The following is a 48,392-nucleotide window of genomic DNA, read 5'->3' on the forward strand; positions in this document are numbered from 1 at the left end:
GTTATGGAATATCGCTGTCTCATGCCAAGTATCGGAACACGTAAGCTGTATTGGCTTATTAAAGGCAAATTGTTGCAGCGTGGTTTAAAGTGTGGGCGGGATCAGTTATTTAAAATATTGAAAGAAAATAATTTATTGATTCGCCCCAAGCGTCGTTATACAAAAACTACGGATAGCAAGCATTGGATGAAGAAGCATCCAAATTTATTAAAGGATTATTCAGCGGTGCAAGCCAATGAAGTCTTTGTCAGTGATATTACCTATGTTGAGAGTGCTGAAGGCGTACATTATTTATCCTTAGTGACAGATGCTTATACCCGCCAGATTAAAGGTTATAAGTTATCGAATGATATGCGTGCAGAGAATGTTGTGCAGGCACTACATATGGCGATGCAGCATGTGACAGATCGGGCAGCCAGGATGATTCACCATTCAGACAGAGGCTCTCAGTATTGCTCTGAACTATATCAATCGGTATTACGCCATTATGGGGTATGTCCTTCTATGACAGATGGAGGAGACTGTTACCAGAATGCATTAGCAGAGCGGATTAATGGAATATTAAAGCAGGAGTTTTTAACTACACGATGTCAAACCATGAAGGAGTTAGATCACTTAATTGCGGAATCTATCATGATTTATAATTGCTATAGACCACATTTAAGTTTAAATATGAACACCCCGAATCAGACGTATGAGCAAACTAAAACCGAGCTAATTGCTTAACTCGGTTTGAAGTGGAATACTGTCAATCTATTTCAGGACAAGACAAATTTCCTTTCTTTACTAAAGGGGGGAGGAGAGATTGTAAACCTCTCTAACCCGCTGCTAAAAGGAGAAGAAAAATTGCAAACCTCTCCCTAACCCTCTCCTAAAAGGAGAGGAAATATAAAAGGCATCAAATCCATTTTTTCCATCTGAAGTAAATCAATGGGCCAATAAAGAAACCAATTAAAATAACACTGACCACAATAAAACTGGTGGTACCTTTGGCAAAAGGTAATACATCCGTGTTCATGCCGTAGACACTGGCAACTAGCATTGGTGGCGCTAACATGCTTGGTAAAATCGAGAATCGACGAATGGTGTCGTTCTGTTCAGTGTTAATGAAGCCCGAAGTCGTGTCGAGTAAGAAGCGCACTTTTTGGAATAAGAAAGCATCGTGTTCGACCAGTGAGCGTACATCTTCACTGAGTTCTCGAATGTCTGCATCGTAAATATGACTGCCTAACGCACGTGGACGTGCCAAGAAGGTCAGGACACGACGTAAATCAATCAAACACAGTTGGGCTTTCCCAAGCATATCTTCTAATTGCGCCAGTCGGGTAATCATGTCATCGAGGTCTAAAATTTGCTCACGATGGCGGTTATTTAGGACTTCTGTGGAATACTTTTCTAAGTCCTTGTGGATATCTTCCAAGATATCCGCAAGCTCGTCTAACTTAGCCTCTAGCAAGCCTAGTAAGACCCAAGTCGGGTCTTTGTAGTCAATTTCGTAGTCATTGCGTCGTGCCCGTGCCCGAAAAGCACGAAAAGCCACTAATTTTTCACCTCGTAGGGTAAAAAGGTGCTCTTTATGCAGAATAAAGGCAACCGTTTGTACTGTGGCTAAAATACTAGAATTGTCTTCAGTTTCGCCATCGACCTGATAGTTTTTATTTTTAGTTAAAAAATAGGTACTAATGTGTAAAATACCGTCATCATCACGGTAGAATCGGGCCGAAGATGAAATGTCTTCCAAAGACTTTAATGTGGGTAAATTTTGTGAGTATGCGTCCAGTACCCATTGCTGTTCTTCTTGTGAAGGGGCAATTAGGTCAATCCAGACCAGATCTGGGTGCAAATCGAAACCACCATTAATGGTGGCATCTTCCAGACTACCGCGCTCTGTGGCATAAAAGGCTTCAAGCATTCGTCTTTTCTCCTCGCGCAGTATGGGTTTTTGTGGATGGGTGTATTTTAGACAAGGATCTTACTAAATACACTGCTCAGAATGCTATTTTATTTAAAAATCTCCCTGAAGTTTAATTTTATGGCATGACAGCCAGATAACATGGTGAAAAAATGATTGCGTCAATTGCTGTTTTCTGTGGCTCTGCCCCAGGAAAAGATTCTGTTTTTGCTGAAAATGCACGAAAAGTGGGGGAAACACTGGCGTTGCAGGGCAAAACCTTGATTTACGGTGGTGGACGTTCAGGCTTAATGGGTGTGGTGGCAGACGGTGCTTTGCAGGCAGGTGGTCGAGTCATTGGTGTGATTCCAGAGAGTCTGGCAGAACATGAGCTGGCGCATCCGCATTTGACCGAATTACATATTGTAGAAAACATGCATGCCCGAAAAATTAAAATGTCAGAGTTGGCAGATGCCTTTGTGGCTTTACCTGGCGGGGCAGGCACTTTGGAAGAAATTTTTGAACAATGGACTTGGGCGCAGCTAGGAATTCATTTTAAACCGTGTGCTTTTTTTAATGTCGATGGTTTTTATGATGACTTGCTGAAATTTTTACAACTGACTACAGTCAAAGGTTTTACCCAGCCACGTTTTTGTGAAGCGTTGATTGTGTCTAATTGTTTTGAACAGATTTTACAGCAGTTTGAGCAGTACCGTGTTCCTGAAATGAAATGGGAAGTACCTGAACTGGAATGGTTGCAACAAGAGTTGACCAAGTAAGCACATGTATAAAACTCATCCTCACACCATTACTGTTGCGGCGGCGATTATTTTAAATGCTGAACAGCAGTTATTGGTGGTACGTAAACGGCATACCCATTGTTTTATGCAGGTGGGTGGCAAATTAGAACCCAATGAAGCACCTGAAACGACCATGTTGCGTGAAATCGTGGAAGAAATTGGCTGTCAGGCACAAATTCAACAATTCATTGGACGTTATGAAACCGCAACAGCCAATGAACCTGACAGCCGTTTAGTCAGTTATGTGTATTGGGTGCAGATTGATCAAGCACCTCAAATTGCTGCTGAAATTGCCGAAATGAAGTGGGTTGATTTAGATGATCAAGACACTTTGCTGGCACCTCTGACCCGTGAGGTGGTGATGCCTTGGTTAAAGCAACAATTCGCACACGGCAAATGCTTGTAAGGTTGTGTCTTTTAATTGTTGAATGGCGTCACTTTGAGGGTTAAAGCACTAGGTACTTTATTCAGCACTGGCCACACATGCCGCATTGACCTTATGACAGCCAAGATTAAGCAATTGCTGTTTCAGTGCGTGAATTGAGCTGCCTGTTGTGACCACATCATCTACAATTAAAACCCGACGATAACGAATTTTAGGCACAGTCTGAATTTGAAATTGCTGATGAATGTCTTCCAGACGCTCTAAGCGGCTTAAGCCTTTTTGTGCATGCTGTTGCAAGCGAGTCACAGGTTGCCAAATGGGCACATTTAGATGTTTAGCCAAAGACTTAGCCAGCACTAAAGATTGGTTATAGCCACGTTCGGCCAAGCGTGCAGTGGAAATAGGCATAGGCACAATTGCCTGAATTTTGTCATAGCGCAATTGCTGTAATGCACCTGCTAACAGCAGTTGGTACTGTAACTGTTGTTCATATTTGAATTGTTGAATCATGCGATTGATGGGATAAAGATAATCAAATGCGACTTGAATCTGCATTTCTTGTCGTTGAACAGGCTGACTGCGCCAAGGCAGTTGTTGCCAACAGGTTTGACAGACCGCATGTTGCCATGGCGCATCTACATGACATAACTGACAGCGTTGTAGTGGCTTGAACAAGGCAAGCCCACGTTGTAATACAGTTAAATCCAGACGCATCGCATGATCCTGCATTTAAACATAGGCATAACGTGGTGCTTCAGGCAACCAGCGTTTCAATAAGGCTTCGGCATGTTCAGGATAATCTTTTAAAATTTGCTGTGCGACATGATGTGCCTGTGCCAGTAAATGATCATCCCGTTCTAATTTAGCGACTCGAAAGCCCATAGCACCTGTTTGTTTGGTGCCCAGTAACTCACCAGGGCCTCGCAGTTCTAAATCTTTTTCTGCAATGATAAAACCGTCATTGGTTTCACGCATAATCCGTAGACGTTCCTGTCCATTTTGTGAGAGTGGGTTTTTATATAGCAGCGCACAGAAACTGGCTTTGGCACCACGTCCAACCCGTCCACGTAACTGATGTAGTTGTGAAAGCCCTAAGCGCTCGGCATTTTCAATCACCATAATGGAGGCATTAGGTACATCGACCCCGACTTCAATGACAGTGGTGGCAATCAGTAACTGCAATTGGTTGTCTTTAAATTGCTGCATCACCGCCTGCTTTTCATCGGCTTTCATTTTGCCGTGTACCAGTCCAATATTCAGCTCAGTAAAGCGCTCTTTAATTTCAGCAAAAGTGGCTTCAGCCGCTTGTGCATCCAAAGTTTCAGACTGTTCTACCAAAGTACAGACCCAGTAAGCTTGTTTGCCTTCGGCACAATTGCTGGCAATGCGCTGTAGAACTTCTTCACGCCGATCTAGCGGAATAGTCACAGTTTGAATAGGTGTGCGTCCTGGCGGCAGTTCATCTATGACAGAGGTATCTAAATCACCATAGGCAGACATCGCCAATGTTCGTGGAATAGGTGTTGCAGTCATGACCAATTGATGCGGTGTGGTGTGGTTGGCGCCTTTATTGCGTAAGGCCAAACGTTGATCGACCCCAAAACGGTGTTGTTCGTCAATAATCACCAAACCCAGTTTGGCAAATTGCACATTGTCCTGAAACAGCGCATGTGTACCAACGACTAAATTGGCACTGCCATCCTGAATGGCGAGTTCAGCTGCAGCGCGTGCCTTGCCTTTTTGTTTACCTGATAGCCATGCCACAGTTAAGCCAAGCGGCTCAAACCATTTTTTAAAGTTGAGATAATGTTGTTCTGCCAAAATTTCAGTTGGTGCCATCAGTGCAACTTGCCAGCCTTCTTCTAGGGCATGGCACGCAGCAACCGCAGCGACCAAGGTTTTACCTGCACCAACATCGCCCTGTACCAAGCGCAGCATGGGTTTATTACGCTGCAGGTCTTGCATAATTTCATGTGAAACCCGTTGCTGTGCGCCTGTCATTTGAAAGGGCATGCTACTGAGTAAAGCAGGTGCCAGTTTTTGACTAGGGGAAAATGCAGGCGAGGCAATTTGCTGAATATAGGCGCGGCGGGTCAGTAAGCTGACTTGATGTGCTACCAGTTCTTCAAAAATCAGGCGTTGCTGTGCAGGATGTGAGCCTTGCGCCAATTGCAGCATATTGGCATCGGTGGGCGGATGATGAATATAGTCCAATGCCTGCTTGAGCGCATAGCCATTGGTCATTTTTTCAGGCAGCAGCTCGGGTAAATCATCACTATGCTGTGCCAAAGCTTGTTTGACGTATTCGCGTAATTTGGCCTGAGTCAGTCCATCAGTACTTGGGTAAATTGCAGTCAGTTGGGTTTTAGGCAGAGGGGTATGTTCGGTAATCAGTTGCAGTTCGGGATGGTACATTTCCAAACCACGTGCACCCACGCGTACTTCACCAAATACTCTTAAACGATTGCCATGTTTGGCACGGTCTGTAATACCTTTATAAATATGATAAAAACGCAAAGTGATTTTGCCAAATTCATCTTCTAAATTGACTGCCATCGACTTGCGTTTGCCAGGAGGGAAATCCACTCCTTTGACCACACCTTCGAGTAAATAGCTGCGCCCCACACTCAATTGGTTCATGGGGATGATCGTGCTACGATCTTCATAATCACGCGGTAGATGAAACAGTAAGTCATCTGTGGTGAAAATATTTAGTTTTTCGAGTAATGCAGCAGAGGCAGAGCCTACCCCTTGCAACTGATGGACTGCAGCCATGTCCCCTCAACTTCAAATGCTATGATTAGGTGCTGAATGCATATTCTATTTATTGGTTATGGTAAAACATCGCAGCGTGTTGCAAAACAACTATTTACGCTCGGTCATCAAATTACCACAATTAGCCGCAGTCCGAAAACAGATCCTGATATGACGCATCTTGTTCAGGAGATTCATCAGCTCGATTTATCACATATTCAACCTATTGATGCTGTTTATGTGTTACTTGCACCATCACGAAATACGGCTTTGAGTCCTGTAGCGGCGTATCAACACACTTATGTAGATTCTGTGCAGCCGATTGCAGCTGCCTTAAAAGCTCATCCTGTAAAACGAATCATTGTGGTGTCCTCTACACGAGTCTATGGCGACAATGCAGGTGAATGTATAGATGATGATACGGTGCCTAATCCGAGTGATGCACAAGGGCAGTTGTTGTTGCAGATGGAGCAATTGTGGCAACAGGCTTACCCTGAACAATGTGTGATTGTGCGCCCTTCAGGTATTTATGGTACTTCGGTTGCACGAATGCTCAAACTTGTGGAATGCACGCAAAGTTACCCCAATATACATTGGTCAAATCGGATTCATATTGATGATTTAGTACGTTTCTTGGCAGATTTACTTCACGTGAAACATCCTGCAAAATCATATATCTGCAGCAATAATCAGCCACAGCCTTTGCATGAAATCATTTTAAAACTTCAGCGTGCATGTGCTTTAGCTGAGTTGGTGCTGGAAAGTGAGCAGGAAACGGGGAAAAGGATTTTTGCTACGCGGATGGAGAAAATAGGATTTCAGTTAGAATATGTAGATTGCTTGGAGGATTATGCAAAGTTATTCGCAGAAATAGAATAATAAAAACTCCTTCTCTTGCGCCATATAGGGTGCAAGAGAAGGAACTTTAAAAACTATTTCTTTTTACGTTTCAAACGTTTCTTCGCTTGTTGTGCAGCCAGTGCATCTAAGGCTTCACGCAACTCTTCATCACTGAAGGTGGTGATGTGTTGTAACATTTGCAAAGTCACATCATCTAAAACCAAGTTGGCATATTGCGCGACATTTTTAAAGTTGTCGTCAAACACAATCGCATTGTCGCTATTGGTGCTGATATAACCCTGTTGCGTCAGCACTTTAATAAAGCTTTGGAATAAAGCTTTATCAAAGAACTCAGGTGAGTTGAATTCATATAGAACTGATAAACGCTGACCGACCAAATGGCTCAATTCTTCGACCTGACGTGCCGAAATATTGCCTGAACCACGTTGTGTGATTAAAGCCAAGGTCATGTAATAACGTTCTAAACTCTGCATTACAGGTGCAGCTAAGACCACCAACTGGTTATGATCTTCACTGTTTGGTGCAGGAGAAATTAAATTGCCTTCAGCATCTTCAGAAATCAATTTGGCCTGAATTAGAGCTTCTACATAGGCACAAATTTTTTCTTTAAGCTCTTGATCTTGCCATTTTAAGAACAATTCAGCTTTCAAGAATGGATATAAAGTACGAATGACATTGATGAGATCGCCACGACGAATCGAACCGTTGTGTTCTACCAAGGCCGCAATTAATGATGGCAAAACAAAGGCATGCAAAATGTTGTTGCGGAAGTAGGTGAGCAGTACCGCCTGATTATCTGCAATTGCAATAATATCACCCAATACGTGCTGTACGCGTTTAATCAGTTTGAGCTTTAAGCCGTAGGCAATAATTTCTTTGCCTGACAATGGAGTGACTTGGGTGCGCTCATCATAAGGCAGGGCAGTGAGCAGCTTACGGTAAGTATCTAACTGCTTCTCGCAAATTTCTTCATCTAGCGTGTGTTTTGGTGTCGCCAGTAAAATTAAAGACAGCAATGAGACAGGGTTGATTACCGCAGCACGGTTAATGTTTTCTAAAATCGCATGTGCTGATGTGTTTACCGCATCTGAAACTTGTGGCGGAATTGGATCATCATTTTTTTCAATGCTGATGTGTTCTGCATCGTGTTGTTTTAGTACGTCATCTAAAAACACAGGTTCGCCAAAATTGACATGCACCTTGCCAAAAATCCGTTCAATCTTTCGCATGGTTTTTAAAATGCCCATTAGCGATTCAGATTCTTTTGGCTTGCCTTGCATTTCGCCCACATAGGTTGAGCCTTCCATCAGGCGTTCATAACCAATATAGGTTGGTACAAAAGCAATCGGTTTAGCACGACCACGTAAGTGACTATGAATGGTCATGGCCAACATGCCTGTTTTAGGTGGCAACAAACGGCCTGTGCGTGAACGTCCACCTTCAATAAAGTATTCGAGCGGCGTATTGCGTGACAAAATACTAAACAAATATTCTTTAAAGACAGTGGTATATAAACCATTGCCACGGAAGGTACGACGAATAAAGAACGCACCGCCTCCACGAAGCAATTGCCCGACAAATGGCATATTTAGGTTGTCACCTGCCGCAATGTACGGCACCATCATGCCTCGTTTGTAAATCACATAAGACAGCAACAAGTAGTCGATATGACTACGGTGACATGGGGTATAGATAATTTCATAATCTTTGGCCAGTTCGCGCACGGTGCTGAAATTATGCACTTCTACGCCATCGTATAATTGTGTCCATAAGCGGGTCAGTGCCATATCGGCAAAACGTACTGCTGCATGCGAGTAGTCCGACACAATTTCGTTCAGATAACCAATCGCACGACGCTCAGCTTCAATCACGCTAATTTTACTGCGTAGACTTTCACGACGGATGGCATCTTGCACATCGGGAGACTTGATCAGGCTGAGCATGACATTGCGACGGTCAGACAAGTCTGGACCAAGTACGACTTCACGCTGCCCATCTAAATAATTATTTAGGGTGTTGACAATAAAGGTCGCAGGCGACAGGTTGGGATGCTCGGTTTTGGCATGTTCAATCAAAGCACGTAAAGATTGCGGCTCATGAAACTCCAAATAAGACTGACGACCATGTACCCCAATATTCATCAATTGTTTGACTGTACCTGGGGTTGCCCATGTATCGGTAAACAGCAATTTAAACCATGAATCTTCTTTGTCGGGAGAGCGTCCCCACAACACGGTTACAGGCACCAACTCAATATCAATTTCTGGGTGCTGTTCTAATTGTTCAATTAAACGCAGCAAGCGTGGTGGGAAAGCATAAGGTGGTGGATTGAGTAGGTTGTTTTCATCGTGATGCTGTAAAAACAGAATCGAGGCTTTTTCCTTATGTGAACCCATCACTAAAGGATCCAGCGCAGGGCTGAGTTTTAAACGACGTGTTTCACCATCAACGACCAAGGCATTACTGCGAGAGTGGTTCTGCAATACATAACAGGTGATGGTAGTACGTGAGGTATCTGAGTCTGCATTTGCTGCATCCTTGACAGGGACTTCACCCAGAACATGCGGTGTCACCACAAGGTCAAGCAGCTTGCCTGAAAGCTGACGATACATTTGACCAAAACCACGCTTGGACATACTCACTCCTACTTCATCACCCAAGTCCCTAGCTGGTAGGGAATTTATTTTGCGCCATTGTATCTAATAATGGCACAGCATTTTTAGATAATTTGCATGAATATTGTTAGATTTTATCGTTAAAAATCGTCTTTTTAGCAAAATAAACGTAATTCAGGGTGACACAAGGGTCAGTCTTAGATGAGTAAAATACTCAGAATTTATGGCAAAATAGCGCTAAGATTTTACGGTTCAGTTTCTGAATCGATTTCGCTGCAACATCCCGCCGCTTGGCCATAAATAAGGTTAGTCATGAACGCACTTACGCAAGAATTGGTTGAACTTCTTCGTTTAGAAAAGTTGGAAGAAAATATCTATCGAGGCATTAGCCGCAACTTGGTAGGCAAGCGCGTCTTTGGTGGGCAGGTTTTAGGACAGGCTTTGCGTGCTGCTTCTTATACTACAGATCGTCCTGCGCACTCCTTACATGCTTATTTCTTGTTTGGTGGAGATGTCAACGCACCCATTATTTATGAGGTTGACCGCTTACGAGATGGTAAAAGTTTTTCTAGCCGTCAGGTGCGTGCCATTCAGCATGGACGTACTATTTTTACGGCAATAGTGTCGTTTGCGCCATTGGAAGAAGGCTTGAACTATCAAATTTCAGAGCCGAATTATCCCGCCGCTGAACTTTTAAAAAATGAAGCTGAATTAAAACAGCATATTGTTGAATTTGTACCTGAAAACGTTCGCGCCAGTTTTATGCGTGATCGTCATGTTGAAATTCGTCCAATTAACCCGAGCAATCCTTTTTTACCCCAGCCTGAAGCGCCTGTTTATGCGCACTACATTCGCACACATGATGCGATTGCACCAGAAGTGGATGAAGTTTCTTTACATCAGGCCATTGCCGCATTTTATTCAGACTTCACTTTAATGACGACGGCACTGCGTCCACATGGTTTAAGTTATTTATCGCCAAGTTTGCAGTGTGCCAGTATTGACCATGCCATGTATTTCCATAAGCCATTCCGTGTAGATGACTGGATGTTATATGACATGGATGCGACCATTAGCAGCAGTTCGCGTGGTTTGAACTTTGGGCGCATGTGGCAAAATGGTGAATTGGTGTGTAGCACCAGCCAAGAAGGTCTGATTCGTTTACGTGAAATTGAAACTCAATAATACATTTTGAGTGAAATTTACCTTAATTGGCCGACTGTCATGCAGTCGGTTTTTTATTGCTTATATAATTGCGTTTGGGCTGTGCTCAAAAATATTTCTCGATTCAACCCACGCTGCATGGCATAGTCCACACATCACATTAAAAAATTAAACAGCGTATGAGCCTCAATACACAAATATTCATTGCCGCAATTTTGGGTGTGGTGTTTGGTTTTATACTGAATTTATTTCCTGATACCGCATTTTTTTCTGCCAGTTTGTATGGCATAGGCATTGTGAGCAGTATTTTTATCGGCTTACTGAAAATGCTGTTAATCCCGCTTATTTTTAGCTCGATTGTGGTCGGGGTATCGAATTTACAAGCCGTGGGGCAGTTAAGTCGAGTCTGGAAAATTACTTTGGCATGTTGTGTTACCACTACTACGCTGGCTTTAATTCTAGGTTTGGCCTGTGCGCATTTATTCGCTGTCGGCAAAGGTGTAGATATTGTAATGTTTCAGGATGCGATGGCGCAGCATCAAACTCCAGATACGCTTACACCTTCTTCTTTTTTTACCAACTTCATTCAAAACACCTTAATCAATCCATTTAAAGCTTTTGCTGAAGGCAATGTTTTGGCGGTGGTGATTTTTGCCTTGTTGGTGGGTGTGGCGTTGGTTAAAGGCGGTGAGCACTTTAAAACGGTACGTAAACTCAGCCAGCAATTTTTTGAAATTATGATGTTGATGATTGGCTGGGTAATGAAACTGGCACCATTTGGTATTTTTGCCTTATTGGCCAAGTTGGTTGCCACTGAAGATATTTCGGTGCTTAGCCGTTTGGCAGAGTTTGCCGCCGTTGTGACAGGTACCACCATTTTTCATGGTGCGGTGGTGTTGCCTTTGCTGTTATGGGTTTTTGGCAAGATGGATCCGATCACCTTTTTTAAAGGTACACGTGCGGCGCTGATCACTGCTTTTGCCACTAGTTCCAGTTCGGCCACCATGCCGCTGTCTATGAAATGTACACAGGAAAATTTAGGTGTACGGCCGCAAACAGCAGGCTTTGTGATTCCGCTAGGTACACAATTAAATATGGATGGAACGGCCTTGTATGAGGCAGCTGCAGCACTGTTTATTGCCAACTTAATGGGGCTGGATTTAAGTTTAGGGCAGCAACTGATTGTCTGTGCGACGGCCATGATTGCCTCACTCGGTGCGCCAGGTATTCCTAGTGCAGGAATGGTGACCATGATTATGGTATTGCAGTCGGTTGGTTTGCCCGCAGAAGCGATTGCAATTTTATTGCCCATAGATCGTTTACTAGATACCGTGCGTACCGTGGTGAATGTGCAGGGCGATATGATGATCAGTGTGGTGGTCGATCGGCATACCCGTGAAGACCCTGCATTAAATTCTTAAATACTGTGCTTTAAGCAACATTTCACTAAAGGGACATATTTTTAGTAAAAGGTTTATTCCCAGCAAGGGCTATAAACGACTTCCCAAATATGACCATCTAAGTCCTGAAAATAACCTGCATAGCCGCCGTAAAAGGTGCTCTGTGCAGGTTTTAAAATTTTTGCACCTGCATTTTGCGCTTGCTTTAATACCTGATCTACTTCAAGTGGGCTATGTACATTATGGCCTAGAGTGATTTGTGCTGTGCCTTGTTCGGCAGGGGCGAAGCCAATGTCCTGCTGTAAGCTGTGTTTAGACCATAACGCCAGTTTTAGCCCCGCTTGCAGTTCAAAAAATACCACAGCACCTTGTTCAAATTCCTGACCAATAATGCCTTCAGTGGCAAGCCCTAGACCGTCACGGTAGAACTCAAGAGCACGTTGTAAATCTTCTACCGCAAGGGTAATGACTGAAATATGTGCCCGCATGTTTGATCTGCTTATCTACTGTAATTGTTATTACTTTGACAGTAGGGTATTTCTTTATGTGTTGTAAAGTGCAACTTTGGTGGTGTAAGAAATGGCACTGACAGGCGTGAGGGAAAGCACAAATAAAAATGTCCTATTCGATATTGCACGAATAGGACTTTATTTTATAAAGCACTAGTCAGGGTTTTAATGGATTATTTGATTTCTGCATCAGATGTGGTTGGATCGTTAGCTTCTACAGCTACACACTGATCAACATCAACATCAACATCAACATCAACATCAACATCAACATCAACATCAACATCAACATCAACATCAACATCAACATCATCGCCAGTGGCTTCTGGAATGCTGTCTAAATCAAAGTGATGTGCTTGCTCTAAAGTAAAGTTTAAGCGTCCACCCATCACACTGGCCAATTCTTCTAAACCTTGTTTGTTTAGTGAAGAGAACAGTTGAATGGAGAAATCCAATTTCATTTTTTTCAGCTGTTGTTTTACTTCAAGCAATGCTTTGTTGGCAGGGCCACGGTTGAGCTTGTCTGATTTGGTGAGGAGTACATGCACGAATAATTTACGTGAATATGCCCATTCCAGCATCATGACATCAAAGTGTTGTAAAGGATGGCGAATGTCCATAAGTAACACCAAGCCTTGTAAGCTTTTGCGGTGAATCAGATAATTTTCCAATTCTTTTTGCCACACAATTTTCATGGCTTCAGGTACAGCTGCATAACCATAACCGGGCAAATCGACTAGACGTTGATCAGGGTTGCCCAAACTAAAGAAGTTGATCATTTGGGTACGACCAGGTCTTTTAGAGGCACGAGCCAATTGCTTTTGATTGGTTAAGGCATTAATTGCACTAGATTTACCTGCATTGGAACGACCTGCAAAGGCAATTTCATAGCCTGTATCTTCCACGCAGAGGTTGAGTTTAGGTGCACTCATTAAGAACTCAGCTTTCCGCAACCAGTTCAGGGCGCGAACAGAGTACTCAGTAATGGCTGGATCAACTTTTTTCTCGTAGCTGATTTTTTGCCGTGGCTGTGCCGCTGCCTTACTGTTTTTCGATTTTCCTCTGCTGTGGTGCATAACTTAACTTCAATTCATGGTCTACAAACAGGCATTATAAAGCAAGTCATACAGGCAAGCGAACTTTGCGAATTGAAAGCTCTAAAAAAGCGAGTAGGTTTGCTTAATATCAGTGATTACCTTTTAGAGGTGAATCAGCGGAATAGGGGATTGGGTGCTGAGTTGTATATTTTGAGTGGGTTGTAGTACTTCGCCTAGGCTGTATTGGTCTAGGCTTTGGTAAAACTGTTCCATTGCCCGATTCAATATGCCTTTGAGTCCACACTGTGAGCGGAGTACGCACGGTGGGGTGTTACATTCTACAATCTGGTTTTCCCCTTGTAGAACTCTGACCACATAACCTAAACGTAACGGGATTGCATCGGGATGCAGGCGAATTCCACCGCCTTTACCACGAGTGGTAATCAACCAGCCCTGCTTGCCCATAAAGTGGACAATTTTAACCAAATGGTTTTGGGAAACATGCAAATCCTGTGCAATTTCCGCAATGGTATAGGGTACATCTCGTGGTCGTGAGATATACATTAAAATACGCAGTGCATAGTCGGTGAATTTATTTAATTGCATGATCGCACAGATGTTTTTTCAAAAAAATGAAGAAATTAAGGCTAGTCTAGCATAACCAGACTAGCCTTACCTATCTGCTTTTTAATGCTTTGGATTAGTGGCGCACACCACCTGTACCAAATGCTTCGCTATGGATTTGCTCATCTTTAATACCACGAGCAAGCAAGGCTTTACGTTGTTCTGCCATAAATGGCATTGGGCCGCAAAGGTAGAAGTCTGCATCTGCTGGTAATAGTGCTGCATCTACTGTGCTTAAATCTAGGCGACCTGCAACATCATAATCTTGACCTAATACATCACCTTCGTTCGGGAATTCATAGGCTGTTAAGGTATGAATGCGCGGATATTTAGCAGCGATGTCTTGTAGGTGCTGTTTCATTGCATGGACTTGTTTGCTGCGGCATGCATGAATAAAGCTTACAGGTTGCGGTACATCCAAAGTCACCAATTGGTTCAGCATGGCAATCATTGGCGTTAGGCCTACACCACCACTAATAAAGACATTACGTTTGTTGCTGTCAATTAAGTAGAAGTTACCTGTTGGTGCAGACACTTCAACTTCAGCGCCTTCTGGTAAGCCATGAAGTGTGTTCGATACCCAACCTGCTACTTGATCTGCGCCATTGCCTGGTTCACGTTTGACTGAAATACGTAAATAGTCAGCTTGTGGGCTAGTTGAAAGCGTATATTGACGTGGCTGTTTCAAGCCAAGTTCTTCTACAAACACACGTACCGAAATATATTGACCTGCTTCGTAATTTGGTAAATCGCCACCATCTACTGGCTCGAAGTAAATAGAGGTGATTTCGTCACTTTCTACCACTTTCTTGGCAATTTTAAAGTTGCGCCAGCCTAACCAGCTACCTTTAGTTTGTTGATGCTGTTCGTAGATTGCACGTTCCGCATTAATAAATACCTCAGCCAATTGACCGTAGGCTGCTGCCCAAGCATCAATCAGTGGATCTTCCATCGAAATATTCAACACTTCACTAATAGAATGCAGCAGGTTTTCGCCCACAATATTATAGTCAGGTGCTTGAATGTTTAAGCTCACGTGTTTGTGGGCAATCAGCTCAATGACAGGAGCAAGTACAGATGGATCTTCAATATTTTCAGCATAAGCCAATACAGCACCTGCAAGCGCTTGAGCCTGCGCACCACTACGTTGGTGACCCATGTTAAAGGTTTCTTTTAGATCAGGATTATTCCCCAACATGCGATTATAGAAATAACCTGTGAGTGCGACACCATTTTCACGCAGTACAGGAACAGTTGCTTTTACAAGGTCAATTTGCTGTGGAGTCATGTTCGATCTCTCATGGCTGTTATTTATAAGATGTATTTAAAATATATTTTATAAATAAGGATTGCAACCAATTTTTGGAAAAACCTTAAAAAAATTATGTATTATAAAAATATCCCATAATTTTTAAAGTTTTTATGGAGTTTGTAGATGTGACAGCGAGAGGTTTTTAAGTGTTCATTCAGGTTTTGGGTGGTGCATCCATGAATGAAATTTATACAAACCTCATCGTTTATAACATGCTATTTCTTACCAAATAATGACCCTAACAAACCTCGTACAATTTTCTGCCCAGTAGAACCGCCTAAGCTACGTGCTGCACTTTTGGCAAAGGTTCCCACAATATCCTGAGTCAGTTTTTCACGCTGTTTGGCAGCGCGTTCTGCTTCTTTTTGCTGTTCACGGGCCAAGCGTTCCTGTTCACGTGCCTGCTGTTTTGCCAAGGCTTCTGTTTCTTTGGCTTCTTGTTTGGCACGTGCCTCGGCTTCTTTTGCTTCAATTTTGGCTTGCTCTTCCGCTGCAGCTTGTTGCTGTCGTTGTTCAACTTTTTGTTGCAACATCTCGTAGGCACTTTCACGGTCGAGCTGCTTTTCATACACGCCTGCAATCACGCTTTGATTGATGCAGGCTGTACGTTCTTCAGTGCTAATTGGGCTAAAAGCAGAGTAAGGCGGCATAATCCAAGCACGCTCTACGACTTGCGGTGTGCCTTGTTCATCCAAGCAGCTAATCAGGGCTTCGCCAACCGCCAGTTCGGTAATGGCTTGTTCAACTTTAAATTCAGGGTTGGCACGGAAAGTATCTGCAGCGGTTTTCACTGCTTTTTGATCTTTAGGTGTGAAAGCACGTAAAGCATGTTGTACACGGTTACCCAACTGCCCCAACACGCTTTCAGGGAGGTCTAGCGGGTTCTGGGTCACAAAATAAATCCCGACACCTTTAGAGCGAATCAGGCGTACTACTTGCTCGATTTTTTCTTGCAGGGCTTTGCTGGCATTGTCAAATAACAAGTGTGCTTCATCAAAAAAGAACACCAGTTTTGGCTTGTCCATATCGCCCACTTCAGGCAATTGCTCAAACAGTTCTGACAACATCCACAATAAAAAAGTGGCGTAAAGTTTAGGGGTGTTCATGAGTTTGTCGGCTGCGAGCACGTTAATATTGCCACGTCCCTGACTATCGGTCTGAATAAAATCCAGAATATCTAAACTCGGTTCACCAAAAAACTGATCACCACCCTGATCTGCCAAAGCCATTAAGTTGCGCTGAATCGCGCCTAAACTGGCAGGAGAGAGGTTGCCATACTCTGCCTTAAACTCGCTGGCATGTTCGCTAACATAGGTCAGCATGGCTTTTAAATCTTTAAAATCAATCAGTAATAAGCCCTGATCATCGGCAATACGAAATACTGCAGATAAAACACCTTCTTGCGTGTCATTCAAGTTCAGCATTTGCGCCAATAATAATGGGCCAATTTCAGAAATGGTGGTGCGAATCGGGTGGCCTTGTTCGGCAAATAAGTCCCAAAACACCACAGGTGATGCCGCAAATGGAATGCTTTCAATGCCTAAGCTTTGAATACGTGCTTCAAACTTAGGACTGCTGCTACCTGCTTTGGCAAGGCTAGATACATCACCTTTAGCATCGGCCAAAAATACAGGCACGCCAATGCGGGAAAAGTTTTCTGCCAAGACTTTAAGCGTGACAGTTTTACCTGTACCTGTTGCCCCTGCAATTAAACCATGGCGGTTGGCAAATTGAGAATGTAAAACCACATCTTGTTGAACATCGGCAGTTTTTTTAGCAATGACGATGGCTGTACTCATATTTTATCCTTAATCTGTCACTATTATTAAAATTGAAAGTATTGACGTCAGACCTAATTTTTAGGGATTGGGCAAATGCTGTAAGGCTTGCTGAATATCTTGAATTAAATCTGCAGGATGCTCCAAGCCTATACAGAAGCGAACCAAAATACCTTGGCCCAAATGCGTATGCTCAAGGTGGCGCATCGGTTTTAAATCGTACAACATGACCAAGCTAAGCGGGCCACCCCAACTAAACCCTAGTTTAAATAAAGATAATCCATCACAGAATTGACGTACAGCGGCTAAATCATATTCAGGTTTAAAAATGACACTGACCAAGCCTGCGCTGTGTCCTGCACGGCAAATTTCTTTCCAGTATGTATGACCAGCAGATGTAGCATCGGCAGGGTGCAAAACCTGTGCGAACTGCGGTTGTAATTTTAACCAGTTCAGCAATTCAATACAGCTTTGTGCTTGATGTTCATAGCGTAGTTGCATAGATGCCAGACTGCGCTGAACTTGTGCAACATCATCGCCCGATACACAAATGCCTTGAATTGCATGCATACGGAATAATTGATGATGCAAATGCTGATCGCGTGTCACCACCGACCCCATTAAAATATCGCCACCACCACTTGGGTATTTGGTCAAGGCATGCACGCTGATATCGACACTTAAATGTTCATCACCAAAGTCGAAAGCATTAAATGCTAAGCCCGCACCCCAGGTATTATCTAAAGCGGTGAGGATATTCTGTGCCTTGGCTTTTTTGACTAAAGCGGTGAGGTCAGGAAACTCCAGTGTGACGGAGCCTGCTGCTTCCAGCCAAATGAGTTTGGCTTTTTCAGAGGGTTGAAAGCTTGTGGCATCAATCGGGTTATACACCTGAACTGTAATGCCGTAACGCTGCTCTAAATTACGCAAATGCTCCATGTTAGGGCCGTAAATATTGTCGGCCACCCAAACTTCATCGCCATAACTTAAAAAACAGGAATTAACTAAGTTGATTGCAGACAGGCCGCTAGGCGCCAGTAAGCAATTTTGCCCGCCTTCTATTTGTGCAATCTGATCACCAAGTGTAAAGGTGGTGGGTGTGCCATGTGTACCATAACTATAGTCATAAGCATCGGTCCAATGGCGGTTGAATAAGGCATTGGTATTTTCAAAAATAATGGTCGATGCACGAAATAGGGGAGGTTGTACACTTGAAATATATTGTGGGGCACGTCTTGGTGCATGAATTAAAGCAGTTTGAGCATTTTTTTTCACAGGTTCACTCAGGTAAATCAGTCTGTATTGGCTTTAGCTTAAGAGAAACACAGACTTTAGGCTATAAAAAAGCGGAACTGTTTAAAAATACAACATGACTGTTGAAGTTGGCGCTATTTTTGCAGAAGCTCAGGGGTAGACATGAGAAAGGATGAGTAAAATGCAAGCGCCATTAAGAGTGCATTATTTTCAGCACATTGCTGGAGAAGGGTTCGGAAGTTGCTATTCCTATTTAAAGCAGATGCAGGCACAAATCAGTGCAACAGAATTTTTTGCCTTGCCGCCTGAACAAAATATCGAAATTGAAGCCTTGCCACAGGTAGAAGATGTCGATTTGTTGATTGTGATGGGCGGCGCCATGAGTGTAAACGATGAGGCCAATTTCCCATGGTTGAAAATAGAAAAACGCTGGATTCGTCGCTATTTGTCTCTGGGTAAGCCTGCAATTGGTTTGTGTCTGGGTGGGCAATTAATTGCTAATGCACTTGGCGCAGCAGTCAGTCGTAATCCTGAACAAGAACGTGGTTGGCATGATGTGTATAAGGTCAGTGATGTACCTGCTTCCTGTTTTGAGCTGCCTGATCAAATTAAGGTGATGCAATGGCATGGCGAAACCTTTGAATTACCAAAAGGTGCTATACGCTTAGCTACCAACCCCGTTTGTACCAATCAGCTTTATCAAATAGGCAACCATGTCCTCGGTTTTCAGTTCCATCCTGAAATCACCCCACAGGTACTACAATTGTTTTTAGATAATGATGCTGAGAAAAATATCTTTGCAGGAACTTATGTACAAGCGGCTGCTGAATTGAAACGTAGTACAAGTCGTCAGTTTCAGCCGGGTAATCAATTGCTAAACCAAGCAATTGATTATTTACTCGCACAAACAAGCACTTGAAAGCAAATGGTTGTAATTGATCCATTATATAATTGGTAGAACATGAAAAATAAAGCAATAAAGGCTAAAAGGGATTTGCTTATGCATTAAACAATCGTTATAATGGGCGACCCTTTATGCAAGGGGGTTAACTGCGAAGAAAGTAGTTAACATCGTGACAGTCGTGGCATCGATCATGACCTTAGTGATAATTCACTGCCTTTGACACTTGCCTTAAATTAGTGGGGTGAGATGCGTCAAGGGTGATTCTTTATATATTTGGCTTGGAGTTAACTGGTATGTCTAACCAGAGAATTCGTATCCGTTTGAAGTCTTTTGATCACCGTCTGATTGATCAATCTGCTCAAGAAATCGTAGAAACCGCTAAGCGTACTGGCGCACAAGTGTGTGGTCCAATCCCGATGCCAACTCGCATCGAACGCTTCAACGTTTTAACATCACCACACGTAAACAAAGATGCGCGTGACCAGTACGAAATTCGTACTTATAAGCGTTTGATCGACATCGTTCAACCTACAGATAAAACTGTTGATGCGTTGATGAAATTAGATCTAGCAGCTGGTGTTGATGTTCAGATTGCATTGGGTTAAGGCTTTCGGTTAATTAACACTCTAAGTTAATTAGGCCGCTTTTTTAGAGGTTTATGCACATGGCTATTGGTTTAGTCGGTCGCAAGTGCGGTATGACCCGTATCTTTACAGATGCTGGTGTTTCTGTACCTGTTACAGTGATTGAGGTTGATCCTAACCGCATCACTCAAATCAAAACGCTTGAAACAGATGGTTATCAAGCAATTCAGGTTACTACTGGTGAACGTCGCGAATCTCGCGTAACTAACGCTCAGAAAGGTCACTTCGCTAAAGCGGGTGTTGCTGCTGGTCGTTTAGTTCAAGAATTCCGTGTTTCAGAAGCTGAGCTTGAAGGTCGTGAAGTTGGCGCTACTATCGGTGTAGATCTGTTTGCAGTGGGTCAAATTGTTGACGTTACTGGTCAGTCTAAAGGTAAGGGCTTCCAAGGTGGTGTTAAGCGTTGGAACTTCCGTACTCAAGACGCTACTCACGGTAACTCTGTTTCTCACCGTGTTCTAGGTTCTACAGGTCAAAACCAGACTCCTGGTCGCGTGTTCAAAGGCAAGAAAATGGCTGGCCATTTAGGTGCTGAACGCGTAACTACACAGGGTCTTGAAATCGTTGCTATTGACGCTGAACGTTCAGTTCTAGTTGTTAAAGGTGCGGTTCCTGGTGCTACTGGTGGCGACGTAACTGTTCGTCCTACGATCAAGGCCTGAGGGGAAATAACGTGAATTTAAAAACTGTTTCCGGCTCTGCTGTTGAGTTATCTGAAGTTGCTTTCGGACGTGACTTTAACGAAGCACTTGTACACCAAGTTGTTACAGCTTATTTAGCTGGTGGTCGTCAAGGTTCTAAAGCACAGAAATCACGTGCAGACGTTGCTGGCGGTGGTAAAAAACCATTCCGTCAAAAAGGTACTGGCCGCGCTCGTGCTGGTTCTATTCGTAGCCCAATCTGGGTTGGTGGTGGTAAAACTTTTGCTGCTCGTCCACAAGATTGGTCTCAAAAAGTTAACCGCAAAATGTACCGCGGTGCAATGCAATGTATCTTAGCTGAACTTGTTCGCCAGGATCGTCTTGTATTGGTTGAAGAGTTTGCTGTTGAAGCTCCTAAAACTAAAGAGTTGCTTGCAAAACTTAACGACTTGAATGCAACTCGCGCATTGATCGTAACTGAAGCTGTAGATGAGAATCTATATCTTGCAGCGCGTAACCTTCCACATGTAGATGTGGTTGATGCTACTGCAATCGATCCTGTTAGCTTGATCGCGTTCGACAAAGTTGTAATGTCTGTTGCTGCTGCTAAGAAAATTGAGGTAGAACTCGGATGAACAACGAACGTTTATATCAAGTCCTACAAGGACCTGTATTTTCAGAAAAAGCACAAGTTTTAGGCGAAACTGCTGGTGTTCAAGTATTTAAGGTTGCATTAAATGCAAACAAGCTTGAAATCAAAAAAGCTGTTGAGCAATTATTTGGTGTGGAAGTTGTTAAAGTTAACACGACTATCACTAAAGGTAAGACTAAGCGCTTTGGTCGTACATTAGGACGCCGTTCTGATGTTAAAAAAGCATACGTCACCCTGAAAGCTGGCCAAGATGTTGAAATGGCTGACTTGGGCGATACCGCTGAAAGCGCAGCGGAATAAGGACGAAATTTATGCCGATTCAAAAATGTAAGCCAACGTCTCCAGGACGTCGCTTTGTAGAGAAAGTCGTTCACGACCATCTTCACAAAGGTGCGCCTTATGCGCCGTTGGTAGAAGCTAAAAAACGTACTGGTGGTCGTAACAACAACGGTCACATTACTACACGTCACGTTGGTGGTGGTCATAAGCAACACTACCGTATCGTAGACTTCAAACGTAACAAAGATGGCATTCCTGCTGTAGTTGAGCGTATTGAATACGATCCAAACCGTACTGCACACATCGCATTGTTGAAGTATGCTGACGGTGAACGTCGTTATATCATTGCGCCTAAAGGTTTACGTGCTGGTGATCAAGTTCAATCTGGTAACGATGCTCCAATTCGTCCAGGTAACTGCTTACCACTTCGTAACATGCCTATCGGTGCTACTCTTCACAACATCGAACTTAAAATCGGTAAAGGCGCGCAATTAGCTCGTTCTGCTGGTACTTCAGTTCAATTGTTGGGTCGTGACGGTTCATACGCAATCGTTCGTCTACGTTCAGGCGAAATGCGTAAAGTGCACGTTGAATGCCGCGCTGTGTTAGGTGAAGTATCTAACTCAGAAAGCAACCTACGTTCACTTGGTAAAGCAGGTGCTTCGCGCTGGCGTGGTGTTCGTCCTACCGTTCGTGGTATGGCGATGAACCCGGTTGATCACCCACACGGTGGTGGTGAAGGGCGTACTAAAGGTATTCAACCTGTAAGCCCATGGGGTCAAAAAGCTAAAGGGTACAAGACACGTACCAACAAGCGTACGACTAAGATGATTATTCGCGACCGTCGCGTTAAGTAACAAGTAAAGGAATCTGACAATGCCTCGTTCTCTGAAAAAAGGCCCATTCGTCGATGCGCACTTGTTCGCTAAGGTTGAAGCGGCAATCGCGGCTAATAACCGTAAGCCGATCAAAACTTGGTCGCGTCGTTCGATGATCCTCCCGGATTTTGTTGGTTTAACAATTTCTGTTCATAATGGTCGTAACCATGTTCCAGTGATTATTTCTGAACACATGGTTGGTCATAAACTCGGTGAATTCGCGCCAACTCGTACCTATCGTGGTCACGGTGTTGACAAGAAGTCTAAACGTTAATAGGTGCTATGATGGAAGTAACTGCTAAATTACGCGGTGCCGCTATCTCGGCACAAAAAGCACGTTTGGTTGCAGATCTTATCCGCGGCAAATCTGTTGCGCATGCACTTAACATTTTAAACTTCAGCAACAAAAAAGCTGCTGTTTTAGTTAAGAAAGCATTGGAATCTGCAATTGCAAATGCTGAACACAATAACAGTTTAGATGTAGACGATTTGAAAGTATCTACGATTTACGTTGATGAAGGCATGAGCCTTAAACGTATTATGCCACGTGCTAAAGGCCGTGCAGATCGTATTACTAAGCGTACTTGTCACATCACCGTTAAGGTAGGGGTTTGATATGGGTCAGAAGGTTCATCCAATCGGTATCCGCCTAGGTGTTGTGAAACGTCATAACGCTAACTGGTATGCGAATCCGAAACAATACGCTGAATACTTGCTTAAAGACCTTCAAGTTCGTGAGTTTTTAACTAAAAAACTTAAGAACGCAATGGTAAGCAACATTCTTATCGAGCGTCCAACAGGCGCTGCTAAAGTAACAATTAGCACTGCTCGTCCTGGTATCGTAATCGGTAAAAAAGGCGAAGACATTGAGAAATTACAACGCGAATTAACATCTATTATGGGTGTTCCTGCGCAAGTAAGCATCAACGAAATTGACCGTCCAGACTTAGATGCTCGTTTAGTTGCTGAAGCAATTGCTTCTCAATTAGAAAAGCGTGTTATGTTCCGTCGTGCTATGAAGCGTGCGGTACAGAACTCTATGCGTGCTGGTGCTAAAGGTATCAAAGTTGAAGTTTCTGGTCGTTTAGGTGGTGCAGAGATTGCACGTACTGAATGGTATCGTGAAGGTCGTGTACCTTTGCATACACTTCGTGCGGACATCGACTATGCAACTATGCGTGCTGAAACAACTTACGGTACGATTGGTGTTAAAGTTTGGGTATTCCGTGGTGAAATCTTGGGTGGCATGAAACAAGTCATGAACCCAGCACCAGCTGAAGAACGTCCAGCTAAACGCGGTCGCGGTCGTGGTGAAGGTCAAGAGCGTCGTGGTCGTCGCAATGATCGTTCTGCTGAAAAGGGAGAATAATCCATGTTGCAACCTAAACGTACTAAATTCCGTAAGGTGCAAAAAGGCCGTAACACTGGTCTAGCGCACCGTGGTAGCTCAGTATCTTTCGGTACTATCGCACTTAAGTCAGTTGAACGTGGTCAAATGACTGCGCGTCAAATTGAAGCGGCGCGTCGTACAATTAGCCGTCGTATTAAGCGTGGTGGTAAGATCTTTATCCGTGTATTCCCAGACAAACCAATTACTTCTAAGCCTCTTGAAGTGCGTATGGGTAAAGGTAAAGGTTCTGTGGAATATTGGGTTTGTCAAATCAAACCAGGTAAAGTCTTGTACGAAATTGATGGTGTGGACGAAGAATTAGCACGTGAAGCGTTTACGCTTGCTGCTGCTAAACTTCCGTTTAAAACCACTATCGTGACTCGGACGGTAATGTAATGAAAACTAAAGATCTACGTGAAAAGTCGGTAGAAGAGTTGACAGCTTTGCTTGATGAGCAACAGCTTAACCAATTCCGTCTTCGTATGGCGAAAGCAACTGGTCAATTGGGTAAATCGCATGAAGTTGCGCTTACTCGTAAAACTATTGCACGCATCAAGACCCTCCTTACCGAAAAACAGGGGAACGGGCAATGAGTCAAAATACAGTCCGCACGTTAACTGGCAAAGTTGTAAGCGACAAAATGGAAAAATCTATTGTTGTCCTTATTGAACGCCAAGTTCAACACCCGTTGTATGGCAAATTGATTCGCCGTTCAACCAAATTACACGCTCATGATGAGAACAACACAGCCAAGATTGGTGATGTTGTGACTATCAAAGAAAGCCGCCCAATGTCTAAAACTAAGTCATGGACTTTAGTTGAAGTTGTTGAAGCTGCTGCTGAGTAATTAACGTTCTTGTTGCATCATCGGTCAATTTCGAGTACTCTTTGAGCCTTTCGAAATTGTGACCGGTGATGCTCGGTTTTGGAGTAGGGCAATGATTCAAACCGAAACGATGCTTGACGTAGCTGACAACAGTGGTGCTCGCCGCGTACAATGTATTAAAGTACTAGGTGGTTCACATCGTCGTTATGCTTCTGTTGGCGACATTATTAAAGTTACTGTAAAAGAAGCTATTCCACGCGCACGTGTTAAAAAAGGTGACGTGATGAATGCTGTTGTTGTACGTACAAAGTTCGGTATTCGTCGTCCAGACGGTTCTGTGATCCGTTTTGATGATAACGCTGCTGTTATTTTGAATAACAACAAAGCACCGATTGCAACTCGTATTTTCGGACCAGTGACTCGTGAACTTCGTACTGAACAGTTCATGAAAATCATTTCATTGGCTCCTGAAGTTCTATAAGAGGCAATCATGGCTAAGATTAAAAAAGGCGATCAGGTAATCGTGATCGCAGGTAAAGAAAAAGGCAAACAGGGTACTGTTTTGTCAGTTTCTAATGATCAAGTGAAGGTCGAAGGTCTTAACTTGGTTAAGAAGCACCAGAAGCCAAACCGTGCTACGGGCGCTGAAGGCGGTATCGTAACGCAGGAAGCTTCGCTTCATATCTCGAACGTGGCAATTTTTAATGCTACAACCCAAAAGGCTGACCGTGTTGGTTACCAAACGATTGATGGCGTGAAAACTCGCGTTTATAAATCAAATGGTGAATCAGTGGCGGTAGCGAAGTAATAGGTTGAAATAGGCAATGGCCAGACTTAAAACACGTTACAACGACGAACTTAAAGCTCAATTACAAGAACAATTGGGCGTTAAGAATGTGATGGAGATCCCTCGCATCACTAAAATTACCATCAACATGGGTGTTGGTGCTGCAGCTGCTGACAAGAAATTGTTAGATGGCGCTCTTTCTGATATGCAAGCTATTGCTGGTCAAAAACCAGTTTTAACATTAGCTCGTAAATCAATCGCTGGTTTTAAAATCCGTGATGGTTGGCCGATTGGTTGTAAAGTTACTTTACGCGGCGAACGTATGTACGAATTCTTAGACCGTTTGATCTCTATCGCGATCCCTCGTATCCGTGACTTCCGTGGTTTCTCTGCGAAATCATTCGATGGTCGTGGTAACTACTCTATGGGTCTCAAGGAACAAATCATGTTCCCTGAAATCGATTTTGATAAGATTGATCGGATTCGTGGTATGGACATCACCATTACTACGACTGCTCGCACCGATGACGAAGGCCGTGCGCTTATGCGTGCATTCGGCTTCCCGTTCAAATAAGAGGTCGATATGGCTAAGAAAGGTATGATTAATCGCGAATTGAAACGCGAAGCTACTGTTGCGAAATACGCTGCAAAACGTGCTGAATTAAAAGCAACGATTGCAAACGTAAATGCAAGCGACGAAGAGCGTTTCGAAGCGATGATGAAGTTACAAGCATTACCACGTAATGCGTCTCCAGTACGTCTTCGTAACCGTTGTGGTTTAACTGGTCGTCCTCATGGTTACTTCCGTAAGTTCGGTTTAAGCCGTAACAAATTACGTGACACAGTAATGCAAGGTGATGTACCGGGCGTTGTTAAGGCAAGCTGGTAAGGAGCACTATAAATGAGTATGCAAGATACCGTTGCCGACATGCTAACGCGTGTTCGTAACGCTCAAATGGCAAAGAAACAAACTGTTTCTATGCCTAATTCTAAGTTGAAGGTTGCTATTGCAAACGTACTTCAACAAGAAGGTTATATCGCAAATGTAGAAGTTGCTGACAACGAAGGCAAAGCTACTTTAACGATTACTTTAAAATATTTTGAAGGCAAACCAGTTATCGAAACTGTGAAACGCGTAAGCCGTCCAGGTCTACGTCAGTATCGCGGTAAAGATGCACTTCCAAGCGTTAAGCAAGGTTTAGGTATTGCAATCGTTTCTACAAGCAAAGGCATCATGACTGATCGCGCTGCACGTGCTGCAGGTATCGGTGGTGAAGTTATTGCTTTTGTTTCTTAATAATAGGTGATTCCTCATGTCTCGTGTGGCTAAAGCCCCAGTAACTGTACCTAACGGTGTTACAGTTACTCAGAACGGCCGGCAGGTCGAAGTGAAAGGCAGCAAAGGTACATTGTCTTTCAACCTGCATGCGCTGGTCGAGCTAAAACAGGAAGACGGTATTCTAGTTATTGCTCCTAAAGCTGAGTCGAAAGACGCTTGGATGCAAGCTGGTACCGCTCGCGCTGTGCTTAACAACCTTGTAAAAGGTGTAAGCGAAGGCTTCGAACGCAAGTTGCAATTGATTGGTGTTGGTTATAAAGCTGCGGTTAAAGGTAACGTTGTTAACCTTAACCTTGGTTTCTCACACCCAATCGACTACACACTTCCTGAAGGTGTAACTGCAGAAACTCCAACTGCAACTGAAATTATCCTTAAATCTGCTGATAAAGCAGCTTTAGGTCAAGTTGCTGCAGACATCCGTGGTTACCGTCCACCAGAGCCATATAAAGGTAAAGGTGTTCGTTATTCTGACGAAGTTGTACTTCGTAAAGAAGCTAAGAAGAAATAAGGCGCGAGGTTCTTATGAACGAAAAGAAACAATCCCGTTTGCGTCGTGCGAAAAGCACACGCTTGCACATCCGTGCATTGGGTGCGACTCGTTTGTGTGTAAACCGCACTCCGCGTCACATCTATGCTCAAGTTATTTCAGCAGATGGTGGCAAAGTTTTAGCGCAAGCTTCAACTTTAGATGCTACTTTACGTGCTGGTACAACTGGTAACGTTGAAGCAGCTCAAAAAGTAGGTGCTTTAATCGCAGAGCGTGCGAAAGCAGCTGGTGTAACTAAAGTTGCATTTGACCGTTCTGGTTTTAAATATCATGGTCGTATCAAAGCCTTGGCTGATGCTGCTCGTGAAAACGGCTTGGAGTTCTAATCATGGCTAAAGTTGAACAAAACGAAGGTCTTGTTGAAAAGCTGGTTGCCGTTGATCGTGTAGCCAAAGTTGTTAAAGGTGGTCGTATCTTCTCTTTCACAGCATTAACTGTTGTGGGTGATGGTAATGGTCGCGTAGGTTTTGGTCGTGGTAAAGCGCGTGAAGTTCCAGCTGCTATTTCTAAAGCACTTGAAGCTGCTCGTCGTAACATGATCACAATCGAATTGGCAGACGGTACTTTACAACACCCAATTCACGCACGTCACGGTGCAAGCCGTGTTTACATGCAACCAGCATCTGAAGGTACTGGTGTAATTGCGGGTGGTTCTATGCGTGCAGTTTTAGAAGCTGCAGGTGTACGTAACGTATTGACTAAATGCCGTGGTTCTACTAACGCTGCAAACGTAGTTAACGCAACTTTCAACGGTTTGCGTGATATGACAACTCCTGAAAAGGTTGCTGCGAAACGTGGTCTTTCAGTAGAACAAATTCAAGGGTAATCAATCATGAAAACGATTAAAGTTACCCAGACTAAATCTGCATCGCACCGCTTGAAAAATCACAAGCTTAGCCTTAAAGGTTTAGGTCTGCGTCGTATTGGTCATACTGTAGAAGTGCAAGATACGCCTTCTAACCGTGGTATGATCAACCAAGTCTACTATATGGTTAGTGTAGAGGAATAAGCCATGACTCTGCGTTTAAATGAACTTGCACCTGCAGAAGGTGCTAAGCGTGAAGCCCGTCGTCTAGGCCGTGGTATTGGTTCTGGCGTTGGTAAGACTGGTGGTCGTGGTATCAAAGGTCAAAACTCACGTAAGAGCGGTGGTACACGTCCTGGATTCGAAGGTGGTCAAACTGCGTTATATCGTCGTTTACCTAAATTCGGTTTCACTAGCCAAATCGCTTTGAAAACTGCTGAAGTACGTTTATCTGAGCTTGCTAAAGTTGAAGGCGACATCGTTAGCCTAGAAACTTTAAAAGCAGCGAACGTTGTACGTAAAGATATGATTCGTGCTCGTATCGTACTTTCTGGTGAAATTACTCGCGCATTCACTGTTCAAGGTGTTGCTGTGACTAAAGGCGCTAAAGCTGCTGTTGAAGCTGCTGGCGGTAAAGTCGAGGAGTAATCCCCAGTGTCTATGACTCCTAGTTCTTCAGGTCATGTTCATATGATGAAAGGCCAACCATTTCATGTAAAATATCGTGAAATTATACGCCGAATGATGTTTCTCATTGGTGCGTTGTTGGTGTTTCGACTAGGAGCGCATATTCCAGTACCAGGCATTAATAATGCCGCACTTGAACATTTGTTTAATGCAAACCAAGGTACAATCCTTGGTTTGTTTAACATGTTTTCGGGTGGTGCATTAGAGCGGATGTCGATTCTTGCTTTAGGGATCATGCCATACATTTCTGCATCGATTATTGTGCAGTTAATGTCAACCGTGGTTCCTTCGCTGGAAGCTTTGAAAAAAGAAGGCGAACAAGGCAAGCGTAAAATTAATCAATATACGCGCCAAGGAACACTTTTTCTTGCACTTGTGCAAGCAATTGGTATGTGTGCAGGTCTGATTAGTCAAGGGATTACCCTTACTTCAGGTCTGGCTTTTTACGTTCCAGCTGTAACCTCTTTGGTAGCAGGAACTATGTTCCTAATGTGGTTGGGTGAACAAATTACCGAACGCGGAGTGGGTAATGGTATTTCCATGATCATTTTCGCAGGTATTGTTGCAGGCTTGCCTAATTTAATTATGCAGTCTTTCTCATCTATTGATAGCGGTCAGTCTAGTCTGATTGGCTTGGCAATTTTTGGCCTCTTATCATTGGGTGTACTTGCAGCAATTGTGTTTATTGAGAAGGCGCAGCGTCGTATTCCAGTAAACTATGCTCAAAAACAACAAGGTCGTCGTGTATTTACTGCACAGCAAACGCATTTGCCATTAAAAATTAATATGGCAGGTGTTATTCCTGCAATCTTTGCCAGTTCATTGCTTTTGTTCCCTGCGAGCTTAGGTCAGTGGGTGGGTAGTGCAGATCCTAATGCAGGATTAATCAAGCGTAGTCTTCAAGACTTGGCATTGGTATTGTCGCCTGGACAACCGTTGTATTTGGTGCTCTTTGGTGCGTTAATTATCTTTTTCTGTTACTTCTATACAGCGCTGGTATTCAGTCCTAAAGAGGTTTCAGAGAACTTGAAACGCAGCGGAGCTTATGTGCCTGGTATTCGCCCAGGTGAGCAAACTGCTCGTTACTTAGATCATATTCTCAGTCGTTTGACCTTTATTGGCGCGATTTACATCACAGTGATTTGTTTAATGCCAATGGTATTACAGAGCTCTTTTGGTATTCCATTCTATTTGGGTGGTACCTCATTGCTGATTGTTGTGGTGGTCGTGATGGACTTTATGGCTCAGCTTCAAGCACATCTCACCTCGCACCAGTACGATAATCAAACGTTAATGAGAAAAACGACTGCTCATCCTAAGGGATAAGCGCACTTAGAGGTTTCATCATGAAAGTACAAGCTTCTGTAAAGAAAATTTGTGGTAGCTGTAAAGTTATCCGTCGTAATGGGGTTATCCGCGTAATTTGCAGCGCAGAACCTCGTCATAAGCAGCGTCAAGGTTAATTTGATTAAGACCTGTTGATTTCAGTAGGCTAATTAGGTTATTATCCGCCCCTCAAGATTTTTGTGGGGCGGTTGATTATCTTAACTGCCTTTTTGGAGAAAATTGAATGGCTCGTATTGCCGGTGTAAACATTCCGGATAACAAGCACGCTGTTATCTCTCTCACTTATATCTTTGGTATTGGTCGCCACACTGCTAAGACTATCTTGGCTGCTGCGGGCATCGCACCAACAACAAAGATCCGTGAACTAGATGACGCTCAGCTTGATGCGATTCGTGCAGAAGTTGCTAAGGTTCCGACCGAAGGTGACTTACGTCGCGAAATTTCCATGAACATTAAACGTTTAATGGATTTAGGCTGCTACCGCGGTCTTCGTCATCGTCGCAGCTTGCCTGTCCGTGGTCAACGCACCAAAACTAACGCACGTACCCGTAAAGGTCCGCGCAAACCGATTAAGAAATAAGATTTCTGGAAGCTAAAAGATGGCTAAAGATACTCGCACACGCAAGAAGGTCACTCGTACCGTCTCTGAAGGTGTTGCACACATTCACGCTTCTTTTAATAACACCATTGTGACCATTACCGATCGTCAAGGTAATGCACTGGCTTGGGCTACCTCAGGTGGACAAGGCTTCCGTGGATCACGTAAATCAACTCCGTTCGCTGCTCAGGTAGCTGCTGAAGTTGCTGGTAAAGCTGCTTTAGATTACGGTTTGAAAAACTTGGACGTCCTTGTTAAAGGTCCTGGTCCAGGTCGTGAGTCTGCGGTTCGTGCATTAGGTGCAGTGGGTTATAAAATTAACAGCATTACCGATGTGACTCCAATCCCTCACAACGGTTGCCGTCCACCTAAAAAACGTCGCGTGTAAGGAGAAACATTCATGGCTCGTTATATTGGTCCAAAATGCAAACTCTCTCGCCGCGAAGGGACAGACCTGCAACTTAAATCTGGCGTTAAACCTTTTGACGTCAAAACTAAAAAACACGCTAAAGCACCTGGCCAACATGGCGGGGCTCGTGGTGGTAAGCAATCTGAGTACTCACTACAATTACGTGAAAAACAAAAAGTACGTCGTATGTACGGTGTTTTAGAGCGTCAATTTAGTAACTACTATAAAGAAGCTGCTCGTGTGAAAGGCGCAACAGGTGAAAACTTGTTGAAATTGCTCGAAAGCCGTCTTGATAACGTTGTTTATCGCATGGGTTTTGGTTCTACACGTGCAGAAGCTCGTCAGCTTGTATCTCACCGTAGCATTACTTTAAATGGTCGTCGTGTTAACATTGCGTCTATCCAAGTTAAAGCTGGTGATGTAATTGCAGTTCACGAAGGTGCAAAACAACAATTACGTATTAAAAACGCAATTGAATTGGCTGCTCAACGTGGTATCCCTTCTTGGATGGAAGTTGACCATTCTAAATTAGAAGGTACGTTCAAAGCTGCACCAGATCGTTCTGATTTACCTGCTGAAATCAACGAAAGCTTGATTGTAGAATTGTATTCTAAATAATCCTTGAGGTAGCAATAATGACGCGTACTGCAAATGAGTTTCTTACTCCGCAAGCGATCAAGGTCGAAGCGGCAAGCGGGACCTCGGCAAAAGTTATTCTAGAACCATTAGAGCGTGGCTTTGGTCATACTCTTGGTAATGCTTTACGTCGCATCCTTCTTTCTTCTTTACCTGGCGCAGCTGTGGTAGAAGTTGAAATTGAAGGTGTCGAGCACGAGTACAGTACTTTGGAAGGCTTGCAGCAGGACATCGTCGAGCTCTTGCTGAACCTGAAAGGATTGTCTATTAAGCTGTTCGATCAAAATGAAGCTTATTTGACATTGGAAAAACAAGGTCCAGGCGATGTAACTGCTGCAGACCTTCGTTTACCACATAATGTTGAAGTGGTTAACCCTGAACACTTGATCGGCACGTTAAGTGCTACAGGCAATTTAAAAATGCGCCTGAAAGTTGCTCAAGGCCGTGGTTATGAAACATCTGACTCACGTTTCCCAGAAGGCGAAACTCGCCCTGTAGGTCGTTTGCAGTTAGATGCTTCTTATAGCCCAATCAAACGTGTGTCTTACATCGTAGAAAATGCGCGTGTAGAACAACGTACTGACCTTGACAAGTTGGTCATTGATCTTGAAACCAACGGAACTGTAGATCCAGAAGAAGTAATCCGCAAAGCGGCAACAATCTTGCAACAACAAATTGCAATTTTTGTTGATCTTCAGAAAGATCAAGCTCCTGTTGCTCAAGAGCCTCGTGAAGAAGTTGATCCAATCTTGCTTCGTCCAGTAGATGATCTAGAGCTTACTGTTCGTTCTGCTAACTGTTTGAAAGCAGAAAATATTTACTACATTGGTGATCTTGTACAGCGTACTGAAGTTGAGCTACTTAAAACGCCTAACTTGGGTAAAAAATCGCTTACAGAGATCAAAGATGTTCTGGCTTCAAAAGGCTTACAGCTCGGCATGCGTTTAGAGAACTGGCCACCAGCTAGTCTCCGTATGGACGATCGTTTCGCCTATCGTAGCCGTTAATTAAGTAGGACTATCACCATGCGTCATCGTAATAGTGGTGTGAAATTAGGCCGTACAAGCAGCCATCGCAAAGCGATGTTCCAAAACTTGGCTAATTCTTTGTTCGAACACGAGTTAATCAAAACGACTGTTCCTAAAGCAAAAGAATTACGTCGTGTTGCTGAGCCTTTAATCACTTTAGCTAAAAACGATACAGTAGCAAACCGTCGTTTGGCGTTTGCTCGTACTCGTTCAGCAGCAACTGTTGGTAAATTATTTACCGTTCTTGGCCCTCGTTACAAAGAACGTAACGGCGGTTATCTACGTGTTCTTAAAGCGGGCTTCCGTGCAGGTGATGCTGCACCGATGGCTTACGTTGAGCTAGTAGATCGCGAAGTTAAATAATTTCGCCAAGAATAACGCACGTTGTTCGAAAAAGACCGGTTTTACCGGTCTTTTTTTATGCCTGTAAATTTTTCAAGCATGCTGATTATCTAAAATTGTCCTGAAATGATAAGAATTTAAGCTTCTTTTTTTAAACTTGACATTGTGTATTGTCAAATATGTGTTTTAATAAAAATCATCATTCAAACTGGACAATAAAACATGGATAAGCAGGTTGATATTTTAATTATCGGGGCAGGTATTTCGGGTATTGGTTTGGCTGCACACCTCACGCAACATTGCCCGCAGCGTTCTTTTGAGATTATTGAGCGTCGCCAAAGTTTTGGTGGAACGTGGGACTTATTTCAATATCCTGGTATTCGTTCAGATTCGGATATGTCTACTTTTGGCTATAACTTTAAACCTTGGAAAAAAACCAATGTACTGGCGGATGGCGCATCAATCAAAGGTTATTTGGCTGAAGTTATTCAAGAAAAATCATTAAACAGTAAAATTCATTTTCAGCATCACGTGTTATCTGCTAACTATGACAGCCAAGCGCGTAAATGGATGTTAAAAATCGAAAATGCAGCCCAGCAGATTGAAACTTGGGTAGCTAATTTTGTACTCGGTTGTACTGGTTATTATAACTATGATCAGGGCTTTCAACCTGAGTTTCCAAATCAAGCAGCGTTTAAAGGCACTTTTATTCATCCGCAGCATTGGCCTGAAAATTTTGATTATCGTGGTAAAAAAGTTCTCATTATTGGCAGTGGAGCAACGGCAATTACTTTAGTACCTGCCATGGTTAAAGGAGGTGCAGCGCATGTAACGATGTTGCAGCGCTCTCCAACCTATATTGCATCTGTGCCTGCTATGGATTTTGTTTACGAGCAGATGCGTAAGGTTTTACCTGAAGATGTTGCTTATAAAATTATACGTGCACGTAACATTGGCATGCAGCGTGCCATTTATGCCTTGGCACAAAAGCAACCAAAATTGCTCCGCACTTTGTTATTAAAGTCGATTCAGATGCAGCTCAAAGGCAAAGTCGACATGAAACATTTCACGCCGCATTATAATCCGTGGGATCAACGCTTATGTGTCGTGCCTGATGGAGATTTATTTACGATTTTACGTGAAGGCCATGCATCAATTGAAACGGATCATATCGTGCAATTTACCGAAACAGGGGTGCAATTAAAATCAGGTAAGCATTTAGACGCAGATATTATTGTGTCTGCAACAGGCTTGAACATTCAGATTCTAGGGGGCATACAAGCCACAATTGACGGTCAGCCAATGGATACCTCGAAGCACATGCTTTATCAGGGCGTAATGGTGAGTGATGTACCGAATATGGCGTTAATTATTGGTTATATCAATGCGTCTTGGACTTTAAAAGTGGATGTTGCCGCGGATTATATCTGTCGTTTATTCAACTATATGGATCAACAAGGCTATGATGAGGTCATCCCACAAGGTGATCAAACTGAGTTGTTGGAAGATACGGTGATGGGCAGTTTAAGTTCAGGCTACATTGCCCGGGCTGCCGATGTGATGCCGAAACAAGGCAAACATGCACCATGGCGTGTGACCAATAACTATTTGAAAGATCGTAAAACATTGAAACAAGCCAGTTTTGAAGATGGTATTTTAAAATTCAAAAAACAGGCACCAGTGCAGCAGCGTAAGCCGAAATTAGTGTCTTAAAACTTATGGTGCAAGTGTATGCAAGATACGCTTGCACCAAATTCTCTGCATGGATCGATGCTCTATAAAGAACGTGCAATCAACTCTTTCATAATTTCATTGCTGCCTGCATAAATACGATTGGCACGATTGTCTAAATAGGCACGTGCAATTGGATATTCCAGCATATAGCCATAACCACCATGTAGTTGTAAGCATTCATCGACCACTTTGGAATACAGTTCCGAAACTTTGTATTTTGCCGCTGCAGCCGCTTCTACGCTGAGTTGATTATTCAGCTGTAGTTGCATGCAGCCATCGACAAATGTACGGCAGAAGTCGATTTCTGTACGCAGCTCTGCAAGTTTAAAACGCGTATTTTGAAAACTTTTCAAGCTTTTACCAAAGGCATGTCGTTGTTGGGTATATTGCAAAGTGTGTGCAAAGGCAGCTTCTGCGCCAGCTTGGCACAGAATAGCGACGATCAAACGTTCCCAAGCCAGTTCTTGCATGAGTAGCATAAACCCTGCGCCTTCAGTGCCGAGTAAATTCGCTCGTGGTACGCGAACATTGTCAAAAAACAGCTCACAAGTGTCTTGGCCTTTCATTCCAATTTTATTCAGTGGTTTGCCTTTGCTAAAACCGACTCGATCTGCTTCGACCATAATTAAAGATAAATTTGCCGAGCCTTTATCGGTATTGCCTGTTTTACAAACTACGATAGCCATATCGCACAAATAGCCATTGGTAATAAAAATTTTAGAACCGTTAATCACATAGTCATCACCATCTATTACTGCAGTTGTACGCACTGCTTGTAAGTCCGAACCTGTGCCTGGTTCGGTCATGGCAATGGCGGTAATGACTTCACCCGTGGCCATTCGTGCTAACCAATGCTGTTTTTGCACGTCAGTCCCAAAGTTGTTGATGTAATTTGCAACAATATCTGAGTGCAGTGAAAATCCTGTAGCACTGTCACCTGCATAGGCTTGTTCTTCAAGTAGAATCATGCTGTATAAACGGTTTACCGCTGAACCTCCATACTGTTCAGGCATGGTGCTGCACAGTAAACCCAATGCACCTGCTTTTTGCCAAAGTTCACGGTCTACATGCTGTTGTGCTTCAAATCTTTCTGTATGCGGAATCACCTCCTGCAGATAAAATTTGCGCACTAAATCACGAAAACTTTCATGTTCAGCATTAAATAAAGTTCGTGGCAACATATTTTGAATGGGACGAATTGCAGCAGATTGCATAGGGTCATCTTCCTGATGGTGTTGTTTTAAATTCACCTTAGAAGAGTTACTTAAGCTGAACAAGGTGCAGAATGCTTAATTCAGCAGACAGAATGATGCTTTTGGTCAATGCTGCACAAAAGTCATCGAAACTTTAAAAGGGGTCGGTTAAACTAGCTGGAGTTTAATTTGAATGGGGAATAACCATGAGTGAAGACATCAGCTTAGAAGAACGTAAAGTCATTTACCGCGCCCGTCGTGGTTTAAAGGAAATTGATGTCTACTTTGACCCGTATGTAAAAAATCATTATCTAAATGCCAGCGCAGAAGAAAAACAAATGTTTGCCGATTTGGTTGCACAGGAAGACCCAGACTTACTGGACTGGTTTATGGAAGTAGCTGAGCCGCCACGCCCTGAGTTAAAAGACTTTATTCAAAAACTCAAAAATTATGTACATGGCTAAACAGCAAATTCAGCTGAAACGCAGTCGTTTGGCTTTGCTGTTTCAGCTGATGGTTGGAAGTGTGATTGTGCTGCTTTTGGCACAGGTTTTAGCAACATGGCTATGGCTTTGTTGTTGTCTAATTTTAGGCGGAGCCTATTTCAAATTTTTAAAGAGCAATCGCATCCTGAGTTTAGATCAGTTAGATGAACATGAATGGTCGATTGCCTATTTTGCTCCGCAGGCAGCATCACAGCATATAAAAACACTAAGAAAAACGACACCGCTGCAAACAGAAATTCGTCGCGTACAGTTGCGGCAAGTCGTTGATCATCAAATTTATATTGTGCTGTATTTTCAGAAGGCATTAAAACCTGCTGTGATTTGGTGTGATCAAGTTTCTACTGCCGAATGGAAAGCACTTAAAGTATTGGCGAAAATGCTCTAGTTTTCGGACATTTGTATATTTTTAATAAAATAAAAAAACATAATTATCATAAAGATAAAAAAATCACTCACTTTTTGTGCTCTAATCAGTCATTTTAAATTGGCAAAAAAGATTAACCTTATCCCTATTTTTGGTTATATTGATTCCAGACAAGTGTAGAGCAATACATTTCAGAGCAATGAAATGATTGGATTGTAATTTGTTGAAAGATTTTTTATTTATACCGCGTAAGCGGGTACCAGTTAATAAGTAGCATGTGCTGAACCGTCGCAATGCTACTTTTTTTTGCCTAAATTTTGTCGGATGACAGATTACAGTCAATTTTCAAGACTGAAAAACATGGCAAAGTTATCTATCTGAAGCTGAAGCAAGATGCTTTTATTCAGATATTGCTTCTGCTATGTTTGTTGCAATGGACATAAACACAATTATAGAGGACAGGAAAATGTCGCAAGTCCAAAAAATAGGCCAGGGTGTGGCCGTATTCGCAATCACAAGTTTATTATTATCAGGTTGTTCACAAGTGGTTAAAACGGGAGCGAATGTCGCGCTTGGTTTTACTGAAAAGCATATTGTGCCGCCAATTTTGGCCATGGAAGATGCTGAAATGGTGTGTAATTCTGGTAACTCACTTACACCAGCCATTATGGCCACCAAAGACATGGGTGCAGACCCGACACGTGTTGCAGTATTGATGTACTCGGCTGCAGGAATTTGTGCTGAAGAAAAAGCCTTGGATGCAGAGCTGCGCTATTTACGTGCGGCCAAAGCAGGGCAGGTGTCAGAGGCACAAGATGCGCGTATTCAGCAAAAACGCTGGGCAGCATTGGCAGCACAACGCCAATATACGGGTTATCAACTGTTTCAGCATCGTTGGGAAAAGAAATATAGAAAAGCCTTAGGAGAAGGCTGCCCTAAAATGAACGGCGATATTGAACAAACCGTATATATGCTGGGCATGCTCAGTGGTTTACAAGCCATGACCAATGATATTAATTCAGGCGGTGCTGTGCATGTACCTAAAGATATTGCAGCAATTGTTGAACGTGGAATGACCTGTTTAAACAATGAAAAATTCTGGGGTGCACCTGAAGCCACCCGTGCAGTAATTTGGACCTTATTGCCAGGTGCAGGAGATGGTAAACCTGATCCGTATCAAACCTTAAAACAATCCATGCAAATTGGCGAAGCCAAAGGTGTACGTTTATCTCATGCTTTGTATGCAGTTGCAGCGCAAGCCAGTGGTGAAGATGCCAAAATTCGGGATGCTTTAAAATCTTTTGCTAATGCTCGCAGTGACGAAAAACCTGTCAATCCACAATTTAAACTGATTGATGCCATGGCCGGAAGCATGGTACAAGGAATTTCTGACCGTTATTGGACAGAAAATACAGGGATCCGTGGCAATGATGATGCAATGAAGCGCTTCTGGGATGAACAGGACAACTCATCAGAATTAGATGATTTGTTTAATGAGGATACCGCAGCACAACTGTAAACTGTAAGCAACTTTGCCCAATCTGAATTGTTGTTGTATTCACATTGGGCAAGCATTGTTGAATATCAGGACATAATAAGAATAACTGGAGGGCAAAGTTACCTATGCAATATTCATCTCAATTTCTCAATCGAAAAATTGTGTTTATTGCGGCATGTATGTCAATTTCTGCATGCTTACAGGTCTTTGCAGAGCATTTTATTTACTGGTCTAGCCATTTGCTGGATGAGTTCTGGCGTTTATGGACAGGGCATTGGGTACATGTCGGTTGGATACATTACTTACTCAACATGATTGCTTTTGCCTGTTTACCTTTTATTTTTCCACATGCCAAAGTCTGGCACTTTGCCGCACTGCTCTTGGTGTTACCCCCTGCAATCAGTTTGAGTTTTTATTATTTTCTTGCCGATATTGATGCCTATGCAGGCCTGTCTGGTGTGCTGCATGGTGCTTATGTGGCCGTAGCTTGTGTTCATTTACTCTATAAAAAAGAACGTAGTTTTGCCACTTTGGTATTGACGCTGATTTTACTAAAACTATTCTGGGAAAATACCATGGGCAGTTTGGGTACAGCTGAACTCATTGGTAGCCCTGTTTTAGTTGAAGCGCATTTACTGGGGGTGATTTGGGGGGTATTTTTTGCATTGGGCTATATTATTTGGGCCTATTGCATCGACCCTAAATAAAGCATATTCCAATACAACGATAGCAACCGAACCGTATGACAGTTGACCATTTTAACGAAAAAGAAAATCTATATTGTCATTTTAATGATCATTACTTTGATGCACATTTAAACAGAATATAAAAAACCCAATAGAAGATGGATTTTTCTATTGATGAAAAACCGACAGAGATTCGAGCGATTTGGTTTCTGCGCAAAATAAAAACAGGACAATATATGCACAATAACGGACAACGCAGGTCTGGCTTGGCTTTGCTCAGACATATATGGACAGAATGGATTTCTACATTCGTTATTTTGATCTTACTGTTACTTACCTTGATTATTGGCACCGGTGAAATGGTACATGGTCAGTTGTTGCGTATGGGCGAGCGCTTATATGGCGACCCTGCAACAGGCATGCAATATTCATTTTTACGCGCTGAACCGACAGCGCCCGATTGTGAGCGCAACCCCGATGTAGATGCACAGGTGAAGGCACAAATGCAGGCCAATGCTGCCGATGAGTTTGCCGATATTTTTGGGACAGCTTCAGAGTCCGATGTGCGTTCTTCTATTTTGGCAGCTAAACAAATTTGTGAAGAAAAATATCAATTTCACGATCAAGCGATTCAGCACATTCAAGCGCATCCAAGCTTAGCGCTCTACCGTACGGTAGAAACCTCATTTTTTGGCATCTTTAAATTTGGTACTGAAAATCGCGCTATTTTGTTGGTGTTGATGGTGGTGTTTGCGGCAATTAGTGCCACTTTAAAAACCCACCATATTGGTTTACGTGGGCCTGCCACGAAAATTGATTTTAAGGTGTATTCGACCTTAATGCTGGTGGCAAATGGTTTCTTGACCGCATCAAGTATTAGCCAATATCGTTCTGTGCTGAATTCGGGCGTACCGATGAGCAGCGAGATGCAGATTATTTACTGGCTGTGGATGATCTTGTTTACAACGCTCACCTTGATCAGCCTATTTCAGTTGTTCAAACCACCTGCACCGACACGTGAGGGCGGCAGTTTAGGGTTGGCTTTCCTGAGTGTACCTTTGTACGCGTATATGGCGATTAGTACAGGCTTTTCCTTCACCTTCCTGATGGATTATCCGATGGGGCAAGGGATTTACTTGGGGCAGTTGGTTGAATTCTCCAGTATCTTCCTCAATTTGGCGCTGTTTATTTGGGCGGGGATGTTGCTGAAACAAACTCGAATTGTCGACTTGTTCTTGAATATTTTGCGTCCATGGCATCTTGCCCCAGAAACCCTTACATGGTTGATTTTGATTGCAGCAGCCTTACCAACAGCCTATACAGGTGCATCGGGTATTTTTGTAATTGCTGCAGGTGCGATTATTTATAAAGAGGTTTGGAATGCAGGCGGACGTCGTCAGTTTGCATTGGCTGCTACAGCGATGTCTGGTTCAATGGGTGTGGTTTTACGTCCATGTCTTTTGATTGTGGTGGTGGCATCACTCAATAAAGAAGTCACGACGGACTTGCTGTATCACTATGGCTTGTATGTCTTCTTATTAACCTCAACTTTATTCTTGATCATTTCGCTGTTCTTTGCCGAGAGTAAATTCCGTATTGCTGCGCCAAGTGTTGCTGCACCATTGTCGTTCCGTGCTTTAGGCCCAGTTCTGCCGTATATCATTATTTTTGTGTTGATTTGGGCTTTCTATAAATATGCTCTCGACACCAATATGAATGAATTTACAGCACCTGTGATGATGCCTGTGATTCTTTTGATGATGGTGTTGTTTGATAAATTACGTCACGAACCTGCACCGATTCCACCAATGGGGCAGTGGGATCAGACCTTAGATACGCAGCCCGCAGCATCACAGACCGCAAATTCAGCGGAGCGTTCATTACTGACTGCGCCAGATTCACCATTGCGTCAATATGGATTCTTTAAAGCATTACATCTATCTACCAGTGAAACGGTGGGACACATTGGTGCTTTGGTCATTTTGATGGCGCTGTCGGTGAGCGTAGGGGGATATTTAGAACGCATTGAAATTATGGATGCTTTCCCAACTGATATTAGCAGCATCTTCATTGTGATTAGTTTGATCGTTGCTCTAATGATTTTTGTGGGAATGATCATGGATCCGTTTGGTGCGGTGATTCTGATTTCTGCAACGGTTGCCCCTGTAGCTTATCAATATGGCATTCATCCTGTTCATTTCTGGATGATTACTCTGATTGGCTTCGAGCTAGGCTATGTCACACCACCTGTGGCACTGAACCATTTATTGGCACGTCAGTCCATTGGCGATGAAGAAGTTGCAGCAGCAGATGCAGAAGTCAGACATAAATCCTTCTACTATCGCTTTGAACGCTGGATTTTACCTGTGATTGTGATGCTGCCAGCCATGCTTATCATTGCCTATGTGCCTTATATGTTTAAGTTATTCGGTTGGTATGAGTAAGCTTTTGATAAGCCTTATATAATTAATAAAATCTTAAATACCCTGTCCTTGTGACAGGGTATTTTGTATCCGAATGATCTGATTGAAAAACTTAATGGTCTGAAGGGTGGTGATGCCAGCGTTTTTGTAGCAATGGACTGCATAACACGATGGCAGTCAGAATTAGAGCAAAACCAATTAAGCTAAACACATCAGGCGTTTCTTGCCAAAAACTGAAGCCCCAAATTCCTGCAAAAATAATCGCAATATAATTTACGGGGCCAATTTGGCCAGCAGGGGCAAGACGATAGGCATTTGACATAAAAATCTGACTGATATTGGCCAAGAGTCCTGCACCAATTAAAAAACTCAGTTCAGTCCAAGTATAGGGACGCCATGACCAAAACATAGGAATGACCGAAATGAGCGTACCAATCAGGCAAAAGTAAAACACAATCCGTTCAGGTGGTTCGGTTTGTGTCAGAGCACGTACTGTGACAAATGCCATTGCTGCTAAAAAACTGGCACTGAGACCAATGGCAGACATACTGTTAAACATACCTGCATCGGGTTTGGCCACAAACAACACGCCAAATAGACCGATACATGCAGCCAAAAGCATCGACTTGGTGATTTTTTCTTTAAGGAACAGCCATGCAATCAGCGGAATAAAGATTGGTGAGGAGTAAGTAAAAACCATTGCATTGGACAGTTTTAAATTGGCAATGGCATAGAAAAAGCCATACATGGCGGTAAGACCGACCACAGAACGCCAAGTATGCATCCACAATTTTTGTGTTTTAAAAAAGCTCAAGCCTTTGTTAAAAAGAAGCGGGATAAAAATAAAGATGCCGATAAAATTGCGGAAAAAGACCACAGTGGCGTTATCTACCGTTTCTGAGGCATAACGCACGCAGACACCCATCAATGAAAAAAGAAAAGCCGAGCAGGTCAACAGCATGATTGCTTTGAGCAAATTCTGTTGGGCAGAACTGGGAGATGTCATACAAATAAAGCCAGAATAACCTAGGGCTATTCTAGCTTAAATTGACGACGTACAGACGAGATATTGCACAGCAAGACTGTTATTGCGCTAGCTGTGCCTCCAAAATTTTAATTTGTTCTTCTTTGAGTTTAATCAACTCATCGGCATCGGCATGCTGCTGTTTTAACAAGCTGCTCTGATCATTCAATTGGTTTCGAATGTCATCCAATTTAGCCACTTCTTCTTTTGCAAGAGCAGCATTTTCAGGAACAGGCGCTTTAAGTAAATCTTCAGTGACCAACTGTTTTGGTGCTGCTTCTGCATCTTGCAACGAAGTTGCTTCGGGTGGTGCAGATTTAGCCGCAGGAGCCGTTACTGGTGGTGTGGCTTGCATGTCTGTGTCATTGTCTGCGCTGCCCATCCATTGAAAGATAAACACGGCAATAATGACAACAATTAAGCTCCCCGTAATCGCCCACAGGAATTTAGGGTTATGTCGTTGATCTTCAGTCATGCGTTGAACCTTATTGTTTTATTTTGACTGACGAGGCTTAAACTGGATCACCCCAACTTCATCTGAAATCTCAGGGATTTCAGGTTCATCAATATGTGTTGGACGGTTTTCCGTATAATCACATTCGATGCATTCGATCCATTCAGCTTCGCCAGCGGTGAGCATGACAACCCGATCCATCGCCTGACATTTTGGACATTTTGCGCCTGCAATGAAACGACGTTTAATGGTCATCATGACTCCCCTAACTTCATCTAAAGTTCTTAGTTTAAGCGTTTTTCACCGTGTTCGTCCAACCTTGATGACGTAATAGTGCGTCTATTTTTGGCTCGCGTCCGCGGAAATTGATAAATGCATCAAGTGCTGAATCTTTTCCGCCAACTGCTAGAATAAACTGTCTAAACTGCTTACCCGTTTCGGTATTAAACAGTCCTTCATTTTCAAAACGATCAAAGGCATCACTGGCCAAAACCTCTGCCCATTTGTACGAATAATAACCTGCTGCATAGCCGCCTGCGAAAATATGGCTAAAGCTGTGCTGGAAACGGTTATAGCTTGTGGTCGGCACAACGGCATAATTCTGGCGAATGTCATTTAGGGTGGCTTGAATCTGTTCAGCGGTTAATGCAGGGTTGCTGCGGTGAATACTTAAGTCAAATAGGGCAAATTCAATTTGACGTAGGCTTTGCATACCTGATTGGAAGAAACGTGCATCTAACAGCGCTTTGAGCAAGTGTTCAGGTAGTGTCGCTTGCGTATCAATGTGCGCACTCAGCATATCTAAACTGTCCTGATCCCAAGTCCAGAATTCCATGAACTGACTTGGTAATTCCACTGCATCCCATGCCACGCCATGTGTGCCTGCTACAGAAATATTATCCACTTCAGTCAGCATGTGGTGTAAACCATGACCAAACTCATGGAACAGAGTAATTACTTCATCATGGGTGAGTAGGGCAGGTTGGTCTGCCACAGGTGGGGTAAAGTTACACACCATATAGCAAATCGGTTTTTGTAAATTTTGAGAGAGTTGCATGCGTGAGCGGAAACCACTCATCCATGCGCCGCCACGTTTGCCTGTACGCGCATACAGGTCAAAGTAAAAACCACCAATCACTTGCCCTTGATCTTCAAGCTCAAAATAGCGTGCATCCGGGTGCCAAACAGGGGCAGCACGCTCAATAATATCAACATCGTATAAACGCTTTACGATGTTAAACAAGCCATCTACCACTCTAGGGGCAGGGAAATACGGTTTTAGCATCTCCTGCGAAAGGTTAAATTGTTGCAGTTTTAATTTTTCTGAATAGTAGCCTGTATCCCATGGTTGCAGGGTATCAATGCCGTCTTTGGCAGCAATGGCTTTAAGTTCTGCAATTTCCTTTTCTGCAGGTGCTCGTGCATGTTCTGCTAGTTCACGCAAGAACTGATCGACTGCTTCGACACTTGGTGCCATTTTGCTGGCAAGGGATAATTCTGCGTAATTGTTAAAACCGAGCAGCTGAGCCATTTCTTGGCGCAAACTCAGGATTTCTTGCATGATTGGTGTATTGTCAAATTCAGACTGGTCTGATTGATCGGATGCTCGTGTGGTGTAAGCTTGATATAGAGTTTCACGTAAAGCACGGTCATCTGCATAGGTCATAATGGCTAAATATGCAGGAATATCCAGTGTGGCTACAGCTTGTTCCAACTCACGTTGCTGACCATATTGTTTCAGTAACTCAATGCTACTTTGTGGCAAACCTTTGAGTTCATCTTCCGATAAAACTTTGTAATAGGCTTGTGTGGCATCAAGCACGTGATTGGAAAAGTCAGAGGACAGTTGCGATAAACGTGCAGAAATTTCGGCATAGCGTTTTTTGGCTTCACCTTCTAAGGCGACACCTGAAAGCTTAAAGTCACGTAAAGCCAGTTGAATTGCACTTTGTTGTGCGGCAGGTAAATCTTTAAATGTGTTGGCATCGTGGATATGTTGATAAGTTTGGTACAACACCGTGTGTTGACCAAGCTGTGTGTAGTAGTCACTTAAACTCGGTAATAGCGCCTGATACACTTCACGGGTTTCAGGGTTATTCATGACGGCATTTAAATGTGACAGTACACCCCATGCCTCACTCATATTATTTTCGAGCTGGTCAATCTGTTCCAAAATCTGCAGTTGCGCCGTGGTATTGTCAGGTACAGCCGTAAGCGTATTTAAAAACTGCTGCCCTTGCTGAATGGCGTGTTCAATTTTTTGTTTTAAATCTGCCAGTGTAATTTGATCAAATTGTGGAACAGGTAAGGTTGCTTGCTGTAATTTCATATTTTAAATGCCATATTCATTTCGTTCATTATTTATAGATGTAGGGCTTTTGAGGGCTGAAATCAAGGTGTGCACACAGATTTAGCCGCTTAGACTGATGAATCAGGCACAATAATGTAGTTAAGCTGTTCTGAACCGCTGAAAAAACAAAAAGAGCCGTAGCTCTTTTTGAAGTTTCAAGAAAACAGTACACGCTAATCTAATTTAGACTTGGCATTGGCTTTTTTCTTTTTGACTTTGGTCTTTTTCTTCACTTTGTCTTTAGGCTTGCTTTCAGACTTGGCCGAAGATTTTTTACTGTATGAGCTAGGTTTGCTCTTGGCTTTTTTCTTTGGTACAGGTTGTTCACCGTTTTCACTTAAAGTCGCTTTGCTTGGACGTTCAGAAAAGACTTGTTCAGTGGCTTCACGGCTGATTGGCTTTGCTACACGTGGTGCACGCATACGAACTGCACGGCCTGCATGGGTAAGCTGCTGCATCAATTCAAAATCAATTTTACGGTCTTCTAAATTGACTGCTGCGACTTTAATTTTGACTTCATCGCCCAAGCTAAAGCTTTGACCTCGTGCTTGTCCAATCAGACTTTGGCTGGCTTGGTCAAAGACAAAGAAGTCATCGCCCAATTGGCTAACGTGAATCATGCCATCTACATAAAGGTCTTTAAGCGTTACAAACAGACCAAACTCAGCTACTGCAGAAATGACTCCTACAAACTCTTCACCTAAATGCTGCTGCATATAGTGACATTTTAGCCATGTGGTGACTGAGCGTGAGGCTTCGTCGGCACGACGTTCGGTTGCAGAATAGTGTTCGCCTGCATCATCTAAAGCTGCACCAGACAGTGGAGATGGCTTTTGTTTTAAATGCGCTTTAATGGCACGGTGTAATAACAGGTCAGGGTAGCGGCGAATTGGCGAGGTGAAATGCGTGTAGGCATCATAAGCCAAGCCATAGTGTCCTGCATTATTGGCACCATAATAGGCCTGCATCATGGAGCGTAATAACACTGCATGAATACTAGGGGCATCAATACGGTCTTTGGTGGCTTCAATCACAGCTTGATAGTCGGCCTGCGTTGGCTGTTCTGGGAAATGCAAGCCAAGCAGTTTGACAAAATCACGGACTTTTTGAATACGTGAAAACTCTGGTGGTTCATGCACACGGTACAGCATTGGCACATCGTGTTTTAGTGCGTATTCTGCTGCTGCGACGTTGGCCAGCAACATACATTCTTCAATCAGTTTATGCGCATCGTTACGGGTGCGTGGCAAAATTTCGTTAATTCCACCCAACTCATCAAAGGTCATGTAGGTTTCAACGGTTTCAAATTCCATGGCATGACGTTCAGCACGTAAACCTTTCAGCACCTGATACAACTGGAACAGGGTATTCAGTGATTTACGTACTTCACGATCTTCTGGAATGGCAGCACTGTCACCCTCAAAATATTGAGCCACTTGGGTATAGGTTAAACGTGCTTTGGAATGCATGACCGATGGATAAAACTCAAACCCTGTAACACGACCTGCACGTGACAGTTTTAAGTCACAGACCATACATAAACGGTCTACATGCGGGTTCAGAGAGCATAAACCATTAGAAAGTGCTTCAGGCAGCATTGGCAATACAAAGTGTGGGAAATACACCGAAGTACCACGTTCCTGCGCTTCATCATCTAGCGGTTTGCCAGGACGTACATAATGGCTGACATCGGCAATGGCAACCACGACACGGTAACCCCCGCCTGGGCGTTTTTCGGCATAGACAGCATCGTCAAAGTCACGCGCATCTTCACCATCAATGGTAACTAAGGCTAAATCACGTAAGTCGATACGCCCTTCACGGTCTTGCGCCGTAGGCTCCTGAAAACTTTCAGCTTCCTGAATCACGGCTTCAGGAAATTCATACGGTAGACCAAATTCCAAAATGGTTTGTGGAATAATAATTTCGGTATCTGCTTTATCTGCCATGGACTGAACAATATGACCAGTCGTAAACTCTTCACGAGTTGGATAGTCGTCAATTGCAATGCGTACAGAGTCGCCCAGTTTGACTTGGGCATGTTCAATCAGTTCTTTTTCTAAGGTAATGGGTTGATGGCTATTCGGCTGGGCAGGCTGAATAAAATATTCACCATCGTATTCTGACAATTTACCAATGATTTGTTTGACGCGACGCTGGGTAACTTCAGTAATAAAGCCCCATGCTTTGCCTTTACGATCCACTGAAGTCTGGCGGACTTTAACCTGATCGCCATTAAACACTAAACGCAGTTCACGTTCAGGCAGCAAAATATCATCATGGCCTGAAATATTGGCAGAGCCTAAACCTTTACTGTTGATGTAAACCGTGGCGTCATGGGTCGGTTGTTCTGCAGCCAGCTGGAACTTAAATCCATCTTTCATGAGCTGACCATCACGCACCATGGCAATTAAACGATGGCTTAACGCATCAATACTTTTTTGATCTGCAATGGCAAAATGCTCGACCAAGTCTGCATGTGACTGTGCCGCTTGCAGTGTTTCAATGGTTTCTAAGATTAAGGTACGGCTTGGAATAGGATTTTCGTAACGTTCGGCTTCAGCTTTCGCTTCAGGATCGACCCAATTTTTCATCATGTAATAAACTTCATGTCAGAAGATAGGTTTAGCATAAGTCATGTACGTGAAGACTGCACGTAAATGATTGCAATAATGTGTTTTCTGTCGTTATTTTACGATGTTTCAGATTTTTATGTATGCAATGTCAAAAGATCACGCTGAATTATTGCATTGAAGCATGAAAATTGTTTAAAAAATATTTAATTGAGCAAAAATATGCAAAAATTGTGGTGTCTAAGCTTGCAGTACTAGCACTTAATTTGTATTATGGCGGCACGTTACGGTGAGATGGGTGAGTGGCTGAAACCACGTCCCTGCTAAGGACGCATACGGGCAACTGTATCGAGGGTTCGAATCCCTCTCTCACCGCCACGCTTTACTTATGTCGCGCTCATAGCTCAGCTGGATAGAGCACTTGGCTACGAACTAAGGGGTCGGGAGTTCGAATCTCTCTGAGCGCA

General features: G+C 43.2%; 56 protein-coding genes, 2 tRNA genes and 1 pseudogene. 43 read left to right on the forward strand and 16 right to left on the reverse strand.

The window, feature by feature from the left end; all coding sequences use genetic code 11:
- Positions 1-726: IS3 family transposase (locus HHA41_RS00005; RefSeq protein ID WP_216075683.1), on the forward strand; the 726-nt coding region annotated here is incomplete at its 5' end.
- Between the two features lie 172 nt (positions 727-898).
- Here HHA41_RS00005 and HHA41_RS00010 read toward each other — a convergent pair.
- On the reverse strand, positions 899-1,912 hold the full coding sequence (locus tag HHA41_RS00010; protein WP_168419484.1) for a magnesium and cobalt transport protein CorA: 1,014 nt from the start codon (positions 1,910-1,912) through the stop codon (positions 899-901).
- A gap of 152 nt (positions 1,913-2,064) precedes the next feature.
- Here HHA41_RS00010 and HHA41_RS00015 point away from each other — a divergent pair, with 152 nt between their 5' ends.
- Together HHA41_RS00015 and HHA41_RS00020 are read left to right on the forward strand one after the other, a co-directional pair.
- Positions 2,065-2,670: a TIGR00730 family Rossman fold protein gene (locus tag HHA41_RS00015; RefSeq protein ID WP_168419483.1), complete on the forward strand. Its 606-nt coding sequence runs from the start codon at positions 2,065-2,067 to the stop codon at positions 2,668-2,670.
- 4 nt (positions 2,671-2,674) lie between these two features.
- Positions 2,675-3,097 carry an NUDIX domain-containing protein gene (locus HHA41_RS00020; protein ID WP_168459967.1) on the forward strand — a complete coding sequence of 141 codons (423 nt, stop codon included), beginning with the start codon at positions 2,675-2,677 and terminating at the stop codon, positions 3,095-3,097.
- A 57-nt stretch (positions 3,098-3,154) separates the two neighbouring features.
- On the opposite strand, the gene HHA41_RS00025 is transcribed toward HHA41_RS00020, so the two are convergent.
- Together HHA41_RS00025 and recG are read right to left on the reverse strand one after the other, a co-directional pair.
- Positions 3,155-3,790 carry a phosphoribosyltransferase family protein gene (locus HHA41_RS00025; RefSeq protein ID WP_168459968.1) on the reverse strand — a complete coding sequence of 212 codons (636 nt, stop codon included), beginning with the start codon at positions 3,788-3,790 and terminating at the stop codon, positions 3,155-3,157.
- 15 nt (positions 3,791-3,805) lie between these two features.
- Complete coding sequence (recG, locus tag HHA41_RS00030) at positions 3,806-5,851, reverse strand: ATP-dependent DNA helicase RecG (protein WP_168459969.1); 2,046 nt, start codon at positions 5,849-5,851, stop codon at positions 3,806-3,808.
- A 36-nt stretch (positions 5,852-5,887) separates the two neighbouring features.
- Between recG and HHA41_RS00035 the strand changes: the two genes are divergently transcribed.
- Positions 5,888-6,709: an NAD-dependent epimerase/dehydratase family protein gene (locus tag HHA41_RS00035; RefSeq protein WP_168459970.1), complete on the forward strand. Its 822-nt coding sequence runs from the start codon at positions 5,888-5,890 to the stop codon at positions 6,707-6,709.
- Between the two features lie 53 nt (positions 6,710-6,762).
- Here HHA41_RS00035 and plsB read toward each other — a convergent pair whose 3' ends face one another.
- On the reverse strand, positions 6,763-9,327 hold the full coding sequence (plsB, locus tag HHA41_RS00040; RefSeq protein WP_168419478.1) for a glycerol-3-phosphate 1-O-acyltransferase PlsB: 2,565 nt from the start codon (positions 9,325-9,327) through the stop codon (positions 6,763-6,765).
- A gap of 291 nt (positions 9,328-9,618) precedes the next feature.
- Between plsB and HHA41_RS00045 the strand changes: the two genes are divergently transcribed.
- Together HHA41_RS00045 and HHA41_RS00050 are read left to right on the forward strand one after the other, a co-directional pair.
- A complete protein-coding gene (locus HHA41_RS00045) occupies positions 9,619-10,491 on the forward strand; it encodes an acyl-CoA thioesterase II (protein ID WP_168459971.1) in 873 nt (290 codons plus the stop codon).
- A gap of 158 nt (positions 10,492-10,649) precedes the next feature.
- On the forward strand, positions 10,650-11,891 hold the full coding sequence (locus HHA41_RS00050) for a dicarboxylate/amino acid:cation symporter (protein WP_168459972.1): 1,242 nt from the start codon (positions 10,650-10,652) through the stop codon (positions 11,889-11,891).
- Between the two features lie 53 nt (positions 11,892-11,944).
- On the opposite strand, the gene HHA41_RS00055 is transcribed toward HHA41_RS00050, so the two are convergent.
- The 6 genes from HHA41_RS00055 to HHA41_RS00080 form a co-directional block, all read right to left on the reverse strand.
- A complete protein-coding gene (locus HHA41_RS00055) occupies positions 11,945-12,358 on the reverse strand; it encodes a VOC family protein (protein ID WP_168459973.1) in 414 nt (137 codons plus the stop codon).
- Between the two features lie 194 nt (positions 12,359-12,552).
- On the reverse strand, positions 12,553-13,455 hold the full coding sequence (yihA, locus tag HHA41_RS00060; protein ID WP_168459974.1) for a ribosome biogenesis GTP-binding protein YihA/YsxC: 903 nt from the start codon (positions 13,453-13,455) through the stop codon (positions 12,553-12,555).
- 123 nt (positions 13,456-13,578) lie between these two features.
- Complete coding sequence (locus HHA41_RS00065; RefSeq protein ID WP_168459975.1) at positions 13,579-14,022, reverse strand: Rrf2 family transcriptional regulator; 444 nt, start codon at positions 14,020-14,022, stop codon at positions 13,579-13,581.
- 94 nt (positions 14,023-14,116) lie between these two features.
- Complete coding sequence (gene hmpA, locus HHA41_RS00070; protein WP_168418784.1) at positions 14,117-15,328, reverse strand: NO-inducible flavohemoprotein; 1,212 nt, start codon at positions 15,326-15,328, stop codon at positions 14,117-14,119.
- A gap of 239 nt (positions 15,329-15,567) precedes the next feature.
- A complete protein-coding gene (locus tag HHA41_RS00075; protein WP_168459976.1) occupies positions 15,568-17,151 on the reverse strand; it encodes a helicase HerA-like domain-containing protein in 1,584 nt (527 codons plus the stop codon).
- A 60-nt stretch (positions 17,152-17,211) separates the two neighbouring features.
- Complete coding sequence (locus HHA41_RS00080) at positions 17,212-18,405, reverse strand: PLP-dependent transferase (protein ID WP_168418782.1); 1,194 nt, start codon at positions 18,403-18,405, stop codon at positions 17,212-17,214.
- 160 nt (positions 18,406-18,565) lie between these two features.
- Between HHA41_RS00080 and HHA41_RS00085 the strand changes: the two genes are divergently transcribed.
- The 30 genes and pseudogenes from HHA41_RS00085 (at position 18,566) to HHA41_RS00230 (ending at position 34,833) form a co-directional block, all read left to right on the forward strand.
- Positions 18,566-19,303, forward strand: a complete 738-nt coding sequence (locus tag HHA41_RS00085) for a type 1 glutamine amidotransferase (RefSeq protein WP_168418788.1) — start codon at positions 18,566-18,568, stop codon at positions 19,301-19,303.
- Between the two features lie 278 nt (positions 19,304-19,581).
- Positions 19,582-19,893 carry a 30S ribosomal protein S10 gene (gene rpsJ, locus HHA41_RS00090; protein ID WP_000070912.1) on the forward strand — a complete coding sequence of 104 codons (312 nt, stop codon included), beginning with the start codon at positions 19,582-19,584 and terminating at the stop codon, positions 19,891-19,893.
- 59 nt (positions 19,894-19,952) lie between these two features.
- Complete coding sequence (gene rplC / locus HHA41_RS00095) at positions 19,953-20,591, forward strand: 50S ribosomal protein L3 (protein WP_168418781.1); 639 nt, start codon at positions 19,953-19,955, stop codon at positions 20,589-20,591.
- An 11-nt stretch (positions 20,592-20,602) separates the two neighbouring features.
- On the forward strand, positions 20,603-21,205 hold the full coding sequence (rplD, locus tag HHA41_RS00100; protein WP_168418780.1) for a 50S ribosomal protein L4: 603 nt from the start codon (positions 20,603-20,605) through the stop codon (positions 21,203-21,205).
- Positions 21,202-21,522 carry a 50S ribosomal protein L23 gene (gene rplW, locus HHA41_RS00105; RefSeq protein WP_004974703.1) on the forward strand — a complete coding sequence of 107 codons (321 nt, stop codon included), beginning with the start codon at positions 21,202-21,204 and terminating at the stop codon, positions 21,520-21,522. Before rplD ends, rplW begins: the two co-directional genes overlap by 4 nt.
- 11 nt (positions 21,523-21,533) lie before the next feature.
- Positions 21,534-22,358 (forward strand): 50S ribosomal protein L2, encoded by an 825-nt coding sequence (gene rplB / locus HHA41_RS00110; protein WP_004974706.1) that lies wholly within the window; start codon positions 21,534-21,536, stop codon positions 22,356-22,358.
- A gap of 19 nt (positions 22,359-22,377) precedes the next feature.
- Positions 22,378-22,653 carry a 30S ribosomal protein S19 gene (gene rpsS / locus HHA41_RS00115; protein ID WP_004673001.1) on the forward strand — a complete coding sequence of 92 codons (276 nt, stop codon included), beginning with the start codon at positions 22,378-22,380 and terminating at the stop codon, positions 22,651-22,653.
- A gap of 11 nt (positions 22,654-22,664) precedes the next feature.
- Positions 22,665-22,994, forward strand: coding sequence for a 50S ribosomal protein L22 (gene rplV / locus HHA41_RS00120; RefSeq protein ID WP_001982638.1), 330 nt, complete (start codon positions 22,665-22,667; stop codon positions 22,992-22,994).
- Between the two features lies 1 nt (position 22,995).
- Positions 22,996-23,812 (forward strand): annotated as a pseudogene (rpsC, locus tag HHA41_RS00125) (30S ribosomal protein S3).
- Positions 23,752-24,165, forward strand: coding sequence for a 50S ribosomal protein L16 (gene rplP, locus HHA41_RS00130; RefSeq protein WP_168418779.1), 414 nt, complete (start codon positions 23,752-23,754; stop codon positions 24,163-24,165). The pseudogene rpsC and the gene rplP overlap by 61 nt, the downstream one beginning before the upstream one ends.
- Positions 24,165-24,362: a 50S ribosomal protein L29 gene (gene rpmC / locus HHA41_RS00135; RefSeq protein ID WP_004650482.1), complete on the forward strand. Its 198-nt coding sequence runs from the start codon at positions 24,165-24,167 to the stop codon at positions 24,360-24,362. Before rplP ends, rpmC begins: the two co-directional genes overlap by 1 nt.
- On the forward strand, positions 24,359-24,616 hold the full coding sequence (gene rpsQ / locus HHA41_RS00140; protein WP_004974714.1) for a 30S ribosomal protein S17: 258 nt from the start codon (positions 24,359-24,361) through the stop codon (positions 24,614-24,616). The genes rpmC and rpsQ overlap by 4 nt, the downstream gene beginning before the upstream one ends.
- A gap of 91 nt (positions 24,617-24,707) precedes the next feature.
- Positions 24,708-25,076 carry a 50S ribosomal protein L14 gene (gene rplN / locus HHA41_RS00145; RefSeq protein WP_001982634.1) on the forward strand — a complete coding sequence of 123 codons (369 nt, stop codon included), beginning with the start codon at positions 24,708-24,710 and terminating at the stop codon, positions 25,074-25,076.
- A 9-nt stretch (positions 25,077-25,085) separates the two neighbouring features.
- The gene (gene rplX / locus HHA41_RS00150; RefSeq protein ID WP_168418778.1) at positions 25,086-25,403 is read left to right on the forward strand and encodes a 50S ribosomal protein L24; all 318 of its coding nucleotides are present in this window, start codon (positions 25,086-25,088) and stop codon (positions 25,401-25,403) included.
- A gap of 16 nt (positions 25,404-25,419) precedes the next feature.
- The gene (rplE, locus tag HHA41_RS00155) at positions 25,420-25,956 is read left to right on the forward strand and encodes a 50S ribosomal protein L5 (RefSeq protein WP_168418777.1); all 537 of its coding nucleotides are present in this window, start codon (positions 25,420-25,422) and stop codon (positions 25,954-25,956) included.
- A gap of 9 nt (positions 25,957-25,965) precedes the next feature.
- Complete coding sequence (gene rpsN / locus HHA41_RS00160; RefSeq protein ID WP_004825185.1) at positions 25,966-26,271, forward strand: 30S ribosomal protein S14; 306 nt, start codon at positions 25,966-25,968, stop codon at positions 26,269-26,271.
- A gap of 12 nt (positions 26,272-26,283) precedes the next feature.
- A complete protein-coding gene (gene rpsH, locus HHA41_RS00165) occupies positions 26,284-26,679 on the forward strand; it encodes a 30S ribosomal protein S8 (protein ID WP_168418776.1) in 396 nt (131 codons plus the stop codon).
- Positions 26,680-26,695: 16 nt separating this feature from the next.
- Entirely contained in the window at positions 26,696-27,229 is a 534-nt protein-coding gene (gene rplF, locus HHA41_RS00170; protein WP_168418775.1) for a 50S ribosomal protein L6, read from the forward strand.
- A gap of 14 nt (positions 27,230-27,243) precedes the next feature.
- Positions 27,244-27,594, forward strand: a complete 351-nt coding sequence (rplR, locus tag HHA41_RS00175) for a 50S ribosomal protein L18 (protein ID WP_004281497.1) — start codon at positions 27,244-27,246, stop codon at positions 27,592-27,594.
- Between the two features lie 2 nt (positions 27,595-27,596).
- Complete coding sequence (gene rpsE / locus HHA41_RS00180) at positions 27,597-28,094, forward strand: 30S ribosomal protein S5 (protein ID WP_004974725.1); 498 nt, start codon at positions 27,597-27,599, stop codon at positions 28,092-28,094.
- Positions 28,095-28,100: 6 nt separating this feature from the next.
- Complete coding sequence (rpmD, locus tag HHA41_RS00185; protein ID WP_004786899.1) at positions 28,101-28,277, forward strand: 50S ribosomal protein L30; 177 nt, start codon at positions 28,101-28,103, stop codon at positions 28,275-28,277.
- A 3-nt stretch (positions 28,278-28,280) separates the two neighbouring features.
- Entirely contained in the window at positions 28,281-28,721 is a 441-nt protein-coding gene (rplO, locus tag HHA41_RS00190) for a 50S ribosomal protein L15 (protein WP_168418774.1), read from the forward strand.
- Between the two features lie 45 nt (positions 28,722-28,766).
- Positions 28,767-30,086 carry a preprotein translocase subunit SecY gene (secY, locus tag HHA41_RS00195; RefSeq protein WP_171525193.1) on the forward strand — a complete coding sequence of 440 codons (1,320 nt, stop codon included), beginning with the start codon at positions 28,767-28,769 and terminating at the stop codon, positions 30,084-30,086.
- 20 nt (positions 30,087-30,106) lie between these two features.
- Positions 30,107-30,223, forward strand: a complete 117-nt coding sequence (gene rpmJ / locus HHA41_RS00200) for a 50S ribosomal protein L36 (RefSeq protein WP_000867907.1) — start codon at positions 30,107-30,109, stop codon at positions 30,221-30,223.
- A gap of 107 nt (positions 30,224-30,330) precedes the next feature.
- Positions 30,331-30,687, forward strand: a complete 357-nt coding sequence (rpsM, locus tag HHA41_RS00205; protein WP_004974734.1) for a 30S ribosomal protein S13 — start codon at positions 30,331-30,333, stop codon at positions 30,685-30,687.
- 19 nt (positions 30,688-30,706) lie between these two features.
- Entirely contained in the window at positions 30,707-31,093 is a 387-nt protein-coding gene (rpsK, locus tag HHA41_RS00210) for a 30S ribosomal protein S11 (RefSeq protein WP_001040166.1), read from the forward strand.
- A gap of 12 nt (positions 31,094-31,105) precedes the next feature.
- Complete coding sequence (gene rpsD / locus HHA41_RS00215) at positions 31,106-31,732, forward strand: 30S ribosomal protein S4 (protein ID WP_004786890.1); 627 nt, start codon at positions 31,106-31,108, stop codon at positions 31,730-31,732.
- A gap of 17 nt (positions 31,733-31,749) precedes the next feature.
- Positions 31,750-32,757, forward strand: a complete 1,008-nt coding sequence (gene rpoA / locus HHA41_RS00220; RefSeq protein WP_168418773.1) for a DNA-directed RNA polymerase subunit alpha — start codon at positions 31,750-31,752, stop codon at positions 32,755-32,757.
- 18 nt (positions 32,758-32,775) lie between these two features.
- Positions 32,776-33,141, forward strand: coding sequence for a 50S ribosomal protein L17 (rplQ, locus tag HHA41_RS00225; RefSeq protein ID WP_004974746.1), 366 nt, complete (start codon positions 32,776-32,778; stop codon positions 33,139-33,141).
- Between the two features lie 201 nt (positions 33,142-33,342).
- The gene (locus HHA41_RS00230) at positions 33,343-34,833 is read left to right on the forward strand and encodes an NAD(P)/FAD-dependent oxidoreductase (protein ID WP_168459977.1); all 1,491 of its coding nucleotides are present in this window, start codon (positions 33,343-33,345) and stop codon (positions 34,831-34,833) included.
- Positions 34,834-34,895: 62 nt separating this feature from the next.
- Here HHA41_RS00230 and HHA41_RS00235 read toward each other — a convergent pair whose 3' ends face one another.
- On the reverse strand, positions 34,896-36,068 hold the full coding sequence (locus HHA41_RS00235; RefSeq protein ID WP_168460044.1) for an acyl-CoA dehydrogenase family protein: 1,173 nt from the start codon (positions 36,066-36,068) through the stop codon (positions 34,896-34,898).
- 185 nt (positions 36,069-36,253) lie between these two features.
- On the opposite strand from HHA41_RS00235, the gene HHA41_RS00240 reads away from it, so the two are divergent.
- The 5 genes from HHA41_RS00240 to HHA41_RS00260 all read left to right on the forward strand — a co-directional run bounded on the left by HHA41_RS00240 (position 36,254) and on the right by HHA41_RS00260 (position 41,545).
- Positions 36,254-36,511, forward strand: coding sequence for a succinate dehydrogenase assembly factor 2 (locus HHA41_RS00240; protein ID WP_168418770.1), 258 nt, complete (start codon positions 36,254-36,256; stop codon positions 36,509-36,511).
- Positions 36,504-36,938, forward strand: coding sequence for a hypothetical protein (locus HHA41_RS00245; protein ID WP_168459978.1), 435 nt, complete (start codon positions 36,504-36,506; stop codon positions 36,936-36,938). Before HHA41_RS00240 ends, HHA41_RS00245 begins: the two co-directional genes overlap by 8 nt.
- A gap of 445 nt (positions 36,939-37,383) precedes the next feature.
- Positions 37,384-38,436: a hypothetical protein gene (locus HHA41_RS00250; RefSeq protein ID WP_168418768.1), complete on the forward strand. Its 1,053-nt coding sequence runs from the start codon at positions 37,384-37,386 to the stop codon at positions 38,434-38,436.
- Between the two features lie 104 nt (positions 38,437-38,540).
- Positions 38,541-39,122 carry a rhombosortase gene (gene rrtA / locus HHA41_RS00255; protein WP_168418767.1) on the forward strand — a complete coding sequence of 194 codons (582 nt, stop codon included), beginning with the start codon at positions 38,541-38,543 and terminating at the stop codon, positions 39,120-39,122.
- A 215-nt stretch (positions 39,123-39,337) separates the two neighbouring features.
- Positions 39,338-41,545 (forward strand): TRAP transporter large permease subunit, encoded by a 2,208-nt coding sequence (locus tag HHA41_RS00260; RefSeq protein ID WP_168459979.1) that lies wholly within the window; start codon positions 39,338-39,340, stop codon positions 41,543-41,545.
- A gap of 91 nt (positions 41,546-41,636) precedes the next feature.
- Here HHA41_RS00260 and HHA41_RS00265 read toward each other — a convergent pair whose 3' ends face one another.
- The 5 genes from HHA41_RS00265 to rnr form a co-directional block, all read right to left on the reverse strand.
- The gene (locus HHA41_RS00265; protein ID WP_168418765.1) at positions 41,637-42,530 is read right to left on the reverse strand and encodes a DMT family transporter; all 894 of its coding nucleotides are present in this window, start codon (positions 42,528-42,530) and stop codon (positions 41,637-41,639) included.
- 79 nt (positions 42,531-42,609) lie between these two features.
- Positions 42,610-43,023: a hypothetical protein gene (locus HHA41_RS00270; RefSeq protein ID WP_168418764.1), complete on the reverse strand. Its 414-nt coding sequence runs from the start codon at positions 43,021-43,023 to the stop codon at positions 42,610-42,612.
- 18 nt (positions 43,024-43,041) lie between these two features.
- The gene (locus tag HHA41_RS00275; RefSeq protein WP_168418763.1) at positions 43,042-43,260 is read right to left on the reverse strand and encodes a YheV family putative zinc ribbon protein; all 219 of its coding nucleotides are present in this window, start codon (positions 43,258-43,260) and stop codon (positions 43,042-43,044) included.
- A 31-nt stretch (positions 43,261-43,291) separates the two neighbouring features.
- Complete coding sequence (locus HHA41_RS00280) at positions 43,292-45,331, reverse strand: M3 family metallopeptidase (RefSeq protein WP_168459980.1); 2,040 nt, start codon at positions 45,329-45,331, stop codon at positions 43,292-43,294.
- A gap of 194 nt (positions 45,332-45,525) precedes the next feature.
- Positions 45,526-47,949, reverse strand: coding sequence for a ribonuclease R (gene rnr, locus HHA41_RS00285; protein WP_168459981.1), 2,424 nt, complete (start codon positions 47,947-47,949; stop codon positions 45,526-45,528).
- Positions 47,950-48,213: 264 nt separating this feature from the next.
- Here rnr and HHA41_RS00290 point away from each other — a divergent pair.
- Positions 48,214-48,303 (forward strand) — tRNA-Ser (locus HHA41_RS00290).
- 15 nt (positions 48,304-48,318) lie between these two features.
- A tRNA-Arg gene (locus HHA41_RS00295) sits at positions 48,319-48,392 on the forward strand.

The sequence above is a fragment of the Acinetobacter sp. A1 genome, from assembly GCF_012371315.1.
GTDB lineage: Bacteria > Pseudomonadota > Gammaproteobacteria > Pseudomonadales > Moraxellaceae > Acinetobacter.

Coding starts and splice junctions, on each gene's coding strand:
- secY (WP_171525193.1), top strand. CDS start 28,767: ATGAAAGGCCAACCATTTCATGTAAAATATCGTGAAATTATACGCCGA.
- rplW (WP_004974703.1), top strand. CDS start 21,202: ATGAACAACGAACGTTTATATCAAGTCCTACAAGGACCTGTATTTTCA.
- HHA41_RS00230 (WP_168459977.1), top strand. CDS start 33,343: ATGGATAAGCAGGTTGATATTTTAATTATCGGGGCAGGTATTTCGGGT.
- rplE (WP_168418777.1), top strand. CDS start 25,420: ATGGCCAGACTTAAAACACGTTACAACGACGAACTTAAAGCTCAATTA.
- HHA41_RS00265 (WP_168418765.1), bottom strand. CDS start 42,530: ATGACATCTCCCAGTTCTGCCCAACAGAATTTGCTCAAAGCAATCATG.
- HHA41_RS00050 (WP_168459972.1), top strand. CDS start 10,650: ATGAGCCTCAATACACAAATATTCATTGCCGCAATTTTGGGTGTGGTG.
- HHA41_RS00245 (WP_168459978.1), top strand. CDS start 36,504: ATGGCTAAACAGCAAATTCAGCTGAAACGCAGTCGTTTGGCTTTGCTG.
- HHA41_RS00045 (WP_168459971.1), top strand. CDS start 9,619: ATGAACGCACTTACGCAAGAATTGGTTGAACTTCTTCGTTTAGAAAAG.
- rplP (WP_168418779.1), top strand. CDS start 23,752: ATGTTGCAACCTAAACGTACTAAATTCCGTAAGGTGCAAAAAGGCCGT.
- HHA41_RS00075 (WP_168459976.1), bottom strand. CDS start 17,151: ATGAGTACAGCCATCGTCATTGCTAAAAAAACTGCCGATGTTCAACAA.
- HHA41_RS00065 (WP_168459975.1), bottom strand. CDS start 14,022: ATGCAATTAAATAAATTCACCGACTATGCACTGCGTATTTTAATGTAT.
- rpsK (WP_001040166.1), top strand. CDS start 30,707: ATGGCTAAAGATACTCGCACACGCAAGAAGGTCACTCGTACCGTCTCT.
- yihA (WP_168459974.1), bottom strand. CDS start 13,455: ATGCACCACAGCAGAGGAAAATCGAAAAACAGTAAGGCAGCGGCACAG.
- rpsM (WP_004974734.1), top strand. CDS start 30,331: ATGGCTCGTATTGCCGGTGTAAACATTCCGGATAACAAGCACGCTGTT.
- rplR (WP_004281497.1), top strand. CDS start 27,244: ATGAACGAAAAGAAACAATCCCGTTTGCGTCGTGCGAAAAGCACACGC.
- rpsS (WP_004673001.1), top strand. CDS start 22,378: ATGCCTCGTTCTCTGAAAAAAGGCCCATTCGTCGATGCGCACTTGTTC.
- hmpA (WP_168418784.1), bottom strand. CDS start 15,328: ATGACTCCACAGCAAATTGACCTTGTAAAAGCAACTGTTCCTGTACTG.
- HHA41_RS00085 (WP_168418788.1), top strand. CDS start 18,566: ATGCAAGCGCCATTAAGAGTGCATTATTTTCAGCACATTGCTGGAGAA.
- rpsQ (WP_004974714.1), top strand. CDS start 24,359: ATGAGTCAAAATACAGTCCGCACGTTAACTGGCAAAGTTGTAAGCGAC.
- rplX (WP_168418778.1), top strand. CDS start 25,086: ATGGCTAAGATTAAAAAAGGCGATCAGGTAATCGTGATCGCAGGTAAA.
- rpsJ (WP_000070912.1), top strand. CDS start 19,582: ATGTCTAACCAGAGAATTCGTATCCGTTTGAAGTCTTTTGATCACCGT.
- HHA41_RS00035 (WP_168459970.1), top strand. CDS start 5,888: ATGCATATTCTATTTATTGGTTATGGTAAAACATCGCAGCGTGTTGCA.
- rplO (WP_168418774.1), top strand. CDS start 28,281: ATGACTCTGCGTTTAAATGAACTTGCACCTGCAGAAGGTGCTAAGCGT.
- HHA41_RS00015 (WP_168419483.1), top strand. CDS start 2,065: ATGATTGCGTCAATTGCTGTTTTCTGTGGCTCTGCCCCAGGAAAAGAT.
- plsB (WP_168419478.1), bottom strand. CDS start 9,327: ATGTCCAAGCGTGGTTTTGGTCAAATGTATCGTCAGCTTTCAGGCAAG.
- HHA41_RS00055 (WP_168459973.1), bottom strand. CDS start 12,358: ATGCGGGCACATATTTCAGTCATTACCCTTGCGGTAGAAGATTTACAA.
- rpoA (WP_168418773.1), top strand. CDS start 31,750: ATGACGCGTACTGCAAATGAGTTTCTTACTCCGCAAGCGATCAAGGTC.
- rnr (WP_168459981.1), bottom strand. CDS start 47,949: ATGATGAAAAATTGGGTCGATCCTGAAGCGAAAGCTGAAGCCGAACGT.
- HHA41_RS00260 (WP_168459979.1), top strand. CDS start 39,338: ATGCACAATAACGGACAACGCAGGTCTGGCTTGGCTTTGCTCAGACAT.
- rpsN (WP_004825185.1), top strand. CDS start 25,966: ATGGCTAAGAAAGGTATGATTAATCGCGAATTGAAACGCGAAGCTACT.
- HHA41_RS00275 (WP_168418763.1), bottom strand. CDS start 43,260: ATGATGACCATTAAACGTCGTTTCATTGCAGGCGCAAAATGTCCAAAA.
- rpmJ (WP_000867907.1), top strand. CDS start 30,107: ATGAAAGTACAAGCTTCTGTAAAGAAAATTTGTGGTAGCTGTAAAGTT.
- HHA41_RS00250 (WP_168418768.1), top strand. CDS start 37,384: ATGTCGCAAGTCCAAAAAATAGGCCAGGGTGTGGCCGTATTCGCAATC.
- rplN (WP_001982634.1), top strand. CDS start 24,708: ATGATTCAAACCGAAACGATGCTTGACGTAGCTGACAACAGTGGTGCT.
- HHA41_RS00270 (WP_168418764.1), bottom strand. CDS start 43,023: ATGACTGAAGATCAACGACATAACCCTAAATTCCTGTGGGCGATTACG.
- HHA41_RS00235 (WP_168460044.1), bottom strand. CDS start 36,068: ATGCAATCTGCTGCAATTCGTCCCATTCAAAATATGTTGCCACGAACT.
- rplF (WP_168418775.1), top strand. CDS start 26,696: ATGTCTCGTGTGGCTAAAGCCCCAGTAACTGTACCTAACGGTGTTACA.
- rpmC (WP_004650482.1), top strand. CDS start 24,165: ATGAAAACTAAAGATCTACGTGAAAAGTCGGTAGAAGAGTTGACAGCT.
- HHA41_RS00280 (WP_168459980.1), bottom strand. CDS start 45,331: ATGAAATTACAGCAAGCAACCTTACCTGTTCCACAATTTGATCAAATT.
- rpsE (WP_004974725.1), top strand. CDS start 27,597: ATGGCTAAAGTTGAACAAAACGAAGGTCTTGTTGAAAAGCTGGTTGCC.
- HHA41_RS00020 (WP_168459967.1), top strand. CDS start 2,675: ATGTATAAAACTCATCCTCACACCATTACTGTTGCGGCGGCGATTATT.
- rpsH (WP_168418776.1), top strand. CDS start 26,284: ATGAGTATGCAAGATACCGTTGCCGACATGCTAACGCGTGTTCGTAAC.
- HHA41_RS00010 (WP_168419484.1), bottom strand. CDS start 1,912: ATGCTTGAAGCCTTTTATGCCACAGAGCGCGGTAGTCTGGAAGATGCC.
- rrtA (WP_168418767.1), top strand. CDS start 38,541: ATGCAATATTCATCTCAATTTCTCAATCGAAAAATTGTGTTTATTGCG.
- rplQ (WP_004974746.1), top strand. CDS start 32,776: ATGCGTCATCGTAATAGTGGTGTGAAATTAGGCCGTACAAGCAGCCAT.
- HHA41_RS00025 (WP_168459968.1), bottom strand. CDS start 3,790: ATGCGTCTGGATTTAACTGTATTACAACGTGGGCTTGCCTTGTTCAAG.
- rplB (WP_004974706.1), top strand. CDS start 21,534: ATGCCGATTCAAAAATGTAAGCCAACGTCTCCAGGACGTCGCTTTGTA.
- recG (WP_168459969.1), bottom strand. CDS start 5,851: ATGGCTGCAGTCCATCAGTTGCAAGGGGTAGGCTCTGCCTCTGCTGCA.
- HHA41_RS00240 (WP_168418770.1), top strand. CDS start 36,254: ATGAGTGAAGACATCAGCTTAGAAGAACGTAAAGTCATTTACCGCGCC.
- rplC (WP_168418781.1), top strand. CDS start 19,953: ATGGCTATTGGTTTAGTCGGTCGCAAGTGCGGTATGACCCGTATCTTT.
- rpsD (WP_004786890.1), top strand. CDS start 31,106: ATGGCTCGTTATATTGGTCCAAAATGCAAACTCTCTCGCCGCGAAGGG.
- rplV (WP_001982638.1), top strand. CDS start 22,665: ATGGAAGTAACTGCTAAATTACGCGGTGCCGCTATCTCGGCACAAAAA.
- rpmD (WP_004786899.1), top strand. CDS start 28,101: ATGAAAACGATTAAAGTTACCCAGACTAAATCTGCATCGCACCGCTTG.